Raw genomic sequence first — 57,671 nt, 5'->3', positions numbered from 1 at the left:
GATCTTGCTCATCGTTTCTTCTAATTTGACCGCAGGAGCCGATTCCAAGCGGAAACGAAGCTTTGCCTTGAACTGCTTGGCATTGACGTAACCCACGGATTTCCAGAACCTTGACACAGAGGCAATGCTGATTCCAACCTCGTCTGCAATCTCCTGTTCCGTCATATACAGAATTCGCTGCTCATCCCGCTGTATAAAATCAGCCAGCAGCCGCTGATTAGTAGAAAAGTGTTTTTTACCCCATTCTTCATACATCTGATTGCACACCCCCAATTTTTTTGCTATTCACTCGCATAGATAGCCTTAATATAGAGAGCTAATGTTATGTAAATATGTTTACACCGTCAAAAATGATGAAAAAATGTTGATCTTGCGTTAATATAACTGGAATTTTGCGATAATCAGCCCTTCCTATAATGGTGTTATATTCACGATTAGAGGAGGAAATTAAAACGATGAATACATTGTCGGCACGGTACACACTGACCTCATCTCAAAAAATGATGATATTCGTACTGTCCATGTCTTTGTATGGTTTGTCCAACATGTTCACAGAACTGATTCCAAGCATGCAGCTCGGGCCTATCGAATTATCAGTGGAGTACTTCGCCTTCATTCCACTCACGCTGTGCATGCTGTTTCATCCGCTGTATGCTGCTGTCGGCGCATCGGTAGGGGAGATCATCTTCGGTGAGCTGATGCTCGGTCAATTCGGCGGCCTCGGCGAAGTTGAGAAATTCATCACTTTTTCCTTGGCAATGTACACAGCGGGTCGATTAGTTAAGGATCCGACGAACAAGCTTCAGGTAGGGATCGCAGCCATTACGGGGGTGGCGATTCATCAATTACTTAGTTCTATAGTGGACATTGTTAAGGTCTGGGTAGGTGTAGAAGAGCTTGAAGCAGTGGAGGGACTTGCTGAAAGTATCGTCGTCATCGAAGGGGTTGGTTTCCTAAACGACGTGTTTTTCTCAGGCATATTGTTCGCTCTGCTTCCGACCCTATATCTTGTTCCCCGGCTGTATGGAAAGATCGAACCGCTTCTAGGCATACGTCCTCGTCATAAAGGAATGAAATATGATACAGCTGCATGGTTATCACCGAAATATGTGATCCTCAGTGTAATTCTTGCCGTTGTAGCGGTTGGAGCAGAAATTCTCTCTGAGACAGAATGGAACATTGCCGAATGGGAGGATATCTTTACAGGCGTGTCCGAACAGCAGCTCATATGGATCAGTATTGGCGCAGCCGCTCTAATAACGGTCGTTACACTTATTATAATGCGCAGCAAAGCTGGGAAGTCGGATACAGGAACGGAGACCAAAAATGTCTGAGCCCATCATCCAATTATCCAACATTTCGTTTACATATCCCGGTGATGAAGTCCCTGTGTTAGATCAGGTATCGCTTACCGTGAACAAGGGTGATTTTATCGCTATTGTCGGAAGCAATGGGTCGGGCAAATCTACGCTATGTAAATGTATTAACGGTCTGATCCCGCACTATTATACAGGTGAATATACCGGGGATGTGACGGTCTGTGGGTTGGCTGCAGAAGCTGCAGGGGTAGCAGAGCTATCCAGATATGTAGGCTATGTATATCAGGATTTTGAGAATCAGCTGGTCAGGCCTACCGTCATGGACGATGTCATGTTCACACCGCTGAATTACGGATATAAGGATTACGCTGCCCGCGGCGAGAGAACGCTGCGCATGATGGGACTTTATGGTGTAAAGGATGCCTTCATCTGGTCACTTAGCGGTGGACAGAAGCATTTGCTCGCCCTCGCCGGTGCACTTGCCATGGATCCTGAAGTTCTGGTTATCGACGAGCCTGTATCCCAGCTTGATCCGCGTCATGCCCGGCAAATATATGATATTCTACAGCATCTGAATGAGGTTTTGGGAAAAACCATTATTGTCATCGAACATCATGCAGAGTTTATTGCTGATTACTGCAATGAGGTTGTATTAATGGATCGTGGTCGAATGAAGTGGAAGCTTCCTGTACGCGAGGCATTATCTTCAGTGGAAACGCTGCTGGATCTCGGTATCTTCCCGCCGCAAGTGACTCAGGCAGCTTGGCGGGTTGCCCGTCAACATAGCATAGATCCACAGAAAGAGCATGCGCTTAAGGACCAGCTTCTTCCCATAACACTGGAGGAAGCCATACATTGGTTTGCTGCGGAGGAGAGAATCGAGGCGAAAACTCAGGATAAGCCAATGATCCACCACCAGACGGACATTAAAGATGCAGCAAATACCCTGATCCTGGCTGAAGATGTTCATCTGTCCTACCGAACAATTCTTAGAAAAATGCAGTCGGTATTAGATGGAGTTGATCTGCACATTCATTCGGGTGAGTCCATCGCCATCGTGGGCAATAACGGTGCAGGCAAATCCTCTCTTCTGAAGCTGATTGCGGGTATTGTGAAGCCGACATCGGGTTACTTGCAGGTAAATGGTCATGATGTAAGATCAATGACACCCGAGAAAATGGCTAGACATACGGCTTATGTATACCAAAATCCAGAGGAAATGTTCATTGAAGATTCCGTTGAAAAAGAAATTGCTTACTATCTGAATGCGCATCGTGTACAAGATAAAGATCAGCGGCTTGAAGGCATGCTGCAGCATTTCCGTTTAGAGGAGCTTAGGGACAAGGATGCCCGGCTGCTAAGCGGTGGACAGCAGCGCCGTACGGCCCTGGCGATTGGCGCAGCCATGGAGCCAGCTATTATGCTCCTGGATGAACCGACAGCTAATCTGGATATCGCGACCAAGCAGGAGATGCAGCACGTATTAGCTTCATTGAAGGACAAGGTAGAGACTGTTATTATTGCCACGCATGATATGCAGCTGGTCTCCGAGTGGGCTACTCGAATCATCGTTATGCATCAGGGAGTTGTACTCGCAGATGGAACGAAGGAAGAAATCTTCGCTGACGGGAGACTGCTGGAGCGTGCAGGTCTAGTATCGACGCAGCTCATGGAGCTTAGCCTTGCTCTAGGATTGCCAAGGATCTGCTATACACTTGAGGAGTTTCTCGCATTTTATTCACCTGCAAGCGGGTCTGAGCTAACGGGGGAAGGGGAGGTGAGCACATGGATATCGTCCGAAAAACGCTTGACCGCATCTCCGTAGAACGGATTAAGCTGGAGCTGTTAGGGACTGCCTATGGCAGATCAACGACTTTTATTGGAAGGTTAGACCCACGAACCTTGCTGCTGTGGTATCTGTTCTTTGCGATCGTTCCTTGGATCATACATAACACGACCGTACTGTTCGGTATGTTTGTGTTTATCGTTAGTATGACGGCCCTTGCGAGGGTCAGCTACGTTATTCTCATTATTTTAACGCTGGGTCTCGTTGGTCAGGTAGGGTGGATGTTTCTATTCTCCATGCTGTTTGGGGGCAGCCTTGAATCATTATTACCGCTTCTCACTCTTACACTCAAATTATCCGTTATTTCGCTGGCGAGCATTGCTGTATTTTCCAGTATGGATCCAGAGAAATTAAGTGACGGTCTATCTGCGTTTGGCGTTCCCGAAGCATTCTCGTTCAGCTTATCGTACGGTTATCGAATACTACCCACACTGTTATCAGAGTTTCATCAAATCCTGCTGTCTTATCGGCTAAGAGGACGCTCGCCGGAGCGTCCTGGCGTACTCTACTTCAGGAACATCATTTACTATTTACGTATTCTGGTGCTCAGCTTCTATCCCCTCATGCTGAATACGGCTAAACGTTCGAGGACGACCGTTGAGGCACTTGAGATCAGAGGTTTTACCTACGGGATGAATCATCCCGAGGTGAAGAAGCTGAGGCTGTCCTATCTTAAGATTCGAGCCCTCGATGTTTATTTTATTGTATTTTCAATTGCTTATATTAGCTGGCTGTTCTGGTTTGGAGAGAGTCTGCCGAACCTGCTGTATTAACCAATTGACAGAAAGGTTCCTAACTCAAGTTATATCTAAGGAGAGTTGAATCCAATGTTCTTAGACTTGCATACTCATGGGAAGTTATCCAAGAAATCTGATTTTTCGCTAGCCTATTTCAAGGAGATGCTGACAGAAGCAAGGGCGAACAACATTTCAGGCATCGCCCTGACCGAGCATTTTAATACGAACAATTTTGGACAGATCTATGCAGCACTTGATGAGGCTTATTCTTATAATGGGCATTACTACGAGGCCGAGGGGGTCCGTGTATTTCCAGGGATGGAGGTCGATATTAGAGAAACAGGACATATCCTTCTGATTAGCACAAGAGAGGAGATCTTGTCCATTCGGGAACAGCTTGAGCCTTATCTGTCTAAAGATAACTTCATCCCGTTTGCCCAGCTGCTTGACCTTGTAGAGGAACGGAATGTACTTAAGATTGGAGCGCATCCATATCGCTCATCGACCCCGCTTCACCATATCAATGTAAACCTGCTGAAGCGGCTTGATGCCCTGGATCTTAATGCTAAGGATCTGTACAAACAAGGCATAACGGCGTATCAGGCGAAGATTTATCCCTTTGCAGAACTTCTCGGGCTCCCGATTGTCGCTGGAAGCGACAGTCATCAATGTCTTCAATATGGGAGCGTGATCAATAGGATGAACGAGTCTGTTCATAGCGTCGCTGAACTAAGACTGGCTATTCAGCAGGGAGCCTATCAAGTTGAAATATCGGATTCACTAGAGCTGAGGGTTAAGGCATCCGTGATGATGAAGAAGCTCCTGAAGCAGCTTCAGGGAGAACCCCCTTCCAGAGACGAATGGGATCAGGTAGTCACCACATAATCAATGTAATGAACTGCGGGAGATCCGCAGTTTTTTTGTTTATAACACGCCGCAGCATATTGAAGATAACAACGAATTGTTCCTGCAATTATTGATACAATACATAAGAAGTGATTCTCTGTATAAATTGAATGACAATTATTATTTTTTACAATTCGCCATAGCGTGTTATTATATAATTCAAAGGAGTGTAAATGAATGGACGATAAATATTCAACTAGAGCCGGCTATGTTAAACCGTCGGAGACAAGAGAAATTTTAAAAGTAACGGAAAGACCCGAGGTCATTTCCTTTGCAGGAGGCCTTCCTGCACCTGAACTGTTCCCGGTTGATGCGATCAGAGCAGCCGCCGATGCCGTATTGACGGAGATGGGACAAGCTTCGCTTCAATACAGTACAACTGAAGGATATACCCCTCTGCGTACAGCTATCTGTGAACGGATGAGCGCGATTGGAATTCAATCGAAGGTTGAGCAGGTTCTCGTTACATCTGGCTCGCAGCAGGCGATTGACCTGACAGGCAAGCTGTTTATTAACGAAGGCGATACGGTTATTTGTGAAAGTCCTACATATCTTGCTGCCATTAATGCATTTAAAGTATATGACGCTAGGTTCGTAGAAGTCGCTATGGATGATGACGGCATGATCATGGAGGAGCTGGAGAAGACTCTTCAAGCCCATCCAGAGGCCAAGTTCATCTATACGATTCCTGACTTCCAGAATCCGACAGGTCGTACCTTGAAGCTGGATAGAAGGCAGCGAATGGTGGAGCTGGCGAATAAATATAATGTGCTGATTGTCGAAGATAATCCGTATGGTGCGGTTCGATTTGCGGGTGAATCTCTTCCACCGGTCAAGCACTTTGATACCGAAGGCAGAGTGATTTATCTCAGCACCTTCTCCAAAATATTTGCACCAGGACTTCGTCTTGGCTGGGTATGTGCAAGTGAAGAGATCATTGATAAGTATGTCGCATTGAAGCAATCGGCTGATCTGCACACAGACAGCTTCGCTCAGATGCTTACCGCGAAATATATGGAGCAGAATGACATTAATGCCCACGTGGAGAAGATCAAAGACGTTTACAAAGAAAGATGCGAGACGATGCTGTCCTGTATCAAGGAGTATTTCCCTGCAAGCATCAAGCACAGTGTGCCCGAGGGTGGTTTATTCATATGGGTTGAGCTTCCGGACACGGTTGATTCAAGCGTGCTGTTTGTTGAATGCCTGAATAATAATGTCGCATTCGTACCTGGAGCACCATTCTTCCCGAACGGCGGGGTTAAGAATACACTGCGTCTTAACTACTCCAATATGCCGAATGAACGAATTGTGGAAGGCATGAAGCGAATTGGCGAAGTGCTGCAGCGTGAACTGAATGATGTGACGGTTTCAAACTAAACAATTGAATTTTGGCCTGCAGTATCCAGAAGAGACAACTTGGTTGTTAACCAAGTTGTCTCTTTTTTGCTATCCAAAATATTACTTTTAAAGAGTATTAATATATAGTATATTTTGCTAATATTAGTTATCTTATCGACAGAATGATGAATGATGGAGTTGAACATGAAGATATCCAAAGAGAACAAATTAATTCTAACCGCATGTTTGGGACTTATTCTATTTATTCCGCTGATCTCCATTCCCATTAATGCTTATGAGGAGCATAAGACAGAGCAGGAAATCAATCAGCTGGCTTATACCAAGGACACGGTTCAGGAAATGAGAGAACTAGCTTGGGAGAAGACAAAGCAGCACTGGATACAGTATCCGTTGGAAGAATTGCAGCAAGTGGCTGAGCTTCTAAATGAAGAAGAATTGAAATCTGACGAAATCAGGGACAGGATGAATAACGTCTATTTCCATTGGGAGCAAGCGTTATTCCTGTTTACCCTGATGGAGGACCATTTTGATAGAAACGGCCGGGTAACGATCACATCTATGGATTCGGTGACGAGAGAGTACATGGAATTTCTGAAGAAAAAGTGGCTTCTGAAATTCGATATAGCCCTTCGTGATGGTGATCAGGAATTAATGGATCAATTGCGGACAGAAGTCGGCTATCTTATATCGGATTACACGATGCTGACGGAGGCACTAGCCCCCTATCAACTCAATACAGATGCCCCTGCGGATATCGTGACCACTTACAAGCGAGTTATCAAAGAGATAGCGAATCAGCAGGATCGCAGCGAACATTTTTTCTATGAGAAATTACGCTAAGGATATTAATATAATTGAGGTAATACAATGACAAATCAAATTTCAAAGACGAGAATCTGGGTCGTCATAATATGTTCTATACTGCTCATATGGGCAAGCATTGCTTCATTCTACCAGTATGGTCGCAGCGAGGATGAACTGAGCACATATAAAGCTGCAAAATCAGAGCTGTGGTCGGTGAATAAAAAGCTGTGGGAGGAATTGAAGAGCAACTGGATTGATGCTCCCGTGTCCGAGCTGACAGCCATGCAGGTGCTGCTTAATCAGGACAATGTCAAGAGAGAAGACCTGGCGCTTCGGGCGAGTCAAATCTCCGATCATATCTCACGCGCGGTTGAGCAGTTTACATTAATAGAGCCCTATTTCAATGGCAGAGGTGGGGAAAAAGTGTCAACGAACCAATTTATTGTGACGAACCAGCTATACAGTCATTACATTGAAGAGGTGCTGCTGTCTGAGTCGAATTCAGTCATCATCGAGAAGGGGAGTGAAGAGCATAAGCTGCTTTTGGATAACATAGAGCTGCTGCTCCAGGATTATCAAACTTATAAATATTACATAGGTGATCTTCACATCAATGAGAATGGTCCACATAAAATCTACACCGGATTCACAATGGCAGTGAAATCAATAATGAATTCGAGACATAGAGAGGATCATCCTCTATATAATGCCATGCGTAATTCCCTTCCTTTTATATACAATGACGCTATGCCAGCTCCTGAGCTTTAATGATCCTGCCCCAGAAGTTAATATATATATCCTATACAGCTTCTGCTTACGGCAGAGCTGTATTTTTTCACCTGATAAATGCCATTAGTTGCCCAATCATGTACTAAGCAGCGTCATACACTGATCCTATGAATGATTCTTACCTGTAGGAGGCTTCTGGACATGACGATGAAGCGAAAGACGCCTAAAAAATCAGCGCATATTCCGGTATCTCGGGTTCAATACAGTGCTAAAGTAATGCTGCCTTTCTATCGTGCGATTGCAGAGCATCCGAAATATGCAGCTGCGTGGAGCCGGGCAGTGATTGCAGCGGATCTGGATAAGATGGGGTTACTGCTTGGACTGGCTTCGAGGAAGGCCATCGGGCTGCCCCTCGGTTCCAATGGCATCGGATATTTTATTTCTTTTCCCCAAAAAAATTCATTCACCGAGCTGACCAATGGCACGACTATTATACCAGGTTCCGTTCAATTTCACTTTAATACAAGGGTGCACCGCGAGATCGCAAGGGCTGTCATTCCATTGTACACGCAGCTCGCATACAACCGTCCATTCGCAGCAGCCCTATCGAGAGCGGCAGGCGCAGGAGATGGGAAAGCCGTTAACAAAATGGTTCGAGCTCTCGTTAAATCGAAAGCCTTGATCCGTGTTGAATCCGGAATTGAAAATGGAGGTATCGCCCTTAATTTCAAGCCTAGCTGCAGTCCATACATTTATCGTAACCTGTTGTTCCTGGAATCGTTGTAATTCATCCTGAGATCACATCAAATAAATCCAGTTTATTTGCGTTACAGTCCATTGAGCTCCTGGCTGTAATGCGTAATAATAATTACACAAGAGAATCAATTTCATATGTAAAGGATGATGTGATCGTGCGCAGGATTAAAGTAGGCGTTATAGGTACAGGTGTAATTAGTGCTATATATTTAAAAAATTTAACCGGCATGTTTGATAGCATTGTGGAGGTCAAAGCAGTGTCGGACTTGGTACCGGAGCTTGCCCAGAAAAGAGCCGAGGAATACGGCATTCCTCATGTATATACCGTGGAGGAGCTCCTGGCTGACCCCGAGATTGAAATCGTTCTCAATTTGACGGCACCCAGTGCGCATGCTGCACTCAATTTACAGGCATTGCATGCAGGCAAGCATGTGTACACAGAGAAGCCATTTGCACTAAACCGGGAGGATGCCGATCAAGTGTTAAATCTGGCGAAGGAAAAAAACTTGCTCGTGGGCTGTGCGCCTGATACGTTCCTTGGTGCGGGGATTCAGACTTGTATCAAATTAATCAATGACGGCTGGATTGGAACCCCTTATTCTGCAAGCGCCACCATTATTATGGGGAACTCGACAAGCGGTACGCATCCCAATTTCCGCAACTTCTTGAAGCTGGGTGGAGACCCGATTATGGATATGGGGCCCTATTATTTGACCGCTCTGATTGCACTTCTTGGTCCTGTGAACCGTGTAACCGGATCTGCGCGTCAACTACATAAGGAAGTCATTATTCAGAACCCTAAATCTCCTGCCTTTGGCCAGTCGGTTCCCATCGAGGCCCCGACCAATGTATCGGCTGTGCTTGATTTTGACAGCGGAGCGGTGGCCAGCTTCACTGCGGCTAAGGAAGCGTTCGGCTATTCCCCTCGTATGGAGATCTATGGCACGGAAGGCATACTGTACGTCCCAGACCCGAATTTCTTCGGCGGAACGATTTCCATTCAATTTGCGAACGGGCAGACGAAGGAAATTCCACATTCCCATCCGTATGCAGAAGAAGGACGGGGTATGGGTGTTGCCGATATGGCCTATGCAATCCAGTCAGGACGGAAAAATCGAGCCAGTGGACAGCTCGCTCGGCATGTGCTGGATATCTCGCTGGGAATCTTTGAAGCATCGGAGCAAGGACAGCATATTAAGCTGAAATCTTCCGCAGAAAGACCAGCACCTATCCCAATGGGACTGAAGTATAACACCTTGGATATGTAGCCTTGATTGATTGTAAGGATAACTATTGACAGAAATACATGAATACAAAAGAAGCCCAGAGAGGATGTATACAAGTATGAATACGTTTCCAATCGCAGTACAGCCCTATACCGTTCGCGAACAACTCAGCCAAGATTATGTGGGAACGCTAACCCAAATTGCTGAAATTGGTTATCAGGGGATTGAATTAGGTCGTCCTCCAGAAGGGATGACTATAGCAGAACAGAAATCACTGCTGGATCATCTCGGTCTTAAGGTTGTTGGCAGTCATGCAGGATTTGATAAATTTGACTTTGACCCGGATGCTATCGCCGATTATTTGGAAGAAGTGAATGGTGAGAAATTTGTTGCCTTGTCACTTCGCTTTTCTTCTATGGATGAGGTGCTTCTGAAGTCCGCCAAGCTGAATGAAGCCGGAGAGAAGTTCAAGCGAAGAGGAGTTCAGCTGTTGTATCATAATCATGACTGGGAATTCAACAAGTTTGATGGCGAACTTGCTCTAGATATCCTCTTAAGGGAAACAGATCCTGAGCTTGTGAAGCTTGAGCTGGATACCTACTGGGCGAAGCGGGGCGGCGTAGATCCGGTTCAATATTTAAGCAAATTGAAGAATCGCTGTCCGCTGCTGCACATTAAAGATATGGAAGCTGGGGAGGAGCAGTTTTTTGCCGAGATTGGAGAAGGAATTCTCGATTTCCATGCTATTGCAGATACAGCTAAGCAAGTAGGAACGCAGTGGCTCGTCGTTGAACAGGATCAGAGCCGTAGAGATCCGATGGAAAGTCTTAAGATCAGCTTCCGAAATTTGCAGAAGCTGGGGATTAAAGCGTAATAGAAAAGGATGAGCCTTATGTCAAACCGGGTACAACACACACATCAGGTCCAATTGCCGCGTATCCATATTGTCGGCGATATTGTCAAGAAGCCCGGTACCGCTCTCGGTCCAAGACGGATAGATGATTATGAGCTGCTGTTCTTCCCGGACAGCACTCATAGTGTCTATCGGGTAGAAGACCGCGCTTATGTGCTGAAGGAGCCGAGCTTTGTTCTGACCAGACCAGGCGAACTGCATTCCTATGAATATGATCCGAACCAGCCTGCGAGGCACTTATTCATTCATTTTGGATTCGCCGATCCATCTGAAATTGAACAGATCCTGCCCTTTTTTGCTCTTGGAGGACCAAGCTGTGTTCCACTGAGTGAAGAGCTGCATATTGGATTAATGAAGCAAATTATGCATATCGCATATGCCTATCCCGGCAAACTTCAGACGCGTGGCAGCTCCTTGCTATGGTCTTTACTGATGGAGATCGATGGATACCTATATGACGAGCCGATGATGAAGCTTGCCAATCGGGTGCCGCGTCAGATCGTCAAGGCACTGGATTATATAGATCAGCATTTGAATGAGCCTATTTCAATAGAACAGCTGTCACATCAGGTCGGCTGGTCACATGAACATTTTACTAGATCCTTTGTACAGTTTATTGGCCGCTCACCGAGAGAAACCATTATTCACAGACGTATTGATCGAGCCTGTCAGCTCCTTCTGTATGAAGCTGGGAGTATTAAGGAGGTTGCTTTTGCCGTAGGGTTTACGGATGAGAATTATTTCAGCCGCCTGTTTAAGTCGGTGAAAGGTCTCACAGCCAGTCAATACCGCAAGAAGTACTTCAATCCGGTCTATCGTGATCTCGTTCCTGTCAAAGTGTCTGAATCGCAGTATCCGATTAATCGAATTTTATATAACATTGGATCTCATTAGAGATAGAACATATACGAATATATCAAGTAGGTGAATTTAAATATGAATAAAAGTGTCCGAGTTGGTATTATCGGATATGGCTTTGCCGCTAAAACCTTTCATGCTCCAGTCATATCATCTGTTGAAGGACTAGAGCTTGCAGCGATTGTTCAGCGAAGCGGTAATTCCTGCCTGAACGACTACCCATCAATTCAGGTCATGCGGAAGGCCGACGAGCTCTATCGTAATCCTGACATTGATCTGGTTGTCATTACGACACCGAGCACGAATCATTATTCATTTGCCAAGGATGCGCTTATGGCCGGCAAGCATGTTGTCGTGGAGAAGCCCTTCACGACAACAACCGAGGAAGCCGATGAATTGATCTCCATCGCGCAGGAAAAAGGGCTTGTGCTCAGCGTATTCCATAATCGCAGATGGGATGGAGATTATCTAACGCTGCAAGAAGTAGTTCAGCGGAAGCTGGTCGGTCCTATAACAGAAGCGGAGTTCATATGGGACCGTTACAGTCCGCTCGCACATCCAGGACGATGGCGGGATGCTGGAGGGGAAGGCTCGGGCACATTCTATGATCTCGGTGTCCATCTGATTGATCAGGCACTGACTTTGTTTGGATTGCCCAACAGTATTCAAGCCGACTTGAAGGTGCAGCGAGAAGGGGCTCAGGCATCCGACTATTTTGATGTTACGCTTCATTATGACAGCGGACTGTCGGTGAGATTGAAGTCAACCTTGCTCTCGGTAGAACCAGCCCCGAGATATCGCTTGTATGGCAAGAACGGGTCTTATCTCAAATATGGCGAAGATCCACAAGAGGATGCACTCAAAGCTGGCGGAGTACCAGGGACACCGCATTGGGGAGAAGAACCGGACGATAAGTGGGGAACTTTAAACACAACGTTAGATGGGCTTCATTTCACTGGACGGATGAAGACCATCCCTGGCAGCTATGATTCCTATTATCGCAACGTCTATGAAGCCATCACTGGTATGAGTGAACTTACGGTTAAGGCTGAGCAGGCAAGAATGGCTATTCGTGTTATTGAGCTGGGGATGCAAAGTCATGCCGATCAGAGAAGGATACCGTTTACTCCATAACCCTAAGCTAAACCTTAACTACATACGGAAAGAAGGAGATTATGTTGCTGCCTTTTAAATTATGCTTGAATACATCCACACTCCTGCCGTATCGGCTCGGTGTAAGGGAACAGATCCGAATCGCAGCTGAAGCGGGATATCAGGGGATTGAGCTGTGGGTTAAAGATATTGATGCCTATCTTGAAGCAGGTGGACACTTATCCGAACTGCGAAGCGAGCTGGATGCCCACGGCCTTGAATTCGCGAATGCCATTGCATTCTGGAGCTGGGCAGACACCAATCCAGAGGAGCGGAGACGAGGATTCGAACTGGCGGAAAAAGAACTGCACATCCTTGCAGAGCTTGGCTGTACTGCTGCGGCAGCTCCACCTTACGGCAACGTGAGTGATGTGGAACTTGATAACTTTGCCTCTTCATTTGCAAAACTGGCAGAGTTAGCGAGGGGAATCGGAGTCGAGCCTTATCTGGAATTTTGGGGTAAGGCTAAGCGGCTCAATTGTGTTAAAGATGCACAGTATGTTATACAAGCGAGCGGTGTTGCCGGAGCTAAAGTGTTATTAGACCCGTTTCATATGTATACGGGAGGCAGTAATTTAGAAGATCTTGCGGACTGGACGGGTGATCAGATTGGCATTGTACATGTGAATGATTATCCTGAAGTCCCTTTGAAGGAGCATATCGAGGATGCGGACCGAGTGTTCCCAGGTGACGGAATTGCTCCATCTCGACAGCTCGCTGCTCTGTTACACAAATCCGGTTATAAGGGCTACTTATCTCTAGAGCTGTTTAAGGCAGATTATGGAGCATTAACCGCTCTTGAAACAGCTAAGCTTGGGACCCAGAAAATAAAGAAAGCATATGGAATCTAATAAGAACATCCTGCCAGCTGGCAGGCTCACTTTGTTTGCGATTACCTGGCCGATCTTTGTCGAGTCGGCTCTGCAGATGCTGCTCCGTACATCCGATACCTTCATGCTCAGCAGAGTTTCTGATGATGCGGTAGCCGCTGTTGGCGTGGCGAATCAAATTATCATGTTTGCAGTGCTGATGTTTAATTTTGTTGCACTCGGCTCTGCTGTTGTGATTTCGCAGTATTTGGGGGCCGGCAAAAAGTCAGAGATCGGCAGACTTGCAGGATCTTCGCTTGCGCTCAATTTTCTTTTTGGGATTGTCGTCAGTATCGCTGTAGTTGTGTTTAGTGGTCCGTTACTCCGCTTGTTTAATCTGGATCCGGTCTTGTTCGATCAGGCACAGAGCTATTTAATGATTGCTGGAGGAGGACTGGTTATACAGGCTCTTCTGAGTGCAGCAACAGCGATGATCCAGTCCCATGGCTTAACCCGACAAACGATGGTTGTATCGATCTTCATGAATATTATAAATATATGCGGTAATTACCTAGTCATCTTTGGACCTTTTGGCTTTCCTAAGCTGGGCATTGTCGGGGTAGCTATCAGCACAATTATTGCGCAATGTGCTGGCCTTATCATTAATCTAATCCTGCTTCGGAGAACGGCGGAAGTTCGTATACAATGGATGGATATGCTGCATTGGCGCAGAGATCATATGGAGAAGGTGCTGCGTGTAGGAGTTCCCTCTTCTGCGGTATCCTTGTCTTATTCCACCAATCAGTTTGTGACAACAGCGTTTATTTCAATGCTGGGTGCAAGTGCGCTGACAACGAAGATTTACACTCAGAACATTATGTTTTTTGTGATGATCCTGGCCGTTTCACTGGGCAGAGGGGGTCAGATCATTGTTGGTCAGCTGGTTGGAGCTGGGAAGCACGAAGCCACCTACAGCACCGTACTCCGTAATTTAATTCGAAGTCAGTTCATCACCTTAGGTGCCGTATCTATCCTTGTCTTATTTCGGGAACCCCTGATCCGGCTGTTCACAACAGATCCAGATATTATTGCGATGGGAGCTTCCCTGTTGCTGCTCAGTTTTCTGCTGGAGCCTGGCCGTAATTTCAATGTTATATTGGAGCGAGCCCTTCAAGCCACAGGTGATGCCAAAGCAGCCATGCTGGTGTCGATTCTGGTGACCTGGTGCTTCAGTGTCCCGCTCACTTATATACTAGGCATTCATTTAGGTTACGGATTGTATGGGATTTGGGCGGCATTTATTGCAGATGAATGGATGAGAGGCATTCTGCTGTTTATTCGCTGGAAGAGCAAGGCTTGGCAGCAAAAAACGTTGGTTCATACGGATCGCAATAGTCAAGCACTGTAAATATACATTTTAAATGAAGAATGGTGAAATACTATGTACGTAGTATTGGAAGGAAGAGGAAAAGTTTGCTCCTCTTCTTTTTTTAATTGATGAGGTGACACTCTAAAATCGTTTGACAAGCTCTTGAATTCGCAGTAGGATGATTCCAACTGTATATTGTAAAGGAGAATACCATCATGACTATTCCAAAAACATTAACGATAGCTGGTTCAGATACAAGCGGAGGTGCTGGCATTCAAGCGGATCTCAAGACTTTCCAGGAGCTCGGCGTCTACGGTATGACGGTTCTCACAACTGTTGTTGCGATGAAGCCTGATACGTGGGATCACCTTGTATATCCTGTAGACCTTGGTATCGTAGAGGCACAGCTTCGTACTGTTCTTGACGGAATTGGATTTGACGCTATGAAGACTGGCATGCTGGGCTCAGTTGAAATTATTGAGCTTGTTGCTTCGGAACTGAAGCGTAGTGAGCATAAAGGAATCGTAATCGATCCTGTAATGGTGTGCAAAGGTACTGACGAAGTGCTTCAACCGGAAAATACCGAGGCGATGCTGAAATATCTTATCCCTGGAGCAGATCTGGTTACGCCTAATTTATTTGAAGCTTCCCAGCTGGCGAAGACAGGACCCCTTCGTTCTCGTGAGCAGATGCAGCAGGCAGCTGCCATCATTTATGAACATGGAGCGAAGAATGTCCTCATCAAAGATCGGGGCGTCATTGAACCTGGACGAGCAGTAGATCTGCTATATGATGGCAAGAGCTTTGAATGGCAGGAAGCCGATGTCGTACAAACTAACTATACACATGGTGCGGGATGTACAACTTCTGCGGCGATTACTGCCGGTATTGCGAAGGGCTTGTCTGTAAAAGATGCAGTTCGTGAAGGGAAGTCCTTCATTACCAAAGCGATTGCAGGCGGTTTCCCCCTGAACCGGTTTGTAGGACCTACACTGCACGCAGCTCACAGACTTCAAGAATCGGTTAAATAGCATTAAAAATATTACATGTTAGTATAAAAATTGAGAGGTTCGGTGAAGAAGTTCGGCATAGCAGAAGTTTGAAATTCACGGACTTTGTTATGACTGGAAAAGAGTAAAAGATCAATTGAAGCAAACAGAAATAAGCATTTTTTAGTGTTTATTTGGTTTGTCCATTTGATTATTTACTCTACTATGGTTAACCGCAGAGTAGAGCTCTGCGGTTTCTTTGTGTTGATCTATTTATAAGGAGGATGTTTTATGAAACGTTTATTAAACCAGCTGCATGTACCTTTACAATTTGAACGGACCGATCATACTTTTTGGCAAGAGCCCCATATTGCTGATCAATTGTTAGAAGCTCATCTAAACTCTGATGCTGAAGGAGCCAGTAGAAGCTTTGAATTTATCGATAAATCTATTGATTTTATTCAACTAGCTGCTCCCCAGAAACCTTATCAAAAAGTCTTAGATTTAGGCTGTGGCCCGGGTCTTTATTGTGAGCGATTGGCGAAAAAGGGTTATACAGTAACAGGAATCGACTTCTCGGAGAACTCAATTCGTTATGCCAAAGAACAAGCAATTAAACAAGGTTTGGACATTGAATATCGCTGCGGGAACTATATGGACTTAAATGAATCAAATAGGTATGATTTGGCCCTATTGATATATTGTGATTATGGTGCTCTTGCGCCAGCAGATCGCAGTAAATTGCTTTTTAACATTTGGAACAGTTTGAAGAATGGTGGAATGCTATTATTAGATGTGTTCTCTCAGTATAAATTTGATCAGTTCAAGGAAGAACAATATTGGAGTTTGCATGAGAACGGTGGTTTTTGGTCTCGGGATTCCTATGCAGCTATCGTTAGAAATCTCAAATATCCGAATCGAGTAACATTAGAGCAAACGACAGTGGTTACTGAGGAAAAAATAGCAACCTATAACATCTGGCATCAATTCTTTACAGCAGAATCATTCATTGAAGAGGTAAGTGCTGCAGGGTTTACTGTAAAAGGAATTTACAATGATGTATCGGGTGAAGCTGGCACTGAAGAGAGTCAAACGATCGCCATTTGGTTAGAAAAACAAAAATAAATGTGAACAGAAAGAAGCTACACATTGTTAATGCTGTCCAAGCGTGTAGCTTCTCTTTCCGGATTAGAACATGCTCCAGTTCATCTGCTTGGATACGATCTCAAGCAAATGAACTCCTGCCTGGCTGTTCCCCTTATCGTTCAGCGAAGGACCAATAACGCCGATTCCGTATCGACCAGGAACAAGTGACAAGATCCCACCGGATACACCGCTTTTTGCAGGCAAACCAACATCAATGGCAAATTCGCCAGAAGCATTGTACATGCCGCATGTTGTCATGAATGTCTTCGCAATCTGTACATATCTCTTGGGCAGCAGTCTATTCCCCGTAAGTGGATCCATGCCATCAAAGGCAAGAATTAACCCCATTCGCGCCAAGTCCGCACACTGAACCAGGATGGAGCAGTGCCTGAAATAAATGTCCAGTACCTCATCCACGTCTCCAATCAGCACTTGATTCCCCTTAAGAAAGTAGGCAATCGAACGATTTAGATCGCCGCTTTCCAGCTCTGAATTGAAAACATCGATATCATAAGCAAGTTCATCTTTTCCGGTCAAGCTATGGAATAAGTTTAAAATTCGCTGCGATTTTTCCTTCATGTTTTTGCCATGAATGAGAGAAGTAACTGTAATCGCACCTGCATTGATAAAAGGATTGAAGGGAATACCTGGACGCACAAGCTCAAGCTTCAGCATGGAATTGAAATTGTCTCCTGTGGGCTCCATGCCAACACGTTTGAACACTTCATCTTCGCCATTATCCATGAGTGCGAGAATGAGCGTAAACACTTTTGAGATGCTCTGCATGGTAAACACCTGGGAACAATCTCCTGCAGATACGGATTCGCCGTCAGGTGCAAGGATGGTGATGCCGAGAGCATCGTGTGGAGCTTTGGAAAGCTCGGGAATATAAGAGGCAACTTTTCCATTCACGGAACAGGGGATACTGGCTTCCACCCAGCTCGGTAATGACTGCCGCAAGGTACCTAGTTCTTTTTTATCGGACATTCAAAATCTCTCCTTTACACGGCTATCCATTATTTTCTCTGTATAAGAAAACATCTAATTTCTTAATATCTTAGTTTACCTTATTTGAAGTTCTGGGGGAACAAAATAGCAAGCAAGAATCCGATCATTTGATTGAATTTGACTGAAGTTAGTATTACCTTGCATAGAGGATTTAGTAAAATTTTGTATAATATTGATACAAATAGAAGAGGAGGGGACGTAATGAACAGTAGACATGAGGTATTATTTGAACAGTTGAATACATATCGAATGGAGCTGCTACACCTTGTGCAGGACGTTACCGCAGAAGAAGCAGAGATCATACCTGCGGGGTTCAACAACAATATTAGATGGAATCTGGGGCATATCATTCTAGATCAGTATTTATGGATACGTGTTCTTACTAAGGAAGAACTGGCAGTATCAAGTGCATTTAATGAGTGGTTCGGTTATGGAACCAGTCCGGCCCAGTTCACAGAAGATACCCCATCCTTGCCTGAGCTGGCCGCTCTATTGAAGGCACAACCAGGCTTTATTCGGGAGACATACAAGGATCGAATGGAAGAAGAGTTTGCTCCTACAGAGATGGGAATGCACACAATTGAGCAAGTGCTCATCCGAACTATTTTTCATGAAGGACTTCATTTGGGTGCGATTATAGCTATAAAGAGACAAATCAGAAATAAATAATTCATGTCTGTCGTTTGACAAATACTTTCTTCTAATGTATCAATAAAATGAATTAGAAAGTAAGATTTCAGCCAATAGCAGGAGGATCTATGACGAAGCCCGTAGTAGCAGTAGACATGGACGATACGATATGTCATTTCATCAGAAGAGCAATATTTCATAACAACAATGATTTTCCGACACATCCATTACGGTATGAAGACATGATCGACTGGAACACGGATCACCTGCGTCATCCAGACAGTACGCGTGATGTATTCTTTAACCGGCCGCGAATTTACGAAGAGCTGGAGCTATTTGATGAGCATGTTGTAGCTGAGATGGAGAAGCTTAATGAAGCATATGATCTGATTATCGTTACGGCGGGAGACCCTTCATCGGCAGCGGAGAAGTGGAACTGGCTTCAGAAGCATATGCCGTTTATTTCTTTACAGCAGCTGTTTGTGTGTAAAAGGAAATCTCTGATCGAATATGATCTTCTCATCGATGATGGTATGCATAATCTATTGCCCGCCATAGAGCGAGGGAAGAAGGTTCTCTGTATCCCTCATCCATGGAATCTAAAGGCACTGGAGCAATACAAAGTACCTGTGATGGAATCATGGGAAGGTGCAAAAGAAAGAATTGATGCGATCTTCAATATGGAGCAATCATGAAACTATCAAGATTGAATGATGGATTTGAAAAAGCCTGACACGTCAGGCTTTTTTCTATAGGTCGCATCTCTGTCGGAAACAGAGGCTTGACCAAACAGACATGCTCCTGAAAATCTTAAAACGACAACAATGTAGATATATAAATGTCGTTTACTTATTGGTACTATGCTGCTTGGATGGGAGCTTATCGCCAGGCGTGCCTTTGCCATTATTTTTGTTATGGCGTTGTTTCTCGGCATTTTCGTTTAATTTCTTCACATATTCATGAGTGCTTTCCATGATTTGTTGCCTCCTCTTAATTAAGTTCTTCTTCGTTCGTTTACCTTGCTTAATATAACCACGCACTGCTCAATATATTTCATGATTCGACCTAATCCACTCCATTTGTTTGTCGTTTGTTTTTGTGGCTTTTCGACAACTTTAAATCAACTTATTTGACGAATGAATGATCCACTCCTGTGGAGTCATACGTAATCATGTATTCGACAATTTATCCTTCTCTCTGCTGTTAGCTATAGCTACAGGCTATAACCAGATATAGTTTATTACAGTTACACTATAACCTTTGATCCGTGATATCTTTTGTTTAACAATTTTTCAGATAGGAGTGTTAAGAAATGGTTAAGAGCAGCATATTAGGATATCCACGAATTGGGGTACAGAGAGAATGGAAAAAAGCACTGGAGGCTTATTGGGCAGGCAAGCTTGAAGAAGCCGCGTTTCATGAACAATTGCGAGAGATTCGCTTAAGTCATTTAAGCAAACAAAAAGAACAAGGAATCGATCTTATCCCTGTTGGTGACTTCAGCTACTACGATCAAGTGCTGGATACGGCTGCAATGTTCGGTATCGTACCACAGCGCTTTACATATGATGGCGGCGCTGTACCCCTCTCCATGTATTATGGGATTGCTCGCGGAACCGAAGAGGCCACAGCAAGTGAAATGACAAAATGGTTCAATACGAATTATCACTATATTGTTCCTGAATTGGACGGAGCAGCTCCAGCACTTACAGAAAATAAACCTCTCATTGCCTACAAAGAGGCGAAGGAGGCACTCGGTATTGAAGGTAAACCGGTCATCATTGGACCGCTGACCTTCCTGAAGCTGTCCAAAGGCTACAAGGAAGGAGAGCTGGATCAATGGATCGAGCAGCTGCTCCCGCTATATAGTCAAATCCTTAAGGAATTGTCGAATGAAGGTGTGGAATGGGTGCAGGTTGATGAACCGATCCTTGTGACGAAGCTGGATTCACAGGACATCCAGCGGCTGCAAAAGATCTACAGTACCTTTGCAGCTGCAGCGCCTAAGCTCCAAATTATGCTTCAAACCTATTTTGAATCCGTTGAGAACTATGAGGATATCATTCAGCTGCCGGTACAAGGGATCGGACTTGATCTGGTTCATGGATATTCAGGCAATGTAAGGTCGCTCGAGAAACATGGATTCCCTCAAGACAAAGTGCTTGGAGCTGGTATTATCGATGGACGCGGGATTTGGAAAGCCTCATTGCGTGACAAGCTTGCACAGCTGCAAGATATCAGCAAATGGGTATCTGAGGATCGTCTCATTGTTCAATCTTCCTGCAGCCTGCTTCATGTACCTGTATCCCTAGCAAGCGAAACAGCTCTTGCCCCCGAACTGAAAGGCGCATTGGCCTTTGCCGACGAGAAGCTGAAGGAGCTGGTTCTTCTGACCAAGGGGATCAATCAAGGAAGCGAGGCAATCCAAGCAGAGCTTGCCGATTGTGATGCGTCTCTAAGTGCGCTGGAACAGTCACCAGATCGCAAGCGTAACGATATTCGTGAGCAGGTCGCAGCCATTAGCTCCGTCAATCCAGAGAGAAGTCAGCCATTCTCGAAACGTCACCTGCTTCAACAGGATAAATGGGATTTGCCGCTGCTACCTACAACCACGATTGGCAGCTTCCCGCAGTCGGCTGAGGTACGCAAAGCGCGCAGACTCTGGCGTAAGGGCGAGTGGAGCGACAGCAAATACGAAGGCTTCATCAAGGAGCAGATCGATACATGGATCCATCTGCAGGAAGAGATTGGACTGGACGTGCTTGTACACGGAGAGTTTGAACGGACAGACATGGTTGAATTTTTCGGTGAGAAGCTTGGCGGATTTGCCTTCACTCAGAACGGCTGGGTACAGTCCTACGGCTCTCGCTGCGTGAAGCCGCCTGTCATCTTTGGGGACATTCGATTTGAAGAACCGATGACGGTCAAAGAAACGAAATATGCCCAATCCAAAACTTCACGTCCTGTTAAGGGGATGTTGACAGGTCCGATCACTATTATGAATTGGTCATTTGTGAGAGATGACATTTCAAGAGAGCAGATCGCCTATCAGCTTGCTTACGCACTCAGACAAGAGGTTGAAGCGCTTGAACTGGCGGGCATTGGAATGATTCAAGTCGATGAGCCTGCAGTTCGTGAAGGACTTCCTTTAAAAGAAGAAGAGCAGGCAGAATACTTGGCTTGGTCAGTGAAGGCTTTCCGCTTGACTACAAGCACGGTGAAGGACTCCACCCAAATCCATACCCATATGTGTTACTGCGAATTCCATGATATGATTGATTCGATTGAAGATATGGACGCAGATGTCATTTCGATCGAGACATCACGCAGTCACGGTGAGCTTATTCATAGCTTCGAGGATAATACTTACAAGCTGGGCATCGGACTTGGAGTCTACGATATTCACAGCCCGCGTGTTCCGAAGGTTGAAGAAATGACCTCTATGATTGACCGTGCTCTGCGCGTGCTGGATCCTAAATTATTCTGGATCAATCCCGATTGCGGTTTGAAAACAAGAGGAGCCGAAGAAACGGTACAATCACTGAAGCATATGGTTGAAGCGACCAAAGCAGCTCGGGAAAAATATGCGGTTTCCATCAAATAACAAATCGTGATCCTTATTTCGCAACTTTTTCGCAGTATTAAGAACCTGGCAGACCAGCCAGGTTCTTTTTTTGTCTTATTCCGTGAAGGATGTTAATTTATATCCATAGTATTCATTCTGAAGTTACTTACCAAATGAAGATTCGAACAATACATTTGTAACCCATCAGCTTGTAATACGTATAGGAACAAAGAGAATTGATGAAATCTATAATTAAACATATACAAATTAGGAAACTGAGGTTAGACAACAAAATGATTAAGCAATATACAGATCAATCCGAGACATGGTACCTGCAATCCGAACAGAAGGCGACGGCGTATTTTAAACTGCTACAGCAGCAAGTATGGGATAAGAGTTATGTATCTGCGCTGAAGGATGATTTCAAAGTGTGGAAGAACAAACATATTCATCGACGTTCGATATGGTCTTTTTTTTCGCAGGATAAACAGAAAATGGATGCCAGCAATTATCACAAATACCTATCTTACTTGAATATAACGGGTAGATTAGATGATTATCTAGATCGCAGTGTATCTTATTTTTACTTAAGGGATATGGGCAAATATCTGGATTCTCCGGATACCGAGCTGAAAGTGCAGCAGATGGTTACCATGATTAAACGTCATTTGATAGAACCTAAGCATAGTAATGAAAAGGGGAAGTCACAGCCGGATTTCGTAAGCTTGGCTTCTTTTTATCGGTGGGCTCAGAAGGAAAAGGTGGAGCCGGCAGCCATTTGGGTGATGAATAAGCTGAGCAGTGTCTCCTCCCACATCCCTGAGCAGATGAATGCGGAGCAGGCTCAGCGCAAGCTGATTAAGATCATATTTGGCGTTGTTATGCATGTCCTGGATGATATGGATGGCGATACACCGCCTACAGAACGGGCAAGGAGAATTGATGAGGCAATAAGACTCGGATATTCCTATGGCCTGACTTATCCTTATATTGACGATCTGCTCGATTCCGAAACGTTAAGCACCCAGGAGAAGGAGAGGTACGCTCAATTTATTCGAACGGCACTGCTTACCGGAAAAGTCCCTGCACTACATATTCAAGAATGGTCAGGAGATAATACAGCACTCATTGAATTTATTCATTCTGAGCTTAAGGAAGCATTTGAGTATATTAAAAATTATCAGCGCCCGGAGTCGATAAATACTTTTTTTGAACAATCCTATGTGTTCTTTGAGTCACAGGACATTGACCGTGTAAAAAGCCTTGAAAACACAAGCTACACCAATGAAGAGCTGTACCTTCCTGTCATTCTCAAATCCTCCTCCTCCCGGCTCATTGTGCGTTCCGTCATCAGTGCTCCTGAGGATGAAGGCTTTGATTATCGAACCTTTTACTATGGGATTTACAATCAGCTGGCGGATGATTTCGCGGATATGTTCGAAGACTTGGAGGATGGCGCGGTTACGCCCTATACGTACTATCTAACACACCGGGATCATAGAACAGATTTGGTTAACCCTTTTGAGTTATACTGGGCAGTGATCTCGAACCTGATTCACAATGTATACAAGTCTGATCCGAAGACGAGAGAAGTGATATTAGATCGGGCAATCAATGGTTTGAAGCGCTGCAAGAAGCGTGTCGGTCAACAAAGATACAACGAAATCATGCAGATTTTTTCTTCCGGGCATCCTGAGTTTAACCAGCTCATTCAGTACATGGTGGATAAAGCAGAAGACGTCGACTTCTTCGACAAATTGCTGCGAGATGAGATGCTGAACGTGATGAAGCATGATCAATCCGAGAAAGAAAAGTTTCTAGAGACGCTTAACTCAGCTCAGAACGAAATCAACCGTGTGCTTGAGATCACGAAGCCTGAAGGCATCTCTCCAATGAAGGAGCCGCTCATCGATGCTGCCAACTATAGTCTTGAAGGAGGAGGCAAACGTCTGCGCCCACTGCTAGCCTGGGTTATGGGAGTCAATGAATATGGTCTGGAATATTCGTCCCTTATCCCGCTCCTTCGATCGCTGGAGTATATGCATACGGCTTCCTTGATCTTCGATGATCTTCCATCACAGGATAATGCGGCTACCCGCAGAGGCCGGGCTACACTGCATGAGGTGCACAGCAGCGCTACTGCTGAGTTAACCGGGTTGTTTCTGATTCAAAAAGCGACGGAGGAACAAACCTCCCTGCATCAATTCGACCCAGCTTCGGTGCTCTCTCTGATCCAATACTCCTCCCAAAAGGCAGGGGAAATCTGTATGGGGCAAGCCATGGACCTGAATTCCAAGGGGAAGCCGCTGACACTTGCCGAGCTTGATATGATCTGTTTCTACAAAACAGGGATTGGATTCGAAGCCTCTCTCGTGATGCCGGCAATTCTTGCTAAGGCGAATGAAGCTGAAGTGAATCTGCTCAAAAAGTACGCTTACCATGCAGGTATTGCCTTTCAGATTAAGGATGATCTGCTTGACGCCGAAGGGGATGTAGAGGCACTAGGAAAGCCGATCCAGCAGGATGTTGAGAATAATAACTCCACCTTTGTCACTGTGCTAGGTAAGGAAGGTGCGAGCAAGATGATGTGGGATCATTATTGTAACGCCATCGAAGCCCTGAATGAAATGTCGAGAAAAACCGATTTTCTGAAGCATTTGCTTGACTACATTATTAATCGGAACAATTAAACAGTAGGGTCGGCGAAAAAATGCCGGCTCTTTTTTTATTATTCAAAATGATGTCTCATTCCTTGTGATTGTAATCACAAGGCATCTTATTGGCTAATGATAATTTGAGATTAGATTCATAAGAGGTTAATTCATTAGACGCTCGAATTCACGCAAAATATTAAACCAATTCAAGAGCTTACAGGATCAAAGCGGATCTTATCTTAATATGAGGAGTGTGGCGAAGTTGATTAGAACAAACCTGAAGCAATATCAAGAATATCAGGAGCATAAATTTACAAAACGGATCATTCACAAGGAGAAAGATAATGTTATCTTCTTACTGAACTTCAGTCCTGGTGCAAAGCTGCCAGCTCATCAGCATCCGAATGCGCACGTCTACATTTTGGTGCTGGATGGAGAAGGTGTCATCACAAGTAACGGTTCAGATCTGTTCGTTAAATCGGGTGATGTGATTCATATCGATGGAGAAGAGATGATGTCTTATCAAAATGGAGAAGGCTCCCATTCCAGCTTATATGTTGTCCTTACGAAAATTCCGAGCGAACAATATACGGTCAATATTTAATGGGTTTTCCTATTTGAAAATGATGATGCCAACCGATCACTTTTGGATGTAAAGGACTTTCTCAAGATTTTTTGGTAAACTTAGGATTAAGCATTAAAGCTGCGATTGCAGATCAATACGAGTTGTGAATGCGGATAAGTTTGGCTTTGCCGTAAACAATACAAAAGTGGAGTTTTCATTTTGATGAGAATATAGGAGACATGATGACAAATATGAATGCAAGTAAGGATGCAGGCTGGAACTTTGATCAGAGCTATTCCCGACTGCCGAATCTGCTATATAAACCTACAGAACCTTCTAAAGTAAAAGCTCCAAGCATTGTAATATTAAACAAACCGCTTGCAATGTCACTGGGATTGAATCCAGATTTGTTAAACAGTGAGGAAGGCGCTGCCATTCTCGCAGGGAATATCATCCCCGAGGGAGCTTTACCCATCGCTCAGGCGTATGCTGGACATCAATTCGGGCACTTCAACATGCTTGGAGACGGCCGCGCCATTCTGTTAGGAGAACAATTGACACCAGACGGTGAACGTTTGGATATTCAGCTAAAAGGAGCGGGAAGAACGCCTTTCTCCAGAGGTGGTGATGGCAGGGCAGCGCTCGGACCGATGCTTCGTGAATATATTATTAGTGAGGCGATGCATGGACTTGGAATAGCTACAACCCGCAGTCTGGGCGTTGTCTCAACCGGTGAACCCGTATATCGTGAGAGCGTGCTGCCTGGCGCTGTACTCACCCGTGTTGCAGATAGTCATCTTCGTGTTGGAACCTTTCAATTTGTGAGAAATTGGGGAAGTATCGAGGATCTAAGAGCACTCGCTGATTACACATTAATTAGGCATTATGCTGATGTAGAGCAGGATGAAGGACGATATTTGAATCTCCTGAAGAAAGTGGTGGAACAACAAGCATCACTCATCGCAAAATGGCAGCTGGTCGGCTTTATTCATGGGGTCATGAATACCGACAATATGGCGCTGAGCGGAATCACGATCGATTATGGTCCGTGTGCCTTTATGGATACATATGACACGGCAACCGTATTCAGTTCCATCGATCGCGAGGGCCGCTATGCATATGGTAACCAGCCTCAGATCGGAGGATGGAACCTGGCACGTTTTGCAGAAACGCTGCTGCCCCTCCTGCACGAGGATGAAGATACTGCTGTGAAGATGGCCGAAGAGACGTTATCAGAATATTTCAGCTTATTTCATCAGAACTGGCTGTCGGGTCTACGATCCAAGCTCGGTATATTTAATGAAGAACCAGAAGATGAGGCTTTAATAGCCGAGCTGTTGGATATGATGCAGGAGCATCAGGCGGATTATACGAATACGTTCCGTGCATTGACTTTGAATCAGCTGGCTGGTCAAGTCATGTTTGATACGCAAGAGTATAAGGAATGGCATTCCAAATGGCAGAAGCGTCTAGAGCGGCAAGAAGAGAGCAAGGCTGAGTCGCAAGCTTTAATGAAGAGAAGCAATCCTGCCGTGATTCCTAGAAATCACAGAGTGGAGGAAGCGCTGGAAGCAGCTGTGGAGGATGAGGATCTGTCGGTGATGGAGCAGTTATTGGAGGTTCTAGCTGATCCGTATGCCTATTCTAAGGAACAAGAGGAATATGCCATACTGCCTCCGAAGGATTGTGCATATCAAACCTTTTGTGGAACTTAACGCAGCATTCATTTCATGAATTGAGGCAATCTGCCGATATATAAAGAATCAATGAGGAGCACGCATTTCACCTAATTGGTAAATGTGTGCTTTTTATGTCCTGATCGCGAGAGGAAGGGAAAACAATGATCGTAGATAAGATCAGTGAGTTTGTTCTATTGGAGAGTCTGGTCATGATTCGGGCTCGGGATAATACATTCGGCGGGCGTATTTCTTATATAGATGGAGATGTGTTTGAAATTGCATTGAATGAGAATTTGACCATATCTTTAGGAGAATCCGTGGGCATCACCATTTATGCTGAAGGATTAATTACTTTTGATACCTATCCAATAGGTTTCTATCGTAAGCACCTATTATGTATTCTTCCTCCACCAATTCAAAGGAGAATATTCCAGCGTCGCAAGGATGTTCTGTTACCTGTACATGATTTAACCTGTACCATTGAAGCTTCCGATAAAGTATCAGTTATTGGGACTTATGATGAAGCTCAACTTCTATGTGAAATCAAAAATTTAAGTATGAGTGAGATCTTGTTCTCCTCCATAATACCATTGGATCTAAACAGTAAGGATACCATATTCCTTCATATTGGGGATGACCTCCGATTAGAGGCAATCATTAAACATATCAAACTGTCAGGTGCAAAACCGCTATACTTAGCTGAACTGCAAGAAATAGCGAACCCTCAGAGGCAGGTCCTAAAGTCATTGATCATCAATCAATTGGCAATACATAGAAACGCACAAATCGAATCTGAGCTTGTGATGGTAGATCAAGATAATAAATCGAATGAGATTAATTCGTATGTATTTAATAACTATAAATCAAATAAGAACTGATTCGCGTGTTATATAATACTTGTCATGAAATTTAAATTATACTTAATACATAAAAGAGGTTGGATATCAGTCACATCTAAGGAACGATGTATGATGTCTGTCTATTAGTTCCCCATCCGTATGCTTATATCCAACCTGTATACATAGTTATTGATTTAAAAGGATTTCCTTAACGATGCACAACTCTTTTGCTAGAATGAAAACTGATATACCCTGCTGCAAGACCAAGTACGAGGACGATACCTCCCAACCATGGATGAAACTGCAGCGATGATGTTATATTTGCCATAACTCCACCTGCTCCTGCTCCGGCAGCGATCCCCAGATGAACGATCGAAGAGTTTATACTGAGAATTAGATTGGAAGACCCGGGAGCATGCTGAATGAAATAACTTTGAACCGCCGGACCTGCTGCAAACATCGAAAGGCTCATGATACCCATCAATACAACTCCTATAGAAGCAGCACCTGAAAGAAGTGGAAGGCAGATAAATACCGTGATATGAAGTAGTGTACTTATTTTAATCACCATGGCTGGACCATATCTGTCAATCCCATACCCTCCGAGTTTGGAGCCAATCGCTCCCAAGATGCCAAAAGTAAGCATAATCAGGCTAATTCCCGATGGGTCGATGTGGAAAATATCTTGAATAAACGCAGTGATGTAAGTGAAGAATACCGAATTACCGCTTTCCCTGAAAAATGTTAAGAATAATGCGCTTATAACGACCACACTTCCCACTACCTTAATTTGCTTTGCGACAGGGATCGGAGCATCCCCTTCAACTCTGGGAAGCAAACGCGCAAGGAGAAAAAATACCAGTAAACTTGTGATTGCGAGAATCAAGAAAATCGCTTGCCAATGGAGTGTGTTTGATATCATAATCCCCATCGGTACACCAAGTACCATTGAGATGCTAAAACCAAGAACGATTGTACCAATGGTCCTCCCTAGTTTTTCCGGAGATTGCTGCTTTGCCACAGTCCCCATTGCTGCCACGAAATAGACTCCAGAACTAACACCCAAGATGACCCGTGAACTCATAAGCATCCATATATTCAGGCTTACGAAGGAGATCAGACTTCCTATAACGAAGAGCATTAGAGAACCAAGCAGCACTTTTTTACGATCAATTCGAGAGGTCAGTGATACAATGATCGGTGTTCCAATGGCAAACGAGAGCGAATACACGGTTATTAATTGGCCGGCTATAGCAAGTGTAATATTCAGATCATCAGCAATAGCATAGAGTACACCAGAGACGACCAATTCCGATGTAGCAGTAAGAAAAACGCCTAGTGTAAGCAGATATAACGTAAGTCGATTCATTTTCAACATCCTTTACGTATAAATAAAGTGAATTGCAGTGGTCATGGCTAGCACATGACATTAATAAGCTCACTTTGAGATCTCCTTGTGTTTGTATTATAAGTATGGCTTAACCATATTGTAAGAAGGCAAAATCAATGGATATATTCCAAATGATTTGATTAACTAACTTAAAGTAAGGATAGGGGTGTATGAACCGAATGAACTCACACGAAGAAATACTAGATGCGCTGGAGTTTAATCATATCTGCTCAGTACTGCAGATTCTTGGAGCCAAGTGGGCATTTCTGGTCATTGCCAAGTTATCCAATGGAGCTAAACGATTTAATCAACTACAGCGGGATGCTGCAATCATTAAGACGCAATCTCTCACTGATGTGTTAAGGCGCTTAGAGGATAGCGGTATCGTTAAACGTGAGGTTTTTCCGACAGTACCTGTATCGGTCGAATATTCATTGACAGAGAAAGGAATTGATTTTCTGGACTCATTGAAGGAAATGGAGAAGTGGGGGGAGAAATGGGGAAAAGACCAAAAAGAATAATACACAGAAAAAGGCAGCCGAAATAGTAACTCAGCTGCCCTGCTGTTAGCTCTTGAACATTAACCGAATCGCTACGAAGATCAGTGCTATTGACAGGAAGCGTAGGATCACCCCTCCTGGGAGCTTCGATGCAATTCTCGCTCCAAGCTGACTGCCGATGAGAGAACCTGCTGCCAGCCACAATAGTTTCATGAAATCGATATGTCCTAAGGCTAGATGCGCAATACTTCCTGATGTAGCAGAGATCAGGATCGATAAGCTGGAAGTGGCGGCAGCGATATGTGCTGGAAACGAGAGCAGCATGACCATCGTCGGTACCATGACAGAGCCTCCCCCGATGCCGAAGAAGCTGGATATGAATCCGACAACCAGTGCAATGGAGACGCCGGCCTTTAGATTAAATGAATAGGTGTGTGTTGTTCCACTCGCATCACTGAATGCTCGAGTAACCGTAGGCTTCAGTAATGAATTTTGTGATTTTTGCGGTTTTTTCAGTAGAAATATCGCCATGCATAGTAGAAAAACACCCAGTGCCACGAAAAATCCACGATTACTCACAATATTGGCTGTAAAGGCACCGAGAACAGAACCAGGTATCATGGCGACCGCGAATAATGTGCCACTCTTCATATCAATTCTTCTCTGCTTCACATAAGCAATCGTGCTGGATAGTGATCCGAACACTAATACAGCTAGAGACGTTCCGACAATCTCCGAGACAGGCATATCATAGGCGAAGGCAAGAAAAGGAACAATGATAAATCCTCCGCCAAGTCCAACGACCGCTCCGCATAATGAAGACAATACTCCGACAAGGAGCAGTACGACAATTTCAATCATATGTAAACCTTCTTCCGAGTGAGTTGGCCAAACCCTATTCTACACGAATCGTTTATCGATAAGCCGCGATCATCGCGGTTTATTTTTATCCGTTATTTTTCTACCTTCTTACCGATGTTATTCTCCTTATCAGGTGTAAGCGCTTCTATTAGAATGAGACTTAACATATTTAAGGGGGTTAGCCATACATGAAGAAATGGAGTATTGTCCTTAGCTTGTGCTTGCTTATCTCGGTCATTGCTGCAGGATGCGGCGGAGGAAGTGGAACGAGCGGCAATAACGAAGATTCAGAGAAGGTGTCCATCACCATATGGCACAACTGGACAGGTCAGGATGCCAAGGCCGTAGCGATGCGAGGTATTATTGAGCAATTTAGAGCAGATCACCCGAACATTGAAGTGATTGATGAAGGACTGCCGTCCGATGGGCTGCGTACAAGACTCCGTACGGTGGCTGCCGCTGATGAAATGCCTGATCTTTTCGTCATGTGGCCGGATGCCATGACCAAGGAATTCGTTAAAGGGGATCTGTTACAGCCTATTAACGAAGAACTTGACCAAAATCCGGAGTGGAAGGATAAGTTCATTCCCAATGCGCTTGACGGCTATACCGTGGATGGGAATATATACTCTGTACCGATGAACCTTGCGCCAAGCTCTTTTATCTATTACAACGAAGCCTTGTTCAAAGAACACGGGGTTAAGGTCCCAACCACTTGGGCGGAACTGGAATCCGCGATTCAGACATTTAATGAGAAGGATGTCATTCCCATTGCTCTCGGTAATAAGGCTAACTGGGTTGTCCAATCTACACTGTTCAGCACACTTGCGGACCGGATTACAGGAACAGAATGGTTCTTATCGGCGATCGAGCAGAGCGGTGCAAAATTTACAGATCCAGCGTTTGTAGAAGCTTTGAATGTGCTTAAGAAGCTTGGAGACTCAGGTGCTTTTCAGGATGGCTTTAACAGCATCGATGAAACGCAAATGATGCAGCTCTATTTTCAAGGAAAAGCAGCGATGGTCATTAATGGCGGATGGGCCCTGGCTAACCTGGTGAATAACGCACCGGAAGAAGTGCTGAACAATACCCATATCACGATACTGCCTCCAATCGAAGGAGGGAAGGGCCAGGAGAATGTAACCGCTGGAGTCGTCGGCACGGGTCTTGGTGTTAGCAAGAAGCTGACTGGCGAACGCAAAGAAGCAGCTATGGAGCTATTTTATGAATTAGCCGGTCCAGACGGTCAAAAAGCAACGCTTGAGAGCAGCACGCTCGTCAGCTATGACGTTGAACTGGATCGAAGCAAGGCTCATCCACTCTTTGTAGAGCTGTATGAACTGATGCAGGATGTCAAGATTACGCCTGTATATGATTCCAAGTTTGGCTCAGCCGCAACCGAAGTGGTCAACAATAGCCTGCAAGAGCTGTTGATGAACGGCAATCCGGAAGAGGTTGCCCGTAAGATTCAGGATGCCCAGGCTGCAGCCGTTGGAAAATAGAATAATCCCCTTCCCGATAGGGGAGGGGTATTCTCATTTAAAGGGAGTGTCAAAGCCATGAATGCATTGCGAAATCGCCGCTTTATTGTTATAGGACTCGCTCCTGCTGTAATTCTTTATGCTCTGTTTGTGTTCGTACCGGTCATTTGGTCAGCGTACTATGGTTTTTTTGACTGGTCAGGAATTGGGGACGCGGTCTATATCGGAGTTCAGAATTACGCAGAGATTTTTAAAGACCCGATCTTTTGGCGGGCACTGAAAAATAACATTATCTTTGTGCTTGCCTCTGTTTTTGGACAGATTCCGCTGGCGCTGGTCTTGGCCGTTCTGCTGCATAAGAGCAGCTTTTTGCAAAAGTTTCTACGTTCAGCTGTATTCTTACCTATGGTCTTGTCTACGGTTGTTATTGGTATGATCTGGCAATATATCTATCACCCTCAGATCGGTATCTTGAACTTTCTCCTGGATGCACTACATCTCGAGAATTGGAAGATGGAATGGCTGTCAGATCCGGCCATCGCGATCTATTCGCTCGTTCCTCCATTACTCTGGAGTTTTGTCGGATTGTACTTAATCATCTTCGTCTCAGCACTTCAGAACATCCCAGGTGAAATTCATGATGCAGCTAAGATTGACGGAGTAACAGGGATTCGAAAAATATGGAGCATTACTCTGCCCATGATTAAAAACACCGTGCAGGTGGCCGTCATCTTGTGCATATCCGGCAGCTTGAAGTCATTTGATCTTGTCTACATCATGACAAAAGGCGGACCTGCACATACCACAGAATTACTGGCAACCTATATGTATAACTCCACTTTTACGACCTATCGATATGGGTTCGGAAGTGCCATTTCGACTACGATCGTACTGATCAGTCTCTTATTGATTGGAACAAGTCAGTGGATCGCTTCGAGAAAAAAAGAGTCATCGGTGTAATTTGCATTTTTCAGAGTTGATTATAGGCCAAAATACATTTGCAAATTAAATTCATGCCAATAGAATTGAAGGGAGGCATACACATGCAGCCAAACATTGCAGGTGCAAGACCTGCCGTTTCCCAAGCTTCCACTTTGTTTCGTCGGATAGGAAGAGCGTTGTTTTGGTTCGTGCTTTTACTCTATGGAATTGTGACATTGTATCCTTTTGTATGGCTTGTTACGAGTGCCTTCAAGACCAATGAGGATTTCTATAACAGACCCTTTGGATTACCGGAAGTCTGGAAATGGGAAAATTTCACTGTGGCCTGGGAGAGCGCAAATCTTGGAAATGCCTTTAACAATTCGATGATTGTATCGATAGGTTCCTTGGCACTCACCTTATTTATATCCGCTCTTGCCTCCTTTGTGCTTGCCCGGTTTGCCTTTCGATGGAAGGGGATTATGCTTGCATTTTTTGTTATCGGCATGCTGATTCCTATACACAGCACATTGGTTCCTTTGTTTATTCTAATGAAGCAGATGTTTCTATTAAATACTTACTGGGCTCTAATCCTGCCCTACACTGCTTTTGCCCTGCCAACAGCCATCTTTATACTTACTGCATATTTGACCAGTATCCCTCGTGATATCGAAGAGGCCGCGTTTATGGATGGTACAGGGCTGTGGGGGTTATTCTTCCGCATCATGCTTCCGATGTCACTGCCCGCTCTGTCTACCGTAACGATCCTTAGCTTTTTACATGCATGGAATGATTTCTCATTTGCCTTGGTGTTCATTAATAAAACAGAGCTCAAAACACTGCCATTAGCCATCGCTAATTTTGCCGACGGTTATCAGACCGATTATGGACTTACGCTGGCTGCGATGACGTTGTCTATTATTCCAACGGTTCTTCTCTACCTGCTGTTTCAGGAGCAGATGATGAAAGGAATGACAGCCGGAGCAGTCAAGGGTTAACGGATACTAATACCATAACCACATCATGAAGGAGGGGGATCTCTTGAGGAGCTGGCTACGATCATCATTGCAGCGCAAGCTGTCCGTGCTCATTGCTGGTTCGATCATTGTACCCCTCGTGGTGCTTGGTTTATTTGCCTTTGATACAGCGGCTCGCATATCGGAAGAAAAGGCGACGCTGTCGGGGATAGATTATTTAAAACAACTGGAAGCAAACTTGCATTTTATGCTCCAGGACGTAGACAACTTGTCCATCTATTTAATTGGTGAGCGAGATATCCAAGATTATCTGGTGCAGGATGAGGAGCAAGAAGAAGAGAGGCAGGAGATTATTGGCAGAATGACCAATCTTGCCGCCTCCAAATCCTATATCGCAAGTATTGTGATTCAGCCCGAACAATTCTCTGCTGATTTGACGACAGCAAACTGGTATGAAGCGGATATACCTGAGGGAGTATTGACCGAAATTCGGGAAAAGCATTGGTCTCCTGTATATCGAATTTTGAACTATGCCGGAGAGCAGTATGTAATGACGCTGACCAGGCCCATTCGAAGTATTCATGATTATAAGCATCTTGGATGGCTGTCCATCAGCTTGAGTGAGAAAGAAATTTCTCATCAGCTTGCTGAAAAAGAGTTCGCGAGTGGCAACGGTAGAATCGAACTTATTGATCCCAACGGGGTGATCCTATCTTCACCTGACAAGACCCGATTAGGAATGCGAATCGAAGATCAATATCCAGGACTTCTAGCGTTGCTGGATCAAGGAGCAAATGGGTCGGCAGTGTACGGAGAGAAGCAAGAGAAGAAGACGTTCATGTACGTACGCGAGCCTTCTACGGGATGGACATTGATCGGCTCTATTCCTTATGATCAATATCGTGAGGAGAACCGTTACATCTTAACTATTACCGCTGTTGCGGTTGCTATATCGGTTCTGATCAGCGCGTGCTTAGTCTGGGCAACCGTACGTAGAATTACACGACCGTTGCTGCTTCTTACACGTCATTTGTATAGGATTAATCCTCACGAGCCGCTCCCCCATTTCACAGTTACAACCGAAGATGAGATTGGTAAGCTCGGACAGAGCTATAACCTGCTCGGAGCACATATTGAGCAGCTGAAACAGGACCTGATCCGTGAGGAAGCGCGTAAAAAAGAAGCCGATATGCATGCGCTTCAAGCGCAGATCAATCCTCATTTTTTATATAATACGTTAGCATCCATTCACTGGATTTCACTGATGGCCAAAGAGAAGAGAATCGCTGATATGGTAGAGGGGCTGAGCCAATTTTTACGTTTAAGCTTGAATCATGGGAAGGAGTATTGCCCTGTCTCCCAAGAAATAGACCACATCCGTCAATATGTCCGAGTGCAGAATATTCGTTATCCTGACAAATTTAAGATCGAATATATGGTTGATCCAGAGCTTGAGAATAAATGGATGCTTAAGCTGCTCCTGCAGCCATTGATCGAAAATGCAATGATTCACGGCCTGAACAAGAAGGACGGACCGGGCTCAATCCTGATCATGGTTCGGAAAGAGCAGCATCGGATGAGCTTTCTAATCTTAGATGACGGCGCTGGTATGTCAATGCATCGTTTAGAAGACGTCCGCACAATGATAGAAGCAACTGCAAATAGGGACGAATCGTTACATGATCATGTGAAGGAAGGCAGCTACGGACTCAGAAATGTGAACGAGCGTCTTCTACTGCATTACGGTCCAGAAGCTCATCTCGAAATAGACAGCAGGGAAGGCGGAGGAACCCGAATTGCTTTTACCCTGCCGATTATGGAGGAGACGATATGAGAGTACTCATTGTTGACGATGAAGAAATTATCAGAGAGGGATTAGCCCGAGTTATATCCTGGTGTGAGCTTGGTCTCGAGCTGCTTCAGCCTGCTGCTTCTGGAGAAGAAGCTCTTCAGCGAATCGAACAAGAGTGTCCGAGTATTCTAATGACCGATATACGAATGAATGGAATCTCTGGACTTCAGCTATGTGAACGAGCGAAAACGATTCTGCCTGACCTGGAAGTGATTATCTTGTCTGGGTATGATGATTTTTCGTATGCTCAAACCGCCATTCGGCAGGGAGTAACGGATTATCTGCTCAAAACAAGTCCTCCTGAAGATATCATCCGCACCGTTCTTGAGGCTAAACGCCGGATTACGGAACGCTGGGCTGAGAAGGGAAGGGATGTACTGCAGGCCCGTGAGGAATTCGAACGAGAATGTGTAAAGTGGATTGTTCATGGGGAAGTGACAGAAGGAACGATCGAGTTCTTAGCAAGCGGTTTGTCTGGGGACAAGACAATTAATCATTTCAGTTCAGGCTGTAAGGTGCTTATATGGGAAGCCAGCGGATGGAACGGACCAAACTACTCATCAAGACTTCTATTATTTGCCCTTCGAAATTTACTTCAAGATCTTCTACCTGGCTGTATTTACGTGATTCATCAACAAGTCTTGGTCTGCCTTGCCCCTGCTTATGATGGTCAAAATTTGCCTCGGTACGGAACATGGTCAAGACTGCTTGAACGAGCAGAGAGCTTGCTCAAATGCTCGATACGATTGGCAGCGGGAAGCTCTGTAGCTGACCTAGAAAATGCACATGTAAGCTATGAAAAAGCTGTCTGTGCTTTGCGGTATTTTCCTCTCCTGCCGGATAAGATAATCAATTACACCGACATAGAACAACGGAGAGGCGGAAAAAACATTATCAGTCCAGTAGAAGAGAACCAGCTGGGTGTCATTCTACTAGACAACGATCCTGTCGCTCTAAAAGCATGGACCTCACAGTTATATGAGAATTTGATCATGGAACCGGAAGGGACTTTCGAAACGACAATAGCTTGTTTACGTTCTGCCGCTGCTGCGGCACATCGATGGATGGACAGGACCTTTCGAATGCTCGGCTCCGACGGGGAGATCCATATCGAGTCCAGCTTAAATGCAGATGGGAATGGATTCATTCCGGAAGGAGCGTTGTTCCGCTATCTTCATGCGATTATGTCCAGCTACCATACTCAAGTCAGTCAAGGCCCAGAATCACATGTGGATCGAGCGAAAGCTTTCATGGAATCAGTCTCACTGAGAGAGGTGAATCTTCAGCATGTAGCGAATCATCTGCATCTGCATCCTGGTCATCTTAGTGAGCTGTTTAAGAAGGTGACGGGAAGATCCTTTGTTGAATTTGTCACGGAACTAAGAATGAAAAAAGCAGAAGAGCTGTTATCCGTATCACCTGCCAAACTTAGCGAAATTGCCCTGTTAATCGGCTATGAGGATGTGAAGTATTTCAGCAGACTGTTCAAGAAGCATTATGGCTTAACTCCAAGTGATTATCGAGAGAATCGATCTTCTATTTAATAAAATCAACAAATATTTCGACAAAATGTGATTCAAACATTTCGCTCGGTAGTATATTAGTAATAGGACTATTCTCTTAAATTGGGTTAACTCCATACCTATTTATGGTTTCCATCCTATTTTTGAGGCCATATTATTAATACACGGAGGCTTTATCATTAATGAACATACAATCGGATCCCATTCGTGCTGTTGATCCATCGGCGGTGCTCCGGGCTTTTAACCAGAATCTAGCTATCATCGGGTTCAACCTAGAGAGACGGGTCATCTACGTTAACGAACGTTTTGCCGAAACGATGGGTTATGCTATAGATCAAATCTATGGGATGTATCATCATGAGTTCTGCTTTTCTTCCTTCGCATCTAGTCCGGAGTATGAATCGTTCTGGGCTAGTATTCTGAACGGACATCGCTTCCAAGACAAGATTGAGAGGAAGGACGCACAGAATAACACGGTATGGCTCGAGGCTACCTATATGCCTATCTATGATGAAGGAGATAATATCATCGGGGTGTACAAAATAGCGACCAACATTACGAACCGGCAAAATGAGATAGTTCAACTCGTTGAGGAGCTGCAAGACATGTCCTCCAGCTTGAATGCTAGAGCTGCACACGGTATAAATAGAAGCTCGGAGCTACTGAATAGCATTTCTTCGGTAGATGAAGTCTCAAATGACAATTTAAAAATACTGGATCAACTGAAGCAGCAATCGCATGCGGTGCAAGGGATCGTTCAAACGATTCGGGATATCGCCTCACAGACACAGCTTCTTGCCCTTAACGCAGCGATCGAGGCAGCACATGCAGGGGAATACGGCAGAGGATTTGATGTCGTCGCCAAGGAAGTGAAGAATCTGTCGTTAATGGTGCAGGATTCGATCTACGAAATACGCGACAGTATTAGAGGAATGTCCAATGAAATTATGAATATATCCAATGGAACCAGAGCAGTACAGGAATACATAGATCAGAGCCGGCAGCAGCTTCAAGTGACGATGGATGAATTTAGCACCCTATCTCAATCCTCCGAGCAATTAGACCTTAAAGCACAGCATGTGTCCAAGATACTGTAATGAAGCATAATAGCAGTGGAGAATATCGTTCTCCACTGCTTACTTTTTTTTGAATAAGAGCTCATATTATGCATGATTAAGATGATGAAGTGCCTTGGTATGATGGCCATTGTTACTCTCCTGCTTGCTTTAAGCTCTGAATGAATCGGGTAAACTCCGGCTCAAACAGCCCCATGTTGTATAGGATTTGAATTGTCTTGAGACCTGAGAGATCTTTGTCATTGGATGTGCTCATCACGCCTGCAGCCTTGGCTGCCTGCAGTGCTGCGTGATAAGCATCCGGAGGCGTTTGGTTTAAGGATATATTTACTCTCCGCTCAAGTGCAATGATTCGCTGTTCAAGCGCAGATATAATCGCTGACTTTTCTTTGTCCTTCTGAAGAAGCTCCTCCACTTTTGACATCTCTTCTGATTCCTCCATTCCCTGAATTCGGTTTATCACAGCTTGCTGCTGCTGCCATGTCGGCCTTATTCCTGCCTGCAGCTGAGAAAGGCTGAGCCCAAACATCATCTCGAAGTGAGGATAGTCTTTAAATGTAATCCAGTCGCCGCCCCAGCTGAACCCGAGCAGCTTCGCTTGAGCAACGACCTCCGCCCAGTCAGCTATACCATCATGATCATCATCCGCGCTCATACTGTAGCCGCTCTGTACGAGAACAAAATCAATGGCAAGTCCGTAGTTATGATTGGATTGGCCGGGCTTAGCATTCGTGACGATCGGGCCTGGTTTCGTTCTGCCTTGCTCATACAGACGCTGCTGCTCAGCCGCACTTCTATAGCCTGCCGTAAGTCGTATTTCCACACCTTCTGAATAGCATCGCTCAATCAGCTTCTCCGCTGCAAGCTTCACAGCAGGCAGTAACCCGACGAGGTAAGTTGCAGACCTCGCTTTCAGCTCCGCCAATGCAGCCATGCTCTACACCTCCAAGTTAGGATTTAATCCATACACCGAATTGCGATCATACTACAGTATATAGTCAAGCCATCATTTAAGTGTGATGCGCCTGCCTATTCTGTGAGCCTAAAGCGCAGAATTGGTGGATGTGTCCTGCCCTGAATTTACTTGATTGCAACAAGAATAGCCCCAAGAGCGATGAGTGCGACCCCTATACCATTTAGCCAAGATATTTTTTCACCCAAAAAGACAACCGCAAGAATGACTGCAATCACAACGCTAAATTTATCAATTGGACTAACCTGGGACACCTTGCCGTACTTGAGAGCCAGAAAATAAAACAACCAGGATAACGCTCCAGCCACTCCACTAAGAACGATGAAGCTCAGTGCTTTTTTCTGTGTCAGTATTTCACCAACTTCAGCAAATTTACCTTGTACAGCAATAACACCGATTAAAAATAATGCCATGATGACGGAACGAATGGCGGTGGCTGAATTAGAATCGATGTTCTCTAATCCCATCTTGCCAAAGATCGCAACAAGGGCAGCGGTAATAGCAGACAATATGGAATATAGAAGCCACATGGGCATGTTGTCATCCTCCTTCACTACATTTTTTCTGTATAATAAGTATGGTCGAATATGCCATTTTCTACGCAAGCTTCAAAGAGCAGCAACCGCCTGGTGCCGAATTACCGGTTGGCATTCTTAGCGGCTCTCTGGTCGTGCTCAATCCTGCAAATGGCTTGTGACAGAACGGATCAGCGCATGGAGATAAACCAAAAACAAAGAAGACCCTTCGCATATTTGTACGGAGGGTCTTCGAATCTAGAATAACAATTGACAACTGGATTACACAATTTCGACCAATATTTTGGCCTGGCTCTTGTCTCTCACCAATAGCTCAAGTCCATCCTCAATGATCTGATCCAGTGTAATCTTCTTCGTGATGACTTGCTTCACATCCAGTTTTCCTTCAGCAATGAGGGAGATCACTTCAGGGAAGATATGACGATAGGCAAGGATAGACGTGATATTTGCCTCCTTAGTCATGAGCTGCATCATATCTACAGTCGGATCCTGCGCGAATGCAGCGATGACCATGACCTCGCCGCCCTTTTTGACAACGGATAGGGCACTGTTGAAGGTCGGTTGAACACCAGCTGCTTCATAAGCAACTTCAACCCCTCCTGCATCATTGATGATATCTACCGGATTGTCCTTTAAGCTGTTAATCGGTACTGCGCCTATAGAGGCAGCGAGCTCCAAACGTTCATCGGATACGTCGATAGCATAGATTCGCGCAGCTCCTGCGGATTTGGCAGACAAGATCGTAAGGAGTCCAATGGGTCCAGCTCCGAATACAGCGACATTATTACCTACCTTCAGCTTGCTTTGACGTACTGCATGTAGAGCGACTGCCGTTGGCTCAACGAGCGCACCTTCCTCGAATGATACTTGATCGTTCAGCTTATGAAGCATGTAAGGCTCGACGATTACATATTCAGCGAACCCTCCATCCGCATTTAGGCCGATAAATCCGAATTGATTACACTGATTGTAGTTTCCTTTTCTGCAATTCTCACATTCGCCACAATAAATCAGCGGCTCGATCGCTACTCGATCCCCGACGTTATAACCTGTGACTTCTGCACCGATTTCCTCAATCACTCCAGAGAATTCATGACCCAGCGTAAGCGGAGCCATTGCACCGGATATCGGGTGAGGAGTACCTGTCTGAACTCCAATCCCATGGTGATAAGCATGAAGATCACTGCCGCATATACCTGCAAACTTCACTTTGACTTTAACCTTACCTGCAGGTGTTGCAGGAATTTCTCTCTCTTCTAAGCGAACATCTTTAATATCATAGAATAAAGCTGCTTTCATATGAGTCATCCCCTTAACCATCATAAGTATTGATAACGATTACAATTTGATTATACTTGGAGTTACATAATAAGATATAATTAATGTTTGTAATAACCCTATTAGTATAGCTAATAGTAAAGGAGCATTAGATGAATATTGAGCAGCTAGAATATATCGTTGAAATCGCCAAATCGGGTTCCTTCTCGGCTGCTGCCCATCAGCTGCATATCACTCAATCGGCACTGTCTCAGTCCGTCTCCAAATTAGAGGAGGAGCTTGGACTGACTCTATTTAAGCGTTCATATGCGGGAGCTGAAATTACAGTGGAAGGCAGAAGGATACTGGACAAAGCGATGGAGGCGATTCAGACCATTGACGAAATCAAAGAGCTGTCCCGCTTCGAGAGTAATCGCATCCGTGGTGAGCTGAATGTCGCTGCCTTCCCCGGTGTGATGCCTGTACTGGTCCGCTGTCTTGCGGCAATTAAACAAGATTATCCCTTGGTTCAAATTAATATTGAAGAGAATACCTCAAACCTCATAATGGACGATATCAAGCTGAATCGTATCGGGCTGGGTCTAATCGCGATGTATAAGAAGGACATCGAACAGCTTGCAGGACTTGTATTTGAACCGATCGTTCAAGGTAAATTTGTCATTTGTGCAAACAAAAATTCAGAGATCGCAAAGCATAAATCGATTCACCCCAAAGATTTGGTTAAATATCCATTTGCCCTGTTCAACGACGTTTTTGTTGACGATTTTCTCGCAGATCATCAGGCCAATTATGGTGAACTGCCTATTCTATTCCAAACCAATAATGGGGAGGCGATTAGAACGGCGCTCGAGGAAAATATGGCGGTCACGATTGGTCATGATTTTTCTTTCTTTGGTCAGCGGAAATGGTTATCAGATCAGTACGTTTTAATTGAAATCAAGCCTATTGAAACTCCTTCTATGCAGGTAGGCTGGATTCGATCAGAGAAGAATCATATGACGCTCCTGCACCAGCTGTGTATGATGAAGTTCGACCAGGAATTTAACAGAGCCAAGCTTTAGATTAGGATATAAAAACGATGCAGGAGTGAGAATTATGGAAGGATTTTTTCAGCGTTACCTTGGTCTATATCGGCCTATTATTACGAAGCTCAATGATTTGATGAGCACTTATGAGCTGTCGTATTCTTTATGGCAGGTAATCTATTATTTGAAAAACAATGGACCTGACACACTCATCGCTATTTCAGCATACTATCAGGTGGAGAAACCGACGATCACTAGAAGAGTGAATCGACTACAGGAGCTCGACATTGTCCGTCAGATCCCGGGTAAAGACAAGCGGGAGAAAATAATTGAGCTCACTGAATCTGGTGAAGCCATCTATCTGGAGTGCAGACAGCAAATAACAGCCTTAGAGCACCGTATTATGGAGGGAATCCATCCAGCGCAGCAGGAAGCGTTGTTCGAGTTAATACAACTTCTTCGTCAGAACATTGTGAATACAAGAGAAGATGTATAAGTCACTTAAAATAAAGGGAGCGCAGAAGTAGATCTGTGCTTCTTTTTTTATTCATCTGAATCTATTAAGATCAAAAATCCAGAATATGGTTGACGAATTCCAATATCAGAGTGTATAGTGTGTATATTGATATGCACAGTCAATTCTTTTAACAAGTGCTTTATCAAGTAGGTTGAAGCAATACATACATTTGATATGAATTCGGAGGAGAGACAACAATGAAGAGAAAGAGAAAATCATCCACTATTGCCTTATTTTTATCCGCAAGCATGCTGGTGCTTCCCGTCGTTCCTGCAGCTGCAGCTGCACCTGACACGGATATTGAAGTGAATGGACATGAGATTGATTTTACGAGCAGACTGCCATTGATTGAAAAAGGAATTACATATGCACCTCAGGGAGATCTGCTCAAAGCACTTAATGCAACATTCGTTCAATCCGATAAGTCAGGAACAATCACCGTACTTGTGGACAATGAACAGATCACGGTAAATGCGAAGACCAAGATTGTGAATGGTACAACATATGTTCCTGTACGCGTGGTTAGTGAGCAGATCGGCTACAAGGTAGAATGGGATCCTGCAACCCGTACGATCATTCTAACGACAGGAGGCAAGGGCTTCTTGTGGGAGGTAAGCAATGGTGATAATACGGTCTACCTCGTAGGTTCGATGCATATTGCTGATGACAGCTTCTATCCGTTAGACCCATCGTATGAAATTGCATTCGAGGATTCAGAGTATCTGGGAGTAGAGATTGACCTGACACAGGCACAGGATGAAACTATGCAGAAAATGATGCTGGATCTTGGAATGTATCAGGACGGAACGACACTTAAGGATCATATTTCAAGTGAAACCTATGAGCAGCTTGGCGAAATCCTTGTTGAGAACGGGCTGGAGAAAGATGCGTTAGACGGCTATAAGCCATGGGTCGTTGAAATAACGATGTCACAGCTTAAATCCATGGAAGCCGGGTACCAAGGGGAGATCGGCATTGATCTGCATTTCCTGCAAAAAGCCATTGAACGCAAAATGCCTATCATCGAGCTTGAAACCTATCAGTCCCAGCTGAAGCTGTTAAGCGGATTCTCAGGTGAGCTGCAAGAGACTAATTTGAAATCTGTTCTAGATAACTTCCATCTGGTCGATGATTCTGTCGATCAAATGGCGGAAATGTGGAAGCTAGGTGACGAAGAGGCACTGCTCGAGATTACCAATAGCATGAAGACGAATGAAGAATACTATAAGGGCATGCTCGTGGACCGTAATTTGAAAATGGCGGACAAAATTGAAGGATATTTAACTGCAGAAGATGAAGCAGATTACTTTATCGTCGTAGGGGCAGCTCATTATGCAGGTGAAGACGGCATCGTGAAGCTTCTGCAGGATCGTGGCTACACGGTAACTCGCAAATAACTCACTGGTCATTATTAGTTCATCAATCATAACCATTTGAATATCGTTAGGAAACCATCCTTCACTGGAGCTAGCTCTGGTGGGATGGTTTTTTTATGGCATGCCTCTTTTTCCACGGATCGTTCTGTACTTGGTTTTAAAACGAAAATTTTCGGTTACAAAGAAGAGAGCTGGACCTTTACTAAATCTTAAGTGTTGTAACTCAAGGAGGTACTATTCATGACAAATCAAGACCAATATATGATGCAGGATCCAACGACACAGTATCCGAAGGCTACACCAGAGTGGAAGCAGAAGCAGCCTGAGCCGGGAATTCAATCGAAGATGGAGCCTGTTCCGGATTGCGGAGAGGCCAGCTATCGCGGGACAGGACGTCTCAAAGGACGTAAAGCCGTCGTTACAGGAGCAGACAGCGGAATTGGACGAGCTGCAGCCATTGCTTATGCACGCGAAGGGGCAGATGTGGTGCTGTCTTATCTTCCTGAAGAGGAATCCGATGCCAAAGAAGTTGTGAAGCTCATTGAAGAGGCGGGACAGAAGGCCGTCGCCATCCCTGGTGATCTGAAGGATGAAGCCTACTGCGTGAAGCTGATTGAAAGGGCCGTCAAAGAGCTGGGTGGTATCGATATCCTGGCGAATGTCGCCGGTAAGCAGCAATATGTGGAGCAGATCGAGGATCTCACAACAGAGCAATTTGACGCGACATTTAAGACAAATGTATACTCCATGTTCTGGCTGTGCAAAGCGGCGGTGAAGCATATGAAGCCGGGAAGCTCCATCATTAACACTTCCTCCATTCAAGCTTACAAACCGTCACCAATACTGCTGGATTACGCAACAACGAAGACCGCGATTAATACATTCAGCAAAGCTTTGGCTCAGCAGGTTGGGAGCAAAGGGATACGTGTAAATGTTGTAGCCCCTGGACCGGTATGGACTCCACTTCAGATCGTAGGCGGTCAACCGACAGAGAAGCTCGCTGAATTTGGTTCAACCACGCCGCTTGGTCGTGCGGGACAGCCCGCTGAAATGGCTTCGTCCTATGTCTTCCTGGCGAGTCAGGAATCGAGCTACATTACAGGTGAGACGATTAATGCCAACGGTGGAACACCTACACCATAAGCATAAGATGGAGCACATCTGTAACATGATAGATATCTACACAAAAAGAACGGGATCTTCATCAGATCACCGTTCTTTTTGTATATCCAGATCATTTAATTATCTTAGAGCATCCTTATTCATAGCCCAGCTGTTCAGCATATTCATCGAATTCTTCCTTGGACTGCTCAATCAATTCTTGGCCCGTCTTCACCTTGGCATTACCTTGGGTAAGCAGTGTACGGTTAATGGTGTACTTCGATAGTGCACGCTTATACAGAAGGTATCCTTCGAGCTGGTTGTAGCTTCCTCGAGTTAATTTGTTATGGATTTTTTGCAGCTCCGCATTTTCCGGCTTGATCTGCTTCAGCTGTGACACATATTTCGTATAGTTAGGCACTACTGTATTGTTGAATTTCAGGAACAAAGATTTACGGTTTGAAGAAGATATGTACAACGTACTCGGTAGTGCTGAAAAAGCTTTTTCCTCATACTGTGCAATCGCAAGCAATTGATCGAGATAGTTCTCAAAATCCAGCTCATCAGCAGTTAATTCAACTTCTTCGCCCTCGCTGATTACAGAATCATCGGTTTGGTTTGGCGTGCTCGATTCGCTGGTCTCTGTTGTACCTTCGACTACTGTTGCTGCAAGAGAAACAGAAGGAAGGAGCGTGCTCGCGGTAAATACGGCACTTAATGCTAGAGCGAGTAACCAAGTTTTGTTTTTTTTCATCATTCATAACTCCCATTCTATGTTGTTTTTAAACACTTGGATAATCTAACATAATCTATAATGATATTTACAGGTAATAATTTACATATATCCTAAAATAGTTCTCGTAACATCCCGCTTACACATTTCTGTAAGGAGCAGGGGACTTGCGAATGAGTTCGGCTGACATTGAAAAATAGGCATGTGGTCTCAAAAATTCAGCGTAAAAAACCAAATTTTAGTTTGACATTAACGATATATCGCTATATTATTACGATATATCGTTAATGAGGAGTGGAAGTCATATGAAGTTTCAAGACGGACACGGGAAACAGAGACATTTTGCAGGGCACCGGGATTATTCTGTTGAAGGACATGAATATGTAAAGTACCGGCATGGAGGCTCACGCGGAGATCATCGAGGCGGACGAGGGGAAGGCAGACATCGTTTCTTCGGAAGAGGTGAATTTAAGTTTGCTTTGCTGGAGTTATTAGTCATTGAGCCAATGCATGGTTATCAGTTAATTAAGGCCATGGAAGAAAAGACAGGCGGATTGTATGTTCCCAGTGCAGGATCCGTATATCCCAATCTGCAGCTGTTAGAAGACATGAAGCTGATCAGAAATACGGATACGGATGGAAAGAAGCTGTATCATATTACCGAGGAAGGCTTAGCTGTATTGGCAGATAGAAAGAAGGCTCAAGATCAACCTCGGGAGCATTGGGAAGAGCGTAGACGTCATCTGCGCCCGGAAAAAGAAGCGGGAAGACACCATCTACGTGGCTTGATGAAGGAGCAGCCAGAGCTTTTGTTTCTTATGGCGGATGCTGTAAAAGAAATCAAGCTTAATCCGGAATCAGCGCAGGCTGTACAGATCAAAGAACTTATGGATCAATTTCAGACACAACTGAGTGATATCTTAAGAACTCAACAGAATAATACGCATCTTGAAGATGAAGCTGCAGGATCAGGATCTACAGATACGGATCTGGATTCATCTATGGATAACGATCTGGATCAATCTCAAGAATAAAAACATTGAGAGGCAATATACTTTTAATAATACCTGTAATGAATTAGAGCGTAAGTTAACGCTTTCACAACGAAGCCGCATAACAAATGCGGTTTTTTTGTACAGAAATATGAAGCAGATCTACGGATGATAAAATCATTGAAGAGTTGAAACTTTTTGCTTCATTTATAGTGTTAACTTAGAAGATACATATAATTAAATCATTCGGGAGTGTTTTCATGTCGATTATATTAATCCTCATGGCTATAGTACTGACCATCGAAGTAGTTGCCATTGAAGTAAATATGAAAAGAAAAATGGAAAACGATAAATTGATGCCGGAACGACTTGATCAGATCATTGATGAGCTGCAACGTTTGAAATAACCATGTTTAGTTAAACATTAAGAATAAAGAATATAACGAATATATTCAATAAGAAAAAAATCATATTTATCTATACAAAATGAAAGAAAACTCGAGGTAAGTAATTTAAGTTGGTCACATTAGTACATAAAAGGACTGCGATAAAAATAATGCTAATTGAGTGAGATTATTTCTGTAATCTTTACTATATGTTCACAAAACCCGTATTTTGTACATATGTATCTTGCGCCGTAACAAGTTTATTCTCCTTAATGAATTCTCGAAGCTGTTGTTTTGTCCAGAGTCCCATGTATTTCCCCAACCTTTCTATTAATTACCATTTTGATAGATTTTGGAGTTTACACAATTTATTTTACAGACTCACTTGTAACGATTCCCGTTTACTTCCCCTTTTCATTCCAATTTGCCCGGTTTCCTTAAAAAACAAAAAAGATCCTGAGGTTTATTACCTCAGGACCGGTCTTTACTTTTTGAAAAGGACGAAAGTCCAGTAAAATTATAACCTATACACTTCTTCCCACACAACTCTACCATCGCGATCAACTTCGTAATTTAATACAGTGGTTGCTTCAGATCTAGGAACAACCTGTCTCCCTTCATTATAGTAATAGCGCAATAATCTTATTCCTCCATGAATGCAATAAGCCTCTGTTAAAATTTCTACTGATGGATCTGCATCAACTATCCTGTTCTCATCATCATCATGTAATAGCTCATGTGCCACAACTTCGATTCCTGTTTGTTCCCGAAAGTCCCATTGAAGTTTTCGATATTCAGAATTGTCATATTCCCAGATTGATGGCGTTAACTGAACAAATATAGTTTCATTTGAAAGTTCTAACAATCTAAAGGCATTTTTAAAACTTAATATGGCTGACCGTGGAATGTATTTATAGTATGACTTACCAAACCACATCATCCAGTGAGCCCCAAACCATAAATCATTGTAAAAATGGGAATGCCCCGGAAGCTTTTCCGTATCCACTACCATTGTATTTTTAATTGTAGGATGTGGTATTATTGAGCTGCTTCTCGGTATCATCCAGCGAAAGGCCATTCTCCAAGACAACGCCAGCTGGATTACCGCCACGGTCCCCTTTCGCAAACGCATTTAACGTATACACTTCCACATTCATGTTCCTCTCCTCCTCAACGGATGTGTAATGATTATCCCAGTCAATCTCTCCCACTTCCATGGTAAGTCGCAGTTATAGGGCTAATTAGCGCTAGCGCTATATTCCCCTTTTTTTGGTTTCTGCTGATAGTTGGCAAATTTCAATCGTGTATAAGAAATAATGCCGGACAATAAGAAGAAGCTGATAATCGTTCCTTTACGGATATTGATTGGTAAACTGTATAGTAGTGATATTGTTATTGATATAACAATAGAGAATAGATCGACACAATATCTATACTGAGAGAAAGAGCGTTTTGTTAATTCAGCTATTCGTAAACATAAACTTTCAATAGGAAAAGGAATAATATCTAATGATAGAATAATACCTGTTGATCCACCGGCTAGTATCAAACCGAAAATAAGAAGTCCGATTCTTACTAAATAATTTTCTACGTGAATCGTACCGAAAATAGTATAGAGGAAGAAATTAATAATCATTCCAAAGAACAAGATGGAAATGAACATCAAAGTGAATTTTTTATAATCCTTTTCTTCGCAAAGGAAGATATATCCGATTAGAAAAATGAGATTTGCAATGAATGTAATTGTACCAACTTTGATGGAAGTCCACTCAGATATAGATAAATTCATCGCATTAAAACTGCTTACTCCAACATCGGCTTTTAATGTAAGACTAATGCCAATAGCACTTACTATATAGAGTAGGATTGATGGAATTACTTTTTTCATGATTCTTCCTCTAATAAGTCCATTATTTGCATTAAATTTGTTATTGTATATGTGCTCTTTGGTGAACATGATTTTGGCATGCTTTTCTTAGGGTTAAACCACACACAATCTATTCCGACATTGATCGCTCCTTGAATATCTGATGTCAAACGATCACCTATCATTAGAACTTGTTCTTTGCGGCTTATATGCACGGCATCAAAAATATAGTAAAAGAAATGGGGATTCGGTTTTTCATAACCAATTTCTTCTGAGATAAAAAGTTGTTCAAAATATCCTCGTAGCTTGGCATCTTCTAATCTTTTTCTTTGAGTCTTTCCTACACCGTTTGTTCCAATGTATAATTTATAATCTTGCTTACTTAGAGCATTTAATAATTCATGTGCATGGGTAACGGCCATATGACCTTGGTTTAAATGCTCTCGGTACATAGCTTCAACTTTTGCTCCGTTTTCATCTATATGAAATTCCTTCAAAAAAAGCGAAAAACGCGTTGTCAGCACTTCATCACGAGAAATCAAGCCTTCCTCTAATTGATGCCATAATCCATCATTAATGTACTTATAACATGCAATGGTTTGTTTGTTATAAGGTAACTCATACAGTGTAATAATTTGTTTTAAAGCCTTCTCTTCTGAATTATGAAAATCAAGTATCGTATCATCTAAGTCAAAAATAATATGTTTGTATTTGTTCATCCCTAACCACCTCTAGGTAGTAATATATCTAAAGTAAAAATATAATAATAGGAGATATCTCATATAGAGGTGATAAAATGGAGAAAATTAATTTAAAGGATTACGCTGAAAATTTTGTGGATATATATAATGATATTCAAGAAACTTTTCCGAAAAAAGCTTTACATCAGGCTTTTGTTTGTAAGTTTTCTGCTAATGAATATATAGTGCGCTTTGATGAAGATATTCAGTACCTATTTTTATTATTGGATGGGAAGGCAAAAATATATTTAGTACACGAAAATGGAAAACGTGCGCTGATTCAGTTTCTAAAGAAAGATGATTTTATTGGTGAATTATCTTTGATTGAGGTTGAAAAGAATTTAAAGGATGTTGTGGCTATAAATAACTGCACATGCTTAGCGGTTCCATTGGCTTCATCGAAAGAGCATCTGTTAAATGACAATCTTTTCCTCCATAATTTATCAAAATATTTAGGTAATAAATTACTTAAAAGAACTGATCATTATACAGCTATGCAGGATTATGAATTTAAAAATCGATTGGCAAAATATATTCTAGAAATAGAAAATAATGGATACTTTCAAGAGAAGCATACCGAAACAGCAGAATACGTGGGGGGAAGCTATCGACATCTATTATACACACTTAACCAATTTCGTGAAGAAGGAATATTAGAAAAACAAGGCAGGGAATATTTTATCATTAATAAAGAAAAGTTAGAAAGAATGAGTTCAAAAAAAGATTAATTTATTATATGTTCGATGAAAATAATGTATCAGATTGGAGTCGTTGATTTAAATCAATTATAGAATTGAAGAATCGTCAGCATCCATAAAAGAGAAAAGCTCATTTAAGTAACTGTTCATATTCTCATCAATCGTTGTAGCCACGAATTTCCCTTCGGTCGTAAGATGAAGAATATATACTCTACGATCCTCGGGATGTGTTGTTTTCTTGACTAAATTCTTTTTAATCAACGTTTGCACCTGACGGCTAAATGTAGTTATATCCATACCGAGTGAATCTGCAATCTGCTGCATAGATGGTTCATGCTGTCGATCAATTTCATAAAGAATATGGCTTTGGATCATTGATATTTCATTAGTCCCTACACTACAACAATTCTTATTCAGAAGGCCGAATCGGCGTGCAGTCACTTGTAGTAGTTCTCTCGGACTTTCTTCCATCTAAGCTCACCTCTTGCTTCAGTTTATATAATATATATTTGCATTTTACAAGTATATAATTCGAATTTCTCCATTTTTCTGTAAGTATCCGATTACCATCCTCCTTCATAAAAGGCGTTGAATATCGGTCTTGTCTTTGTTGTTGTGGTTTTCCTTCCTTTAATCGCTGCCGATCATGATCTAGATCCAAACATTGATTCTTTAGTGCATGTAGAAAAAACCCTCGGAAACGAGTTCCAAGGGTTTAGTTTGATTTTTGGTTATGCGTGACTCTAATTCTCCTCTTACCAACCGCGATCAGACATGCGTTCTGCTGCAGTCAGTTTAGAAATTTCAATCCCTTTCATAGGGGTACCCAAGTTCTTAGATACTTCGGCAATCAGTTTATAATCCGTATAATGTGTTGTGGCTTCAACGATGGCACGAGCAAACTTCTCAGGATTGTCCGATTTGAAAATACCAGATCCAACAAAGACTCCGTCTGCTCCCAAATGCATCATTAGTGCAGCATCTGCCGGAGTAGCAACACCGCCGGCTGCAAAGTTAACGACGGGAAGCTTACCATTCTCGTGAACTTCAAACAGAAGCTCGTAAGGCACACCCAGAACTTTAGCTTCAGCGTAGAGCTCATCCTTGGACATATTTTGCACTTTACGAATCTGACCGTTGATCAAACGCATATGGCGGACTGCTTCCACAATGTTACCCGTTCCTGGTTCACCTTTTGTACGAATCATGGATGCCCCTTCACCAATACGGCGAAGAGCCTCCCCCAAATCTTTGGCCCCACATACGAACGGTACAGTGAACTCCTGTTTATCAATATGGAATACTTCATCCGCAGGTGTAAGGACTTCACTTTCATCTAGATAGTCTACACCAAGGGATTCCAGTACTTTTGCTTCTATGTAATGACCGATACGAGCCTTAGCCATCACCGGGATAGTGACCACCTTCATAACCTCTTCAATGATCGTTGGATCTGCCATGCGAGCGACACCGCCCGCTGCGCGAATATCAGAAGGAACGCGCTCAAGAGCCATAACAGCAGTTGCCCCTGCCGCTTCTGCGATTTTTGCTTGCTCTGCATTCATAACGTCCATGATGACGCCGCCTTTTTGCATTTCAGCCATCCCTCTTTTGACACGATCTGTACCAGTTCTCATAACTTCTATTCCCCCTATACCATGTTTAACAATCTAATCGCAGCTCTTTTCAGTTCTTGATTGACTTGAATCTATGGATTAATATAAAGGGGAAACTGACAATTAAAAAGATCCAATAATTTATAATTTCATTGTACCACTTTCTTAATTACGGAGGTCATATGCAATTTCATGCAGCTTATAGCTCATATTTAAACCGCCATTATACCAAGATGAAGGCTCTGTATCATGCCATTCGTGAAGCTATTCATGAGGGGAATCTCTTGCACGGTGAGAAGATGCCATCTACACGAGAATTAGCTGCAACGTATCAAATTTCTCGAGGAACCGTGAATCAAGTCTATGATATGTTAACTTCTCAAGGTTATCTTCATTCACAGCATGGAAGAGGTACCTTTGTTGCTTATCAAAGTGAGTTTAACAAGGAGGAGAATACAACCCAATATAGCACGCAGCACTTATCCGCTTGGGGAAATCGTATAGAGCAGCTTGTGCAAACAACACCTCAAAGACATACACAATCAACAGTTACCCGCTTAACAAGTGAAGCATTAATTGACTTTAGCAAATATCAGCCCGATTTGACCAAATTTCCTTACGATGAATGGAACAATCGACTGTATGCGGAGGTACGGCATCGAGAGCATTACTCCAATACAACTTACGCAACTGTGGACTCGTTGGGAGAGCCAAAATTGAGAGAAGCGATTGCTGCCTACCTAAGAAGGATGAGGGGAATCCAAGTCGATTCGAATCAGATCGCTGTGACTGCAGGCTCCATGCAAGCTATAGCACTTCTTACGCAATTAATTGCAGATCCTGGTGATCATGTGGTGACAGAAAGCCCTTGTTACGTCGGAATTTCTCAGGCTGTATTGGCTACGGGTGCGAAGTTGATTGAAGCCAATCTTGATGGTCAAGGAATTGTTCCTCAAGATTGGGATGCTCGTATGTTATTTGTCACGCCATCCAGGCAATTTCCTACTGGTGAAATGCTTAGCCTTGAACGCAGACGAACCTTGCTTGACTGGGCACATCGTCATGATGCTTTGATTGTGGAGGATGATTACGATAGTGAATTCAGATATCGCGGAATGCATGTAGAACCTCTGAAAACACTGGATAAAGATGGACGCGTAATCTACATTGGCAGCTTTACCAAAACATTACCATTTGAAGTGCGACTTGGTTATGTCGTTCTTCCTCCATCATTGTCTGATACATTTAGAAAAGCTCAAGCATTATATGAACCTAGACCAGTAAATTTATTAGAGCAGCGAGCTTTAGCAGCATTTATGACAAGTGGTCAATATGAGCGGCATCTGCGTAGGATGAATCGCTTGTATAGTCGCAAATTTCATCTGTTACTTAAACTATTAAAACAGGAGCTCTCCACTTGTTTTGATTGGGTGGAAAACGAAGCGGGACTTCACGTTTTTGGTTGGTGGAAAGGGGATTCCTCGAGTTATTATACCTTCCGGACTTTAGCAAGAACAGAAGGGGTTATATACTCGGAAGTCAGTACTTCCACAGCTCTAAGCACGAAACATGGTATTTATTTATCTTTTGCACATTTATCTGATCCTGAATTAAAAGAAGGCGTATTAAGATTAAGAAATGCCACACGATCTCATGTATGAGGTAATGTGGCATCGTATCGCATAATTGTTTTGCTGTGTTTGTGTCTCGATATGAGATTGTAGAGGGGGATATAAAACTAAAAAGCCGCAAAATTTTGCGACTCTCAATAGCAATATGTTCTTATCCCCCGACATAGTAGTTTTACCTATCCAAAATATCCATTCATCGTATCCCACATCCTATCAAACTCGCTTTGCTCCATAGAACGACCAACTGAAAGTAGCTCTGGTTTTTCATTCGTTACTGGATCAAAATTTAGAAACTCTACTTTTGTTGCGCAAGCATAATTCTTTGTGTTTAACATCATTTCTACCTTATCTTTAAAAGGCCGATCCAACAGTTTAACTACAGCGATATCCCCTTCTCTATATTTAGTCGCTGAGTAATGAATAAGAAAGTATTCTTTTTCAAATCGGTATTCAATAGGATAGCCTGACATTATACACCTCTCCAGAATCTTCTTCTCTGATCTCAATCTATTCAATATGGATAAACTAAATTATAGTTCTAATGAACGACTATAATACCCCGCTCGGGAAAGGATCGGATCAGCGCGTGAAGTTCCTGCATTCCCCGTAGGACAAAACTCTGCAGGCTCTATCCTGATCCTCCGATCGTCCGTTTCGGGAGCAGATGAGGGGCTATAGGTTTCTTCTTCACACTAAAAAAGCGGCCGATGAAGCTGCTCCAAAGTACATTCTTATAACCAATCCCAATATTTATACTATAAATCGATCTAACCATGTTTGAAAGTCGCAATTCAAACTTCTCATATATTCTACAGGCGAATAACAATATTTCACATACATGTAGGTTGGTTTGCCCTCTTCTGCTTCTTGTAGATTCATGAAAATGTAATCTTGTAAAATATAAGCGACATTTAGAAGTTCAGGTTTCCCATAGAGTTAATAATTTCTTTCTGTGTTAACACTTCATCTAAGACATATATATCATTTTCAGAGCCAAATTGAGGATGCTCAAAAAGTCGAGAACCATCAGTAATACTCAGAAAGTCTTCGTTATCAAGAGGCAGCTTAAATTCTAGGTTGACTAAAAGCTTTGAAGCGATTATATCAGGACTTACAGGGCTACTGAACTTAAAAGTGTACGTGGGCTAACGGTCGAACGATGATAAGTTACTCTTCGTTTAACTTGATATATTAAAAGTATAAACAAGCCTGTTTATGTATAAAGGCAGGCTTGTTTAAGTGTTTTTAAGTTATTCAGTTTTACTACAGAATGCCGTCCGACAGTGAATGGGAAAGATTAAACAGAGGCTCATTTAAGTCCATAATACCGATGCAGACAAGCCCTTAACAAGCAATAAAGCCTCTTAACAGTCATTCTGCTGACCTTTAAGAAGCCCTATTCTTAGCCTTAATATAAGTTAACTTTTAACCAATCGTCTCTACCACATTGTCTTGCTGGTCTTTAATATACGTTTTGGCTACCTGAACGGTTAGACCCTTAAAGGCGGATAGCTTAATAAGCTCCTCCTTCGGCCGCAGCTTGCTTGACAGCTCGGCAACGGTTGTCGCATCCAGTACGATACGAATGTGCTCCGGACCTTCTTCAATCACCGGATTATCTCCCGGCTCTAATGCTACCCGAACGTTCGGACCTGAGAGATACAGAGGGTTTTGCTTCAAAATGCGGCCCGAAAGCATCTTGCCGATAATCTCTGCCTGCTTGGCGCCAAGCGTAAGCACCGCCGGCGATTTTCTTAACAGTCGTTTCACGGGCGGCTCCCAGCCTAATTGGCTGACATACAGGAAGCCCGTATTCGACCCGTCACGCTTCAAGCCTTCCTCCACCGCTGTGGCAACCGCAGGCAGCATCAGCAAAGATGACCGCTCTAGATCCGTTATATAGTAAGGCATATATGGCTCGCAGATTTTCAGCATGGCATGCGAATTCCACGTCTGCATCGCATCTCGTTCATCCCCTGTAATGCCAATCATTTGAATAAACTCCATACGCCCATTTGGCGTTTCTATCGAAGGCAGCTCCGGATCCTCCGTATAGCATAGCGCTGTAAGCTTTGTATCCGAACCCAAGCAGATTGGACCATTGGTATCCAAGTAATCGCCCGACTGGAATCGGTTTCCGCTTTTGTATATATACCTTCCCATATTTTGCAGTAGGTCAATAGCCCATGCCGGAGGCTGCTCCTCCGTCTCGCTGCGCTTCAGCCTGAAGGTCAGCTCAAAGCCGAAACCGCTATGCTCCTTATCCTCCTTCTCCTTGCCGTACAGCTCCGTGAATCCAAAAGTCACCATATGCCAATGCGGCGCAGGATGGTCCGCTTTATATACACTGATGCCGTCCAGCGGATCACCTCCGAACATAGCAGGCAGCGACGAGCCGTAGTGCATAGGCATCTGACTTCCGTATAGCTTGGTCATCGCATCTTCAATGGCATCCCATCCTGGGGCCATATCTTCTTCCTCTTTCATCCGTATTCCTCCTCAAATCTGCCCCTCATTAAAATGAATATAACATACAGAAACCGATTAGTTATATACCTAATCGCTGATCGGAACATGTTTTTGTCCCTCCATACCTTTTTCCAGTACCCAAATTCCATTTTTTAAGAAGTGAATTGGAATATCTATTGATTATGCTATTGATTAATCACTCCACTCGTTGCGCAGCAATCGGTAAACAACTCTATCTTTTATTTGACCATTGTGCCAAACAAGCGATTTGAATTCGGCCTCCTTAATCATCACTTTTTCAGAGGCAATGTTTTCTTTCAAGCATCCGCATGAGATTCTAAAACATTATTTTCTTCGAATGCAAAACGTATAACTTCTTCTAATGCCTCTGAAGTGTACCCTTTTCCCCAAAACAGTGGTTTGATAAAATAGCCCACCTCTATGATTTTTCCGAGTGGAGTAATTTCGTTTACTGTATATCCTATTTCCCCAATGTGAGTGCTCAAAAATTCATCTTCAATACGAAAAAAGTACTTTTTTCTATCTGTTTCTTTGCTTTGAGAAATGGACTTTTTAAGATTACTTTCCGACTCTGCTAATGCCCTGACTACTCAAATTGAAGAGTATGATATAATCCAGTCGATTTCGTGAATGAAAACCCGTCTTCCACTTCGCAATCGTATTAGCAGATTCTTCATAATTTCATTGATTTATTCAGTGATTCTATGGCTAAAGTAATGTCTCGCGTGATTTTCATCTAGCTTCATTTGCTTCATTAACTGATCAAGATTTTCAAATGTTATTTCTTCCCTCACATATTTTAAGAATTCAAGTAATACCTTTCGCCCATACAAATCGCCTGAATAGTCTAATAAAAAGGCTTCAATAAAATAAGATTCTCCACCCACAGTAGGACGGTAACCAGCGCTTATTATGGCGTTATATTGCTCAGTCTCCCGATCTCCTTCTAATATTACTGAAGTCCCGAAATAGATTCCGGGTTTTGGAGATACATAGAGGTCAGCTTCCCCTCCAAGATTTATGGTTGGATAGCCTAGCGTTCTTCCCAGTGCTTGACCATGTACCACGGTCCCCTTAATAGTATATGGGTGTCCATACAGTTGTGTAATTCTCTCCATATCTCCCTGTATTACTAACTCACTAACGAATCTGTTGTCAGGAGTCAGGGACTCAGCCGTAATCTCCTTATTAGTCATCATCATTGGCTCCTTTAAAATCCATATTTCGCTTCTTCAGCCTCTAGGATCTTAGTGTAAGTCTCCGCTAATAC

The 57,671-nt window shown here is 43.6% G+C and carries 56 protein-coding genes and 1 pseudogene (1 of these 57 running past the window's edge); 38 read left to right on the top strand and 19 right to left on the bottom strand.

The features are described from left to right. Positions 1-255: the start of a MurR/RpiR family transcriptional regulator gene (locus BLW49_RS22670; protein ID WP_090727023.1), read on the bottom strand. It extends 576 nt beyond the left edge of the window; only the first 255 of its 831 coding nucleotides appear in the window; it begins with the start codon at positions 253-255; its stop codon lies off the left edge, out of view. 200 nt (positions 256-455) lie between these two features. Here BLW49_RS22670 and BLW49_RS22665 point away from each other — a divergent pair, with 200 nt between their 5' ends. The 16 genes from BLW49_RS22665 (at position 456) to BLW49_RS22590 (ending at position 16,900) form a co-directional block, all read left to right on the top strand. After that, entirely contained in the window at positions 456-1,334 is an 879-nt protein-coding gene (locus BLW49_RS22665; protein WP_090727022.1) for a DUF8171 family membrane protein, read from the top strand. After that, positions 1,327-3,144: an ABC transporter ATP-binding protein gene (locus BLW49_RS22660; RefSeq protein WP_090727020.1), complete on the top strand. Its 1,818-nt coding sequence runs from the start codon at positions 1,327-1,329 to the stop codon at positions 3,142-3,144. Before BLW49_RS22665 ends, BLW49_RS22660 begins: the two co-directional genes overlap by 8 nt. After that, positions 3,105-3,938 carry an energy-coupling factor transporter transmembrane component T family protein gene (locus BLW49_RS22655; protein WP_090727018.1) on the top strand — a complete coding sequence of 278 codons (834 nt, stop codon included), beginning with the start codon at positions 3,105-3,107 and terminating at the stop codon, positions 3,936-3,938. The genes BLW49_RS22660 and BLW49_RS22655 overlap by 40 nt, the downstream gene beginning before the upstream one ends. A gap of 54 nt (positions 3,939-3,992) precedes the next feature. After that, a complete protein-coding gene (locus tag BLW49_RS22650; protein WP_090727016.1) occupies positions 3,993-4,787 on the top strand; it encodes a PHP domain-containing protein in 795 nt (264 codons plus the stop codon). Between the two features lie 198 nt (positions 4,788-4,985). After that, positions 4,986-6,188, top strand: coding sequence for an aminotransferase-like domain-containing protein (locus BLW49_RS22645; protein ID WP_076315225.1), 1,203 nt, complete (start codon positions 4,986-4,988; stop codon positions 6,186-6,188). Between the two features lie 165 nt (positions 6,189-6,353). Further along, on the top strand, positions 6,354-7,010 hold the full coding sequence (locus BLW49_RS22640) for a hypothetical protein (protein ID WP_090727015.1): 657 nt from the start codon (positions 6,354-6,356) through the stop codon (positions 7,008-7,010). Positions 7,011-7,037: 27 nt separating this feature from the next. Continuing rightward, a complete protein-coding gene (locus BLW49_RS22635) occupies positions 7,038-7,742 on the top strand; it encodes a hypothetical protein (protein WP_076315227.1) in 705 nt (234 codons plus the stop codon). 162 nt (positions 7,743-7,904) lie between these two features. Then, positions 7,905-8,489: a hypothetical protein gene (locus BLW49_RS22630; RefSeq protein ID WP_076315228.1), complete on the top strand. Its 585-nt coding sequence runs from the start codon at positions 7,905-7,907 to the stop codon at positions 8,487-8,489. A gap of 125 nt (positions 8,490-8,614) precedes the next feature. After that, positions 8,615-9,727 (top strand): Gfo/Idh/MocA family protein, encoded by a 1,113-nt coding sequence (locus BLW49_RS22625; RefSeq protein WP_218145904.1) that lies wholly within the window; start codon positions 8,615-8,617, stop codon positions 9,725-9,727. A 76-nt stretch (positions 9,728-9,803) separates the two neighbouring features. Continuing rightward, complete coding sequence (locus BLW49_RS22620; RefSeq protein WP_177178826.1) at positions 9,804-10,559, top strand: sugar phosphate isomerase/epimerase family protein; 756 nt, start codon at positions 9,804-9,806, stop codon at positions 10,557-10,559. A gap of 18 nt (positions 10,560-10,577) precedes the next feature. Further along, positions 10,578-11,492 (top strand): AraC family transcriptional regulator, encoded by a 915-nt coding sequence (locus tag BLW49_RS22615; protein ID WP_256209905.1) that lies wholly within the window; start codon positions 10,578-10,580, stop codon positions 11,490-11,492. Between the two features lie 42 nt (positions 11,493-11,534). Further along, positions 11,535-12,590 (top strand): oxidoreductase, encoded by a 1,056-nt coding sequence (locus tag BLW49_RS22610; RefSeq protein ID WP_090727011.1) that lies wholly within the window; start codon positions 11,535-11,537, stop codon positions 12,588-12,590. Positions 12,591-12,631: 41 nt separating this feature from the next. After that, the gene (locus tag BLW49_RS22605; protein WP_090727010.1) at positions 12,632-13,459 is read left to right on the top strand and encodes a sugar phosphate isomerase/epimerase family protein; all 828 of its coding nucleotides are present in this window, start codon (positions 12,632-12,634) and stop codon (positions 13,457-13,459) included. Next, on the top strand, positions 13,449-14,825 hold the full coding sequence (locus BLW49_RS22600; protein WP_076315233.1) for an MATE family efflux transporter: 1,377 nt from the start codon (positions 13,449-13,451) through the stop codon (positions 14,823-14,825). Before BLW49_RS22605 ends, BLW49_RS22600 begins: the two co-directional genes overlap by 11 nt. Positions 14,826-15,001: 176 nt before the next feature. After that, entirely contained in the window at positions 15,002-15,817 is an 816-nt protein-coding gene (gene thiD, locus BLW49_RS22595; RefSeq protein ID WP_076315234.1) for a bifunctional hydroxymethylpyrimidine kinase/phosphomethylpyrimidine kinase, read from the top strand. Between the two features lie 249 nt (positions 15,818-16,066). Continuing rightward, positions 16,067-16,900, top strand: a complete 834-nt coding sequence (locus BLW49_RS22590; RefSeq protein ID WP_090727008.1) for a class I SAM-dependent methyltransferase — start codon at positions 16,067-16,069, stop codon at positions 16,898-16,900. 63 nt (positions 16,901-16,963) lie between these two features. Here the strand turns inward: BLW49_RS22590 and glsA are convergent, their stop codons facing one another. Continuing rightward, a complete protein-coding gene (glsA, locus tag BLW49_RS22585) occupies positions 16,964-17,908 on the bottom strand; it encodes a glutaminase A (RefSeq protein WP_090727007.1) in 945 nt (314 codons plus the stop codon). 222 nt (positions 17,909-18,130) lie between these two features. On the opposite strand from glsA, the gene BLW49_RS22580 reads away from it, so the two are divergent. Beyond that, positions 18,131-18,598: a DinB family protein gene (locus tag BLW49_RS22580; protein ID WP_090727005.1), complete on the top strand. Its 468-nt coding sequence runs from the start codon at positions 18,131-18,133 to the stop codon at positions 18,596-18,598. Between the two features lie 89 nt (positions 18,599-18,687). Then, positions 18,688-19,254, top strand: coding sequence for a 5' nucleotidase, NT5C type (locus BLW49_RS22575; protein WP_076315238.1), 567 nt, complete (start codon positions 18,688-18,690; stop codon positions 19,252-19,254). A 150-nt stretch (positions 19,255-19,404) separates the two neighbouring features. Here the strand turns inward: BLW49_RS22575 and BLW49_RS22570 are convergent, their stop codons facing one another. After that, positions 19,405-19,533: a DUF4023 family protein gene (locus BLW49_RS22570; RefSeq protein ID WP_076315239.1), complete on the bottom strand. Its 129-nt coding sequence runs from the start codon at positions 19,531-19,533 to the stop codon at positions 19,405-19,407. A gap of 338 nt (positions 19,534-19,871) precedes the next feature. Between BLW49_RS22570 and metE the strand changes: the two genes are divergently transcribed. The 5 genes from metE to BLW49_RS22545 all read left to right on the top strand — a co-directional run bounded on the left by metE (position 19,872) and on the right by BLW49_RS22545 (position 27,900). Continuing rightward, positions 19,872-22,163 carry a 5-methyltetrahydropteroyltriglutamate--homocysteine S-methyltransferase gene (gene metE, locus BLW49_RS22565; RefSeq protein ID WP_090727003.1) on the top strand — a complete coding sequence of 764 codons (2,292 nt, stop codon included), beginning with the start codon at positions 19,872-19,874 and terminating at the stop codon, positions 22,161-22,163. Positions 22,164-22,417: 254 nt separating this feature from the next. Next, positions 22,418-24,814, top strand: coding sequence for a polyprenyl synthetase family protein (locus tag BLW49_RS22560; RefSeq protein ID WP_090727002.1), 2,397 nt, complete (start codon positions 22,418-22,420; stop codon positions 24,812-24,814). Positions 24,815-25,040: 226 nt separating this feature from the next. After that, the gene (locus BLW49_RS22555; protein ID WP_090727000.1) at positions 25,041-25,382 is read left to right on the top strand and encodes a cupin domain-containing protein; all 342 of its coding nucleotides are present in this window, start codon (positions 25,041-25,043) and stop codon (positions 25,380-25,382) included. Between the two features lie 203 nt (positions 25,383-25,585). Further along, positions 25,586-27,058, top strand: coding sequence for a protein adenylyltransferase SelO (locus tag BLW49_RS22550; RefSeq protein ID WP_090726998.1), 1,473 nt, complete (start codon positions 25,586-25,588; stop codon positions 27,056-27,058). A gap of 125 nt (positions 27,059-27,183) precedes the next feature. Then, positions 27,184-27,900, top strand: coding sequence for a hypothetical protein (locus BLW49_RS22545; RefSeq protein ID WP_090726996.1), 717 nt, complete (start codon positions 27,184-27,186; stop codon positions 27,898-27,900). A gap of 169 nt (positions 27,901-28,069) precedes the next feature. Here BLW49_RS22545 and BLW49_RS22540 read toward each other — a convergent pair whose 3' ends face one another. Continuing rightward, a complete protein-coding gene (locus tag BLW49_RS22540; protein ID WP_090726995.1) occupies positions 28,070-29,230 on the bottom strand; it encodes an MFS transporter in 1,161 nt (386 codons plus the stop codon). Positions 29,231-29,421: 191 nt separating this feature from the next. On the opposite strand from BLW49_RS22540, the gene BLW49_RS22535 reads away from it, so the two are divergent. Continuing rightward, on the top strand, positions 29,422-29,772 hold the full coding sequence (locus tag BLW49_RS22535) for a winged helix-turn-helix transcriptional regulator (RefSeq protein WP_371264610.1): 351 nt from the start codon (positions 29,422-29,424) through the stop codon (positions 29,770-29,772). 45 nt (positions 29,773-29,817) lie between these two features. Here the strand turns inward: BLW49_RS22535 and BLW49_RS22530 are convergent, their stop codons facing one another. Continuing rightward, positions 29,818-30,612: a sulfite exporter TauE/SafE family protein gene (locus tag BLW49_RS22530; protein ID WP_076315244.1), complete on the bottom strand. Its 795-nt coding sequence runs from the start codon at positions 30,610-30,612 to the stop codon at positions 29,818-29,820. Positions 30,613-30,800: 188 nt separating this feature from the next. On the opposite strand from BLW49_RS22530, the gene BLW49_RS22525 reads away from it, so the two are divergent. The 6 genes from BLW49_RS22525 (at position 30,801) to BLW49_RS22500 (ending at position 38,463) form a co-directional block, all read left to right on the top strand. Further along, on the top strand, positions 30,801-32,114 hold the full coding sequence (locus BLW49_RS22525) for an extracellular solute-binding protein (protein WP_090726991.1): 1,314 nt from the start codon (positions 30,801-30,803) through the stop codon (positions 32,112-32,114). 57 nt (positions 32,115-32,171) lie between these two features. Continuing rightward, positions 32,172-33,053, top strand: a complete 882-nt coding sequence (locus tag BLW49_RS22520) for a carbohydrate ABC transporter permease (RefSeq protein WP_090726990.1) — start codon at positions 32,172-32,174, stop codon at positions 33,051-33,053. Positions 33,054-33,136: 83 nt separating this feature from the next. Continuing rightward, positions 33,137-34,012: a carbohydrate ABC transporter permease gene (locus tag BLW49_RS22515; RefSeq protein ID WP_090726988.1), complete on the top strand. Its 876-nt coding sequence runs from the start codon at positions 33,137-33,139 to the stop codon at positions 34,010-34,012. Positions 34,013-34,055: 43 nt separating this feature from the next. Continuing rightward, positions 34,056-35,825: a cache domain-containing sensor histidine kinase gene (locus BLW49_RS22510; protein ID WP_256209904.1), complete on the top strand. Its 1,770-nt coding sequence runs from the start codon at positions 34,056-34,058 to the stop codon at positions 35,823-35,825. Then, positions 35,822-37,387, top strand: coding sequence for a helix-turn-helix domain-containing protein (locus BLW49_RS22505; RefSeq protein ID WP_090726985.1), 1,566 nt, complete (start codon positions 35,822-35,824; stop codon positions 37,385-37,387). Before BLW49_RS22510 ends, BLW49_RS22505 begins: the two co-directional genes overlap by 4 nt. 161 nt (positions 37,388-37,548) lie before the next feature. Next, complete coding sequence (locus tag BLW49_RS22500; protein WP_090726983.1) at positions 37,549-38,463, top strand: methyl-accepting chemotaxis protein; 915 nt, start codon at positions 37,549-37,551, stop codon at positions 38,461-38,463. Positions 38,464-38,575: 112 nt separating this feature from the next. Here the strand turns inward: BLW49_RS22500 and BLW49_RS22495 are convergent, their stop codons facing one another. From BLW49_RS22495 to BLW49_RS22485, 3 genes are all read right to left on the bottom strand, one after another. Continuing rightward, positions 38,576-39,376 carry a M15 family metallopeptidase gene (locus tag BLW49_RS22495; RefSeq protein WP_090726981.1) on the bottom strand — a complete coding sequence of 267 codons (801 nt, stop codon included), beginning with the start codon at positions 39,374-39,376 and terminating at the stop codon, positions 38,576-38,578. A 146-nt stretch (positions 39,377-39,522) separates the two neighbouring features. Next, the gene (locus BLW49_RS22490) at positions 39,523-39,951 is read right to left on the bottom strand and encodes an EamA family transporter (RefSeq protein ID WP_090726980.1); all 429 of its coding nucleotides are present in this window, start codon (positions 39,949-39,951) and stop codon (positions 39,523-39,525) included. 261 nt (positions 39,952-40,212) lie between these two features. Beyond that, positions 40,213-41,250: a 2,3-butanediol dehydrogenase gene (locus BLW49_RS22485; protein ID WP_090726977.1), complete on the bottom strand. Its 1,038-nt coding sequence runs from the start codon at positions 41,248-41,250 to the stop codon at positions 40,213-40,215. Positions 41,251-41,381: 131 nt separating this feature from the next. Between BLW49_RS22485 and BLW49_RS22480 the strand changes: the two genes are divergently transcribed. The 4 genes from BLW49_RS22480 (at position 41,382) to BLW49_RS22465 (ending at position 45,290) form a co-directional block, all read left to right on the top strand. After that, on the top strand, positions 41,382-42,290 hold the full coding sequence (locus tag BLW49_RS22480; protein ID WP_090726976.1) for a LysR family transcriptional regulator: 909 nt from the start codon (positions 41,382-41,384) through the stop codon (positions 42,288-42,290). Positions 42,291-42,324: 34 nt separating this feature from the next. Beyond that, positions 42,325-42,750, top strand: coding sequence for a MarR family winged helix-turn-helix transcriptional regulator (locus tag BLW49_RS22475; protein ID WP_090726974.1), 426 nt, complete (start codon positions 42,325-42,327; stop codon positions 42,748-42,750). Positions 42,751-42,968: 218 nt separating this feature from the next. Next, complete coding sequence (locus BLW49_RS22470) at positions 42,969-44,168, top strand: TraB/GumN family protein (protein ID WP_090726973.1); 1,200 nt, start codon at positions 42,969-42,971, stop codon at positions 44,166-44,168. Between the two features lie 219 nt (positions 44,169-44,387). Continuing rightward, positions 44,388-45,290, top strand: a complete 903-nt coding sequence (locus BLW49_RS22465; RefSeq protein ID WP_090726971.1) for an SDR family oxidoreductase — start codon at positions 44,388-44,390, stop codon at positions 45,288-45,290. 115 nt (positions 45,291-45,405) lie between these two features. Here BLW49_RS22465 and BLW49_RS22460 read toward each other — a convergent pair whose 3' ends face one another. Then, positions 45,406-46,005 carry a hypothetical protein gene (locus BLW49_RS22460; RefSeq protein WP_143042148.1) on the bottom strand — a complete coding sequence of 200 codons (600 nt, stop codon included), beginning with the start codon at positions 46,003-46,005 and terminating at the stop codon, positions 45,406-45,408. Positions 46,006-46,286: 281 nt separating this feature from the next. On the opposite strand from BLW49_RS22460, the gene BLW49_RS22455 reads away from it, so the two are divergent. Beyond that, entirely contained in the window at positions 46,287-47,015 is a 729-nt protein-coding gene (locus BLW49_RS22455; RefSeq protein ID WP_090726968.1) for a PadR family transcriptional regulator, read from the top strand. Positions 47,016-47,233: 218 nt separating this feature from the next. Next, the gene (locus BLW49_RS28925) at positions 47,234-47,380 is read left to right on the top strand and encodes a hypothetical protein (RefSeq protein ID WP_177178825.1); all 147 of its coding nucleotides are present in this window, start codon (positions 47,234-47,236) and stop codon (positions 47,378-47,380) included. A 496-nt stretch (positions 47,381-47,876) separates the two neighbouring features. Here BLW49_RS28925 and BLW49_RS22450 read toward each other — a convergent pair whose 3' ends face one another. From BLW49_RS22450 to BLW49_RS22440, 4 genes are all read right to left on the bottom strand, one after another. Then, entirely contained in the window at positions 47,877-48,299 is a 423-nt protein-coding gene (locus BLW49_RS22450) for a hypothetical protein (protein WP_090726966.1), read from the bottom strand. Positions 48,300-48,378: 79 nt separating this feature from the next. Further along, the gene (locus tag BLW49_RS28585) at positions 48,379-48,516 is read right to left on the bottom strand and encodes a hypothetical protein (RefSeq protein ID WP_256209903.1); all 138 of its coding nucleotides are present in this window, start codon (positions 48,514-48,516) and stop codon (positions 48,379-48,381) included. An 80-nt stretch (positions 48,517-48,596) separates the two neighbouring features. Continuing rightward, complete coding sequence (locus BLW49_RS22445) at positions 48,597-49,247, bottom strand: YczE/YyaS/YitT family protein (RefSeq protein ID WP_090726965.1); 651 nt, start codon at positions 49,245-49,247, stop codon at positions 48,597-48,599. Further along, entirely contained in the window at positions 49,244-49,945 is a 702-nt protein-coding gene (locus BLW49_RS22440; RefSeq protein WP_090726963.1) for a YjjG family noncanonical pyrimidine nucleotidase, read from the bottom strand. The genes BLW49_RS22445 and BLW49_RS22440 overlap by 4 nt, the downstream gene beginning before the upstream one ends. Before the next feature lie 77 nt (positions 49,946-50,022). On the opposite strand from BLW49_RS22440, the gene yeiL reads away from it, so the two are divergent. Further along, positions 50,023-50,694 (top strand): transcriptional regulator YeiL, encoded by a 672-nt coding sequence (gene yeiL / locus BLW49_RS22435; RefSeq protein WP_090726962.1) that lies wholly within the window; start codon positions 50,023-50,025, stop codon positions 50,692-50,694. Positions 50,695-50,751: 57 nt separating this feature from the next. Here the strand turns inward: yeiL and BLW49_RS22430 are convergent, their stop codons facing one another. Together BLW49_RS22430 and pdxS are read right to left on the bottom strand one after the other, a co-directional pair. Continuing rightward, complete coding sequence (locus tag BLW49_RS22430) at positions 50,752-51,135, bottom strand: MarR family winged helix-turn-helix transcriptional regulator (RefSeq protein WP_090726960.1); 384 nt, start codon at positions 51,133-51,135, stop codon at positions 50,752-50,754. A gap of 284 nt (positions 51,136-51,419) precedes the next feature. Beyond that, positions 51,420-52,301 carry a pyridoxal 5'-phosphate synthase lyase subunit PdxS gene (gene pdxS, locus BLW49_RS22425; protein ID WP_047911815.1) on the bottom strand — a complete coding sequence of 294 codons (882 nt, stop codon included), beginning with the start codon at positions 52,299-52,301 and terminating at the stop codon, positions 51,420-51,422. A gap of 161 nt (positions 52,302-52,462) precedes the next feature. Here pdxS and BLW49_RS22420 point away from each other — a divergent pair, with 161 nt between their 5' ends. Continuing rightward, positions 52,463-53,941 carry a MocR-like pyridoxine biosynthesis transcription factor PdxR gene (locus BLW49_RS22420; RefSeq protein WP_090726958.1) on the top strand — a complete coding sequence of 493 codons (1,479 nt, stop codon included), beginning with the start codon at positions 52,463-52,465 and terminating at the stop codon, positions 53,939-53,941. A 146-nt stretch (positions 53,942-54,087) separates the two neighbouring features. Here the strand turns inward: BLW49_RS22420 and BLW49_RS22415 are convergent, their stop codons facing one another. The 4 genes and pseudogenes from BLW49_RS22415 to BLW49_RS22400 all read right to left on the bottom strand — a co-directional run bounded on the left by BLW49_RS22415 (position 54,088) and on the right by BLW49_RS22400 (position 57,603). Then, a complete protein-coding gene (locus BLW49_RS22415) occupies positions 54,088-54,381 on the bottom strand; it encodes a hypothetical protein (RefSeq protein ID WP_090726956.1) in 294 nt (97 codons plus the stop codon). A 955-nt stretch (positions 54,382-55,336) separates the two neighbouring features. Beyond that, positions 55,337-56,398, bottom strand: a complete 1,062-nt coding sequence (locus BLW49_RS22410; RefSeq protein ID WP_047911818.1) for a suppressor of fused domain protein — start codon at positions 56,396-56,398, stop codon at positions 55,337-55,339. Between the two features lie 299 nt (positions 56,399-56,697). Continuing rightward, positions 56,698-56,964: pseudogene (locus BLW49_RS29535) on the bottom strand (GNAT family N-acetyltransferase); the annotation flags it as partial. Between the two features lie 126 nt (positions 56,965-57,090). Continuing rightward, on the bottom strand, positions 57,091-57,603 hold the full coding sequence (locus BLW49_RS22400; RefSeq protein ID WP_090726953.1) for a riboflavin kinase: 513 nt from the start codon (positions 57,601-57,603) through the stop codon (positions 57,091-57,093). Positions 57,604-57,671 lie beyond the last annotated feature (68 nt).

It is taken from the genome of Paenibacillus sp. PDC88, from assembly GCF_900106725.1.
Lineage (GTDB): Bacteria > Bacillota > Bacilli > Paenibacillales > Paenibacillaceae > Paenibacillus > Paenibacillus shunpengii.
The sequence above is the reverse complement of the archived record's forward strand: the minus strand, read 5'-3'. Positions and strand labels throughout refer to the sequence as shown.

Excerpts from the sequence above, each read along its gene's own strand:
- BLW49_RS22665 (WP_090727022.1), top strand. The coding sequence starts at position 456 with ATGAATACATTGTCGGCACGGTACACACTGACCTCATCTCAAAAAATG.
- BLW49_RS22660 (WP_090727020.1), top strand. The coding sequence starts at position 1,327 with ATGTCTGAGCCCATCATCCAATTATCCAACATTTCGTTTACATATCCC.
- BLW49_RS22655 (WP_090727018.1), top strand. The coding sequence starts at position 3,105 with ATGGATATCGTCCGAAAAACGCTTGACCGCATCTCCGTAGAACGGATT.
- BLW49_RS22650 (WP_090727016.1), top strand. The coding sequence starts at position 3,993 with ATGTTCTTAGACTTGCATACTCATGGGAAGTTATCCAAGAAATCTGAT.
- BLW49_RS22645 (WP_076315225.1), top strand. The coding sequence starts at position 4,986 with ATGGACGATAAATATTCAACTAGAGCCGGCTATGTTAAACCGTCGGAG.
- BLW49_RS22640 (WP_090727015.1), top strand. The coding sequence starts at position 6,354 with ATGAAGATATCCAAAGAGAACAAATTAATTCTAACCGCATGTTTGGGA.
- BLW49_RS22635 (WP_076315227.1), top strand. The coding sequence starts at position 7,038 with ATGACAAATCAAATTTCAAAGACGAGAATCTGGGTCGTCATAATATGT.
- BLW49_RS22630 (WP_076315228.1), top strand. The coding sequence starts at position 7,905 with ATGACGATGAAGCGAAAGACGCCTAAAAAATCAGCGCATATTCCGGTA.
- BLW49_RS22620 (WP_177178826.1), top strand. The coding sequence starts at position 9,804 with ATGAATACGTTTCCAATCGCAGTACAGCCCTATACCGTTCGCGAACAA.
- BLW49_RS22615 (WP_256209905.1), top strand. The coding sequence starts at position 10,578 with ATGTCAAACCGGGTACAACACACACATCAGGTCCAATTGCCGCGTATC.
- BLW49_RS22610 (WP_090727011.1), top strand. The coding sequence starts at position 11,535 with ATGAATAAAAGTGTCCGAGTTGGTATTATCGGATATGGCTTTGCCGCT.
- BLW49_RS22605 (WP_090727010.1), top strand. The coding sequence starts at position 12,632 with ATGTTGCTGCCTTTTAAATTATGCTTGAATACATCCACACTCCTGCCG.
- BLW49_RS22600 (WP_076315233.1), top strand. The coding sequence starts at position 13,449 with ATGGAATCTAATAAGAACATCCTGCCAGCTGGCAGGCTCACTTTGTTT.
- thiD (WP_076315234.1), top strand. The coding sequence starts at position 15,002 with ATGACTATTCCAAAAACATTAACGATAGCTGGTTCAGATACAAGCGGA.
- BLW49_RS22590 (WP_090727008.1), top strand. The coding sequence starts at position 16,067 with ATGAAACGTTTATTAAACCAGCTGCATGTACCTTTACAATTTGAACGG.
- glsA (WP_090727007.1), bottom strand. The coding sequence starts at position 17,908 with ATGTCCGATAAAAAAGAACTAGGTACCTTGCGGCAGTCATTACCGAGC.
- BLW49_RS22580 (WP_090727005.1), top strand. The coding sequence starts at position 18,131 with ATGAACAGTAGACATGAGGTATTATTTGAACAGTTGAATACATATCGA.
- BLW49_RS22575 (WP_076315238.1), top strand. The coding sequence starts at position 18,688 with ATGACGAAGCCCGTAGTAGCAGTAGACATGGACGATACGATATGTCAT.
- BLW49_RS22570 (WP_076315239.1), bottom strand. The coding sequence starts at position 19,533 with ATGGAAAGCACTCATGAATATGTGAAGAAATTAAACGAAAATGCCGAG.
- metE (WP_090727003.1), top strand. The coding sequence starts at position 19,872 with ATGGTTAAGAGCAGCATATTAGGATATCCACGAATTGGGGTACAGAGA.
- BLW49_RS22560 (WP_090727002.1), top strand. The coding sequence starts at position 22,418 with ATGATTAAGCAATATACAGATCAATCCGAGACATGGTACCTGCAATCC.
- BLW49_RS22550 (WP_090726998.1), top strand. The coding sequence starts at position 25,586 with ATGACAAATATGAATGCAAGTAAGGATGCAGGCTGGAACTTTGATCAG.
- BLW49_RS22545 (WP_090726996.1), top strand. The coding sequence starts at position 27,184 with ATGATCGTAGATAAGATCAGTGAGTTTGTTCTATTGGAGAGTCTGGTC.
- BLW49_RS22540 (WP_090726995.1), bottom strand. The coding sequence starts at position 29,230 with ATGAATCGACTTACGTTATATCTGCTTACACTAGGCGTTTTTCTTACT.
- BLW49_RS22535 (WP_371264610.1), top strand. The coding sequence starts at position 29,422 with ATGAACCGAATGAACTCACACGAAGAAATACTAGATGCGCTGGAGTTT.
- BLW49_RS22530 (WP_076315244.1), bottom strand. The coding sequence starts at position 30,612 with ATGATTGAAATTGTCGTACTGCTCCTTGTCGGAGTATTGTCTTCATTA.
- BLW49_RS22525 (WP_090726991.1), top strand. The coding sequence starts at position 30,801 with ATGAAGAAATGGAGTATTGTCCTTAGCTTGTGCTTGCTTATCTCGGTC.
- BLW49_RS22520 (WP_090726990.1), top strand. The coding sequence starts at position 32,172 with ATGAATGCATTGCGAAATCGCCGCTTTATTGTTATAGGACTCGCTCCT.
- BLW49_RS22515 (WP_090726988.1), top strand. The coding sequence starts at position 33,137 with ATGCAGCCAAACATTGCAGGTGCAAGACCTGCCGTTTCCCAAGCTTCC.
- BLW49_RS22505 (WP_090726985.1), top strand. The coding sequence starts at position 35,822 with ATGAGAGTACTCATTGTTGACGATGAAGAAATTATCAGAGAGGGATTA.
- BLW49_RS22500 (WP_090726983.1), top strand. The coding sequence starts at position 37,549 with ATGAACATACAATCGGATCCCATTCGTGCTGTTGATCCATCGGCGGTG.
- BLW49_RS22495 (WP_090726981.1), bottom strand. The coding sequence starts at position 39,376 with ATGGCTGCATTGGCGGAGCTGAAAGCGAGGTCTGCAACTTACCTCGTC.
- BLW49_RS22490 (WP_090726980.1), bottom strand. The coding sequence starts at position 39,951 with ATGCCCATGTGGCTTCTATATTCCATATTGTCTGCTATTACCGCTGCC.
- BLW49_RS22485 (WP_090726977.1), bottom strand. The coding sequence starts at position 41,250 with ATGAAAGCAGCTTTATTCTATGATATTAAAGATGTTCGCTTAGAAGAG.
- BLW49_RS22480 (WP_090726976.1), top strand. The coding sequence starts at position 41,382 with ATGAATATTGAGCAGCTAGAATATATCGTTGAAATCGCCAAATCGGGT.
- BLW49_RS22475 (WP_090726974.1), top strand. The coding sequence starts at position 42,325 with ATGGAAGGATTTTTTCAGCGTTACCTTGGTCTATATCGGCCTATTATT.
- BLW49_RS22470 (WP_090726973.1), top strand. The coding sequence starts at position 42,969 with ATGAAGAGAAAGAGAAAATCATCCACTATTGCCTTATTTTTATCCGCA.
- BLW49_RS22465 (WP_090726971.1), top strand. The coding sequence starts at position 44,388 with ATGACAAATCAAGACCAATATATGATGCAGGATCCAACGACACAGTAT.
- BLW49_RS22460 (WP_143042148.1), bottom strand. The coding sequence starts at position 46,005 with ATGATGAAAAAAAACAAAACTTGGTTACTCGCTCTAGCATTAAGTGCC.
- BLW49_RS22455 (WP_090726968.1), top strand. The coding sequence starts at position 46,287 with ATGAAGTTTCAAGACGGACACGGGAAACAGAGACATTTTGCAGGGCAC.
- BLW49_RS28925 (WP_177178825.1), top strand. The coding sequence starts at position 47,234 with ATGTCGATTATATTAATCCTCATGGCTATAGTACTGACCATCGAAGTA.
- BLW49_RS22450 (WP_090726966.1), bottom strand. The coding sequence starts at position 48,299 with ATGATGTGGTTTGGTAAGTCATACTATAAATACATTCCACGGTCAGCC.
- BLW49_RS28585 (WP_256209903.1), bottom strand. The coding sequence starts at position 48,516 with ATGAATGTGGAAGTGTATACGTTAAATGCGTTTGCGAAAGGGGACCGT.
- BLW49_RS22445 (WP_090726965.1), bottom strand. The coding sequence starts at position 49,247 with ATGAAAAAAGTAATTCCATCAATCCTACTCTATATAGTAAGTGCTATT.
- BLW49_RS22440 (WP_090726963.1), bottom strand. The coding sequence starts at position 49,945 with ATGAACAAATACAAACATATTATTTTTGACTTAGATGATACGATACTT.
- yeiL (WP_090726962.1), top strand. The coding sequence starts at position 50,023 with ATGGAGAAAATTAATTTAAAGGATTACGCTGAAAATTTTGTGGATATA.
- BLW49_RS22430 (WP_090726960.1), bottom strand. The coding sequence starts at position 51,135 with ATGGAAGAAAGTCCGAGAGAACTACTACAAGTGACTGCACGCCGATTC.
- pdxS (WP_047911815.1), bottom strand. The coding sequence starts at position 52,301 with ATGAGAACTGGTACAGATCGTGTCAAAAGAGGGATGGCTGAAATGCAA.
- BLW49_RS22420 (WP_090726958.1), top strand. The coding sequence starts at position 52,463 with ATGCAATTTCATGCAGCTTATAGCTCATATTTAAACCGCCATTATACC.
- BLW49_RS22415 (WP_090726956.1), bottom strand. The coding sequence starts at position 54,381 with ATGTCAGGCTATCCTATTGAATACCGATTTGAAAAAGAATACTTTCTT.
- BLW49_RS22410 (WP_047911818.1), bottom strand. The coding sequence starts at position 56,398 with ATGAAAGAGGAAGAAGATATGGCCCCAGGATGGGATGCCATTGAAGAT.
- BLW49_RS22400 (WP_090726953.1), bottom strand. The coding sequence starts at position 57,603 with ATGATGATGACTAATAAGGAGATTACGGCTGAGTCCCTGACTCCTGAC.